This is a genomic window from Paenibacillus koleovorans NBRC 103111 (genome assembly GCF_004000845.1).
GTDB lineage: Bacteria > Bacillota > Bacilli > Paenibacillales > NBRC-103111 > Paenibacillus_AA > Paenibacillus_AA koleovorans.
Map to the genome: position 1 here is coordinate 1 of NZ_BIMA01000060.1, position 41,713 is coordinate 41,713.

Genomic DNA, 41,713 nt, shown 5'->3' on the forward strand with positions numbered 1-41,713 from the left:
AGCTCTTAAAGGAGTTGCATACACGCAGAAAGAATAACCAAGGAAGGAAACTACCGAGGTCATCCAACCACGAAAGGAGGCCGAGCCTCATGGCAATGACGATCGCCTTGTTCATAGCCGCCGGGGTGGCCGAGATCGGAGGCGGCTACTTGGTGTGGCTGTGGCTGCGAGAATCGAAGCCGCTCTGGTACGGAGTGCTGGGAGGCGCGATCCTCGTCTTGTATGGCATCCTGCCGACGCTGCAGACGTTCCCCTCCTTCGGCCGCGTGTATGCTGCTTACGGTGGCGTGTTCATCGTGCTGGCCGTGCTGTGGGGCTGGTGGGTCGACGGCAAGTCGCCCGATCTGTACGATTGGATCGGTGCGCTCATCTGCATCGTCGGGGTGTCCGTCATGCTCTGGGCACCGAGAGGGTAAGTAGGCCTGCAAGCACGCAAGCAAACACTCACATCCGCACGCCTGCAAACAAACACTACACATCGCACGCCCGCAAGCAAACACTCACGGCCGCACGAAAGCAGACACTGCACGCCCGGACACCTACAAACAAACACTACACATCCGCAAGCAAACACTATACTTCCGCACGCACTCGCTTCACACCTTCACTACAAGCCCGTATGCAAGCAAGCCAAGCATTGCACGCCCGTAAGAACGCAAGCAAACACTGCACAACCGCATGCTTGCAAACAAGCACCACTGCTCGCCCGAACACCAGCAGCAAGCACTGCACACCTACACGCCACCCAGTCCCCTCACCCCTGCTGAAACGTGCACTGCTCCGGCGGCACATCGACAACTGCATGCAGGCCCGGATGCCGCATAGTGCCGTAAGGCGTCCACTCCATGTACTGGACCTTCACGACGAAGCGCGGCTCGACCCAAGTCGCCTCCTTGCTCCGCTCCGGCTCGTTCACGAACGGCTTGCTCGGCCGAATCAGCGGCACAACCGCCGCCGTCATCCGACGCCAATCCTCCACAGTGAACTTGCCGGCGCCCGCATGGCCGATGTACACAAGCCCCTGCTCCCCGTACAAGCCCAGCAGCAGCGCATTCACCGTCCCGTCCCGGTACGTCACTCCGCCTACAACCGCCGTGATGTCGTAGAACAGCTTCTTCTTCACCCAGCGCTTGTCCTTGCCTCCGATTGCATAAGTGCTGCTCAGCTCCTTGGCGACGACGCCCTCCATGCCATGCTGCCGCATCGCTTCCAGCAGCTGGGCGCCGTCCGGGAAATTCTGCGTCAGCTGCACGTCCGGCTGCGGCCGGATGATGTCCTGCAGCAGCCGCTGCCGCTCCGACAACGGCAGACCGGTCACCCACCGGCCATCGACATACAACACATCGAACAGCATATAAGTCACGGAAGTCGTCTGCATGGCCCGTGTCACGTTTTGCTGTTTGCGCAGCGAGTCCCGTTTCATGATTTCGTGGAAGGACGGTTTCTTCTGGTCGAACGCAATCAGCTCCCCGTCCAGGATGACCGAGGACGCGGAGCAGTAGCGGGCAATGTGATGAAATTCGGGGTATTGCATCGTGCGGTCGTTCAACCGGCGGTTGACGAGCTGCACCGTCTCCCCGTCGTAATACGTCAGCATCCGAACGCCGTCCCACTTGATCTGGGACACCCAGCCGGGGCCGACCGGGATTACATCCGTCGAGATCGGCTCGAACGGCTGCACCGGCCCCTCGAAGCCTCCCTCATGATCGGCGCCGCGGCTTGACTTCAAGCTTGACTTGCTCGGGCTCATCTATTTCACGACTCCTTGCCTTCGGAAAATCCAACTGAAAAAACCCACACTAACAGTTGTTCCCTTCCGTCCGCTTCCGTAGTCGCATCCCGACCTGACTCCCCTTACTGCGCTTCAAACCAGCGGAACAATGCCTGCGTGCCGCTGTCCTCCTCGCCCATCTCGGCCAATCGTCCATAGAGCGAACGCGCCAGCTCCAACCCCGGCAGCTGCAAGCCCATCTCCTCGGCGGACTGCAAGGCGATGCGCATGTCCTTGATGAAATGCTTCACATAGAAGCCCGGCGCAAAATTGCCCGCGATCATCCGCGGACCGAGATTGCTCAAGGACCAGCTACCAGCCGCGCCGCTCTCGATGCTCTTCAGCACCGTCGAAGGATCCAGACCCGCTTTTTTAGCATACACAAGCGCTTCGCAAACCCCGATCATATTCGTCGCGATGGCAATTTGGTTGCACATTTTCGTATACTGTCCCGCTCCCGCAGCGCCTTGCAGCACGATGTTCTTGCCCATAATCTCGAACAGAGGCTTCACCGCCTCGAACGCCGCCTCGTCGCCCCCGACCATGATAGACAGCCGAGCTTCGCGTGCGCCGATATCGCCGCCGGATACGGGAGCGTCCAGCGAGTGGAGCCCTTCCTCACGTGCCGCGTCATATATACGCTTGGCAAGCGACGGACTTGAAGTTGTCATATCAATCACATAAGCGCCCGGCTTGGCGTTCGCCACGATCCCGGCACCCCCGAGGTACACTTCCTCCACATCCGAAGGATAACCGACCATCGTAATGACGACATCAGCTTCCTGAGCAAGCTCCGCCACAGTCGGCTTCCATTCGGCGCCTAGTTGCACCAGCTCCTCGGCCTTCGCTTGCGTCCGGCTATAGACGAGCACCCGATACCCGGCCTTGTACAAATGCGCGGCCATGCTGCGCCCCATCACGCCTGTGCCTACGAATCCAACGACCGTTTTCCCGCTTTGGACCGCCTCCAATTCCAATTCCAACCCCGATTCCTTTTCCAAACCCATCTCCCCGCTCCACCTTTCCGCTTGTCCAATTTTATCTCCCCCATTATACCGAAACGGGACGCCCAATAGGAAGCCTGACCGCGCAATCAAACACGCCTCACAAACACACACGTATACACCTCCCTCTATCAAGCAAAACTAGTAGGAAACGCACAGCACTGTGCAGCTTGAACCGAACACGAAGGAGGCGACGCCCGGTATGGCTACATCCGCTAGCAAAAAAGGATCCATCGTAGTGGAAGGGCACGAGATCACCGTTTCGAATCCGGATAAGGTGCTCTGGCCAGAGAAAAGCATCACAAAAGTAATGTACCTGGAGAAATTGCTGGAGCTGGCTCCTTATTTGCTCAAATACACCTCAAACCGCTATCTGACGACGATCCGCTTCCCGAACGGCATTCATGCCAAGTCGTTTTACCAGAAAAACTGTCCCGAGCCGATTCCGACTTTCGTCCGAACCGCTGAGATGGATAATATCCGCTATGTCGTGCTCGATTCGATCCCGACGCTGCTCTGGCTGGGCAACCTCGCGTGCCTGGAGTTCCATGCTTCGTTTCATCGCGTAGAGGATCAACTGCCGGTGGAATGGGTGCTCGACATCGATCCTTCCCTCGACCACGAGCCTCGCATCATGCAGGCGGCGTTCCTGATCGGCGAAGCGCTCGACAAAATCGGGATCCGTGCGGTTCCTAAAACATCCGGCGCCACCGGAGTCCAGCTGTTCGTCCCGATTCGTCACGGCTATTCGTTCGAGCAGCTTCGCAAAATCGGCCAATTCATCGGCCATTACATGACGCAGACGCATCCCAAGCTGTTCACAATCGAGCGGCTGAAAAAAAATCGCGGCGACTTAATTTATATCGACTATTTGCAGCATTGGTACGGCAAAACGCTCTCGTCCCCCTACACGCCGCGCGCTCGCGAAGCCGCTTCGGTATCGACACCGCTCGAATGGAGCGAGGTGGAGCACGGAGCCGATCCGCGCGATTTCCACCTGCTGAACATCGGGGCGCGGCTGCAGCAAAAAGGAGACCTTCTACAGAAGGTCCCCCCGCAAAGCCTGGAGCATGTATTCTCGTTTATCCGCTGACAGGCGATTGCGCTAGACCTTCTTAAGCGACTCGAGCTCGAGCGTCACTTTCTCGATCATCTGCACGAAAGAGGTCAGCTCCTGCGAGCTGGCCGCTTGGGTGCGGGCGTTCATCGCCGTTTTCTCCGATTCGGCCGTCACTTGCTTGAGCACCGCAGAGATGCCGTGCAGCTTGTCTTCCACCTGCACGAGCGCATCCTTGGACCGCGACGCCAGCTTGCGCACTTCGTTCGCCACGACGTTGAAGCCTCGACCCTGCTCGCCGGCACGCGCCGCCTCGATCGCCGCATTCAGGCCGAGCAGATGCGTCTGATCGGAAATTTCCTGCATCAAATTGCCCATCGTATAAATTTCACCGATCTCATGCGACAGGCTGTTCACCATCTGATGCGCATGCTCCTGCGATTCGGCCGTCAGCAGCGCGGTATCCGCCACCGCCTGCGAGCTGCTGCTCAGCTGCACCATCATCGAAGCGAGCTCCTGCACCGCATGGTTGATCCCTTGCAGCAGGCTGCGCTGCTCCTCCGCCAAGTTCTCGACCTTCTTCTTCTCGTCGTGCTCGTAAGCTTCCAGCACCAAGGCGGAGTCCAGGTTGAACATCTTGGTCAGAGCGAGCGTCACCTGCAGCCAATCGTTTGGGATCACTTTCTTGAGATGGGCCGTCGCGAGGTCCAAGTACAGCATGTAAGTGCCCAAATACCAGTTCGTCGTCAGCCCGATGCGGGAATGAATACGGCCAATGTGCAGCCGGTGCTCGATAAAGTCTTCGTCGACGACGCCGGATGTTAACGACATGAAATACATATGCTGCGTCTGTTTCAACCGATCCAGCGTGCTATGCTTCTGAATAAGCGCCACCAGCTCCGGCTCTTTCATAATGCGAGCATACAGCTCGTCCACCAGGGCCGAGACGATTTGCTCGAACGCTTCCTTTTTGCTCGCCAGCAGGCTCAGCTCTTGCTCCGTCAGTCCGATATAGTCCACTTGCTTTTGTCTAGCGGCGGTCAGCCGTATCATGGGGTACCCTTCCTTCGATACAGAAATAGTCAATGGCACCCCTATCACTTCGACAAGTAACAACATTTTCCTGCAAAAAGATTTTGTTAAAACAGGGCTGAAAGCAGTTGTGCAGCCGATTGCAGAGCCTTAGGACCCTTGCCTTGGGAGGAAAAAAATTCAAGCTCAAGCTCCGTGCAAACCTGCAAGTCCTCCATGAAATCCCGTTCCAGCATGTCCAAGCTGCCCGCGCCGTAGAGCACAGCCGTTACCTCGAAATTGCTGAATAAGCTTCTCCGATCGACATTGGCCGTCCCCACCACTCCCAGCATACGATCCACCAGCGCCGTCTTGGCATGGACGAAGCCTTTCCCATATCGATAAAATCGAACGCCGGCTTGCAGAAACTCCTCTACATGGGCAAGCGTAGCCCAATACACCCAGCGAGTATCCGGTTGGTGCGGAATAATCAGGCGCACATCGACACCTCTTCTCGCGGCGATCTTCAGCGCCAAGGCGACGGCCTCGTCGGGGATAAAGTACGGAGTTGTGATCCAGACCCGCTCTTCAGCCGCTTGGAAAGCGCCGAACAAGAGGAGCTGCAAGGCATCATAAGGGGCATCGGGGCCGCTCGGGATGATCTGAACGACCTCTCCCGCGTCTGCAGCTTCGTAAGTACGCGCCGCGGAATGCAAGGGTCGCGAGGGCCATGAACGTCGTGAAGACATTTCCAATCGTTGCCCCGTCACAAACAGCCAATCCGTCTCGAACGTTTGCCGCAGGCTGTCGACCGACGGGCCGCGCAATTGCAAATGCGTATCCCGCCAGCAGTCGAACTTCGAGCCGCGGCCGAGGTACTCGTCCCCGATATTGATGCCGCCTGTGAAGCCGACCTCGCCGTCGACGACAACTATTTTGCGGTGATTGCGATAGTTCGCCCGGCCCTGAAGCAGGGAACTTATCGGCGGGAGAAACCAATACGTCTCCACCCCGCCGTCGCGAAGCTCCTGTACATAGCGCCGGCCCAGCTTGAGGCTGCATAAGCCGTCGATAATAAACCGGACCGAGACGCCTTCCTCCGCCTTGCGCAGCAGAAGGGCTTGAAGCTCGCGGCCAATGCGGTCGTCGCGCACGATAAAATAAAGCAAGTGTACGTCAGTTCTAGCCCGTTCGATGGCGGAGAAAATCGCCTTATAGGTTGAGGACGCATCGCTTAGAACAACCACTTCGTTGCCTGTAGTGATTTGCGACTCGGGAATGCCGGCCAACAAAGCCCGCAGCCTTGGATCTCTTACAGGATCCGGGACGGTGGCCGTGAAGCTTTGCTCCTCGCCAGATGATGACTGTGATGCCCTTGTCCGAAACCATTTGCGCTGTATGTAGGGGGAGCCGATGCACCAATAGAGAAGGAGCCCGAGAACCGGCAACGGCAGCTGCACGGCAATCCAGGCGACCGCCTTCGTCGGCCGGCGGCCTTCCATTGCCAGGACGAAGCCGATTTGAAGCCAAATAAGCGCAAGGGCTGCAATCCACCAACCCATCCGAATGTTCACCTCCGGCAGCCAGAACGAAGGTCTTTATTCGTCCGATAGTCTACCTGGTAGCATGCTCCTGATAGGGGTTCGGATATACGGCGGCGGCTCTTTTCCTGCGGAGGCGGCGCAGCTGCCACCAGCAGGCCGCGAGCAGCACGGCCGTCGCCGGCAAGCTTCCCTGCGGGCCGAAGGCGCCGCCGGTCCACAGCTCGAGGCCGGGCGCCGCCGGCAGCTCGAGCCGCAGCAGCGACGGGGCCGTGAAGCCGGCCACCGGCACACCGAGCACGCAGCCCTGCACGTAGCTCCACGCGAGGTGGAGGCCGACGGGCTGCCAGATGCCGCCGGACGCCTCCCGAGCGGCGGCCAGCAACAGCGCGAGCAGCGCCGTATTGGCAAGCGGCAGCGCCGCATGGGCCAGCAAGCCCGGGTTCAGGCCGTGCAGCAGCGTGAACAGCAGGACGGCGCCGGCCAACCCGGCCGTCCGGCCATGGCGGTGGCGCAGCAGCCCCTGCGCGTAGCCTTGCACGAACACGACCTCGTTCAGGCTGACGAGGACGAACAGGGCGAGCTGCGCCGCGGCGGTCGTCCAGGCTGCGGCATTGCCGAATGGCCGGGAAGGGATCTCCCCGTCCACATCCGTCGCCATCGTCATCGCGCCCGGCAGCAGCCACATCGCCGCAGCGAGGGCGGCGACGAGCACGGTGCCTGACATAAGGCCTGCCGCCAACGTAGCGGCCGCACCTGGCGGTTTCGCCCGGTGCAGCCGACCGCTCCTTGACTCCCTTCCCTCGCCTCCGCTCAGTCGCCAGCCATCCCGGCGGTCGGATCTAGCATGGACGAGCCAGACGGCCGCCACAAACCCGATCGCCTGCGCGACCGTCGAGCCGTAATAGAACACGCGATGGTTCCACACGACAGAGATCACCGTCTCGGCGTCCCAATCGGCGAACGTGCGTCCGGCTGAATCCACCAGCCCTTCGTTTGCCACGTTATACACCGCAAGCAGCACGACCGGCACCATCAGCACCACTGTTAATGCGCCTGCCAACAGGAACACAAGCGCGATTTTGCCGATACTTCCCGCCCATGAGCGGCTTTTCGTTCGAGCTTTACGGCTCATCCCGCGCCTCCACCCCCCACTTTTTCCCGGGTATCGTTTCCTCATGATTGTACATGAAAAAATAGACTCTAGCATCGCGATAGGAGCCTTGGCAATTCTATCAGCCTCTCATATGCTATAGTAGCTTCTGACAACCCTCTTGCTGCCTAAGCAAGGGAACTGTCTCCTGCCTCTCGTATCTGCTCGCGTGGCTGCACATGCCGGTAGACAACACAAGAGCGCCGCGTTAGGACAACCCCTAACGCAGCGCTCTTCCGTTATCGGGCCGCACCGGCGCCCAGGATCGGCGTCAGCTTGTCCTGCAGCGCGCGCTCCAAGTACGGCGAGGCGTGCAGCTCGTCGACGAAGCGACGGTACGCCTCCGCCTTGGCTGCCGTCGCTGCGACGGCCTCTTGCGGTTGCTGCTGCAGCCGGACGGCGCGGATCAGCAGGTTCTTGGGCGTGTGCTCGAGGTCGATGAACTCGAGGATCTGTGTCTTGTAGCCGAGCAGCTCGAGCAGCGAGGCGCGGATCGTGTCGGTCGCGAGCGCGGCGAACCGCTCGCGGATGATGCCGTGCCCGAGCATCGGCGCCAAGGCGGCGCCCCGCAGCTGCGCGAACAGCTCGTGCTGGCAGCAGGGCACGGACAGGATGACGTCAGCGCCCCAGCGGACGGCTTTCTCCAGCGCCGCGTCGGTGGCGGTGTCGCAGGCGTGCAGCGTCACGACCATGTCGACGCGGCCCGTGCCGTCGTACTGCGCGATGTCGCCGACGAGGAACTGCAATCGCTCGCCGTAGCCGAGCTTCTCCGCAAGCTGCTTGCAATGCGCGATCACGTCCGCCTTCAAGTCGAGGCCGACTATGCGAACGTCCAGCTCGCGGATGTGGCGCAAGTAATGATAGAGCGCGAACGTCAGGTAAGACTTGCCGCAGCCGAAGTCCACGATATGCAGCGGGCGCCCTCCGGCTTCCTCCGTCCGAAGAGCGTCCACAACGTCGTCGACCATCTCCAAGTACCGGTTGATTTGCCGGAACTTGTCGTACTTGGCGGCGAGCACCTTGCCTTGCGCGTTCATGACCCCGAGCTCGACCAGGAACGGAACCGGCGTTCCTTCCTCGAGCAAGTAGCGTTTCTTGCGATTATGCGAGACATCGATTTCGGCGGCGGCTCGGGTTGGGTTTTTGCGCAGCACCGACGCTTCGCCTTTTTTGTTCACGAGGATGTGGTAGTCGGCTTCCTTCGTTTGGACGAGCCCTTGTTTGAAACCTTGCTCGAGCAGCAGCTCGGTCATTTTGTCGGCGGCCGCTTCCGGAGCTACGTTCTCGTGGGTTACTTTTTGCGCATAGTGGTACTCGAATTGCAGTTGGAGCCCGGCCTTCAGCTGGACCGGCTTGATCTTCACCTTGGTGAAGCCGTCCGGACTTCGGCGCTTCGGTTGGGAGATGACCGCTTGAGTCAGCTTCCGCGAGCCGATCAGGTCGGATAAAAGAGGGTGCAGCTTGGTATCCATGAGACTCAGTACGCTCCGTTTCGGTCATAATATCCCCATTATAGCCGAATCGGCAGCCATTATCACTTTTATGCGACCTTGCCGGAGCTGCCTAAATGTTTTCATTGACGAGGGTCGGCCACTTCACTATAATAAAACCTATTAATCTAGTAGGAATTATATGTTTACTTAAATTAGGGGGATACTACATCATGTTCCATCGAAATTCGCAATCGAAATCTGCACGTGTTCTGCTCGGCCTCACATTAGCTGCTTCCCTGGTCGCGGTCAGCGCCTGCGGCGAGAAGTCTGGCAACACCACTCAAGGCGGAGGCGCCACACCGACAACCAGCGCATCGGCCTCCACGGCTCCGAAGGAAGTGAAGGAGCTCAAGATCGGTTACTTGAACGTTATGGATGACGCCCAGGCGATGGTCGCTTACGATGGCAAGCTTTATGAGAAACATGCATTGAACGTGAAAATGCAAGCGTTCGAGAGTGGCACGGATCTGGTGAAAGCGATGATCGGCGGCGACGTCGATGCCGGAGTACTCGGATTTACGAACGCTTTGACTTGGGCTTCCAAGGGCGCAGGGCTGAAAGTAGTCGGCGGCGCGCAAATGGGCTTCCACAGCATCCTGGTGCGCAACGACAGCGGCATCAACTCGGTGGCAGACTTGAAAGGCAAACGTCTCGGCTCGCAAAAAGCCGGCAGCACCGCCGACATCGTCCTGACCGGGGTTACGCTGAAGAAAGCCGGACTGACCAAGGAAGACTTGAAAATGATTTACGTGGAACCGGCTCAAGCGATTCAGTCGCTGGCGGGCGGCGCGGTTGATGCGGCGTTCGTGTTCGAGCCTTATGATAAAATTGCTACGAAGACGATGCCGGTGAAGCAAATTTATGAAGTCGGCAAAGAATGGCCTTTCCCTTGTATGGTCGTCATCACGACCGACGATGTGCTGAAGAAAAACCGTGAAGGCGTGAATCGCATGCTGGACGCGCAGAAGGAAGCGATCGATCTGCTGCAGAAAGATTCGCAAAAGGCGGCCGATCTGATTACGAAGCGCTTCATTGAAGGCGACACGCTCAAGACCGACAAAGGCGATGTGAAGGCGACCTCCGTCATCAAGGAATCGATCGATTCCCAGAAGTTCAATTGGGACATCAACGCCGACCATATCAAGACGATGCAGGAAATTTCCGATATTATGCTGAGTCAAAAAGTGCTGGACAAGCCGGTTAAAGTGGAAGACATTCTCGACCTGACCTGGCAGAACGCACAGAAAAAATAAGGAGCGTTACCGCTGGTGAACTCTACATCTGATTCCGCACCTACAACCCAGAAGAAAAAATCATCCGCCGGCGCCTCCATGCGCAGGCTGCTGCCGATCCTCGCTGCGATCGGCAGCTTGCTTGCCATTTGGCAGATTTTCGCCTTTTTCTTGCCGGTCTACTTGCTGCCGGATGTGCCGCAGGTGTTTAACCGTCTCATTCACAGCTACAACAACAAAGAGTTTCTAGACGGCATTAAGAACAGCTTGCTGCGGTTGGCGCTCGGGTACCCGCTCGCCTGTTTGCTAGGAGCGGTACTGGGCCTGATCGCAGGCGTCTCCCGCCCGTTCGCGCTTTATTTGCGCAGCTTGATTTCGATTCTGCAATCCATCCCACCGATTACATGGGTGCCGTTCTTCGTCATCCTGATCGGGTATGGCAATGGGACGATCATTACCGTCATCACGATTGCGAGCTTCTTCCCGATGGCGCTGTCCGTGCTCAATGCGACGGAAGGCGTCAACCGGACGCATCTGGAGCTGGCTCGCGTGCTCGGCGCGACGAAGGGGCAACAGCTGACCAAGGTGTTCGCGCCGGAATCGCTGCCGGCCTTCATGACCGGCGCGCAGGTCGCCTTCGGCAACGCCTGGCGGTCGCTGATCGCGGCGGAGATGGTCGGCGGCGCTACATCCGGCCTCGGCTACTACTCCAGCTGGCGCGGCGAGATCGCCGACATGGAAGGCGTGCTGCTCAGCATCATGTGCATCGGGGCGATTGCCGCATTCCTTGATTACTTCGTTCTGGAGCGGCTGAAGCGGAAACTGCTTCACTATCGTTACGTCTCGGGAGGAGATCAATAATGCAGACGATTCGCATCGACAACATCACGAAGCATTTCGGCAACCTGGAAGTCCTGTCGAACGTCGACCTGACGATCGAGAAAGGCGAGTTCGCCGCGATCGTAGGCCCTTCCGGCTGCGGCAAGAGCACGGTGCTGCGGATGATCGCCGGGCTCGATACGCCGACGACCGGACAAGTGCTGGCTAACGGTTCTGTCATTCGCGACCCTGGTCCGGAGCGCGTCCTGATCTTCCAGGAGCATGCGCTGTATCCTTGGCGCACCGTGGAGGCGAACGTCGCCTTCGGCCTCGAGCTAGCCAAGGTTAGCGCGGCGGAGCGCCGCACGCGCGTCGACGAGGTGCTGGAGCTGGTCGGCTTGTCCGGCTTCCAGAAGTATTACCCGCATCAGCTGTCCGGCGGGATGAAGCAGCGGGCCTCGATCGCTCGGGCGCTCGTGCTGAACCCCGAGGTGCTGCTGCTCGACGAGCCGTACGGGGCGCTCGACGCCATCACGCGGCTGACAATGCAGAACGAGCTGATCAAGCTGTGGCGCGGCACCGGCAAGACGGTGCTGCTCATCACGCACGACATCGACGAGGCCGTCTATCTGGCCGATACGATCCACGTGATGAGCCCCCGTCCGGGCCGCATCGTGCGCACGGTGAAGGCCGACATGGAGCGGCCGCGCAACCGCAACAGCGCCGAGTTCGTGGCGCTGCGGCGGCAGGTGATGGAGAGCTTGGACATCGGCGTGTATAGTATTTAGCGAGTTATGGGAAGGACCCTCGCCAGGATTGGCGAGGGTCCTTTTTTGACAAATAAGAAGCTCCTACAAAATTGTAGGATAGCTAGGCTGAATGATCGCTTCTAGCATGGTATCCAACAAGAATTGTATGATAACTAGATAGAACAGTCGTCCCATGGGTGCTATCCGACAAACTTTGGATGATAACGTGATAAATCGGTTACCTCATGTATCCTATCCAACAAAATTTGTAGGATGACGTTGGAATACACCAATATTCAATCAGAACATTAGTTGCTCAACAATCTTTATAGAATGTATAAGTTTTGGGTGGAACCGAAGGCCCCCTTTATTGAAGGTTTCGGCAAGCGATGGCTTTGTTTGTTAATGGCGGATATTAGTTTAGTTTGTCGGACAAGGAATCCGTCTTCAGTGTGACAGGTTGGTGCAACCGGGGGCAGAATGTGGAAAACATCGTATATCTCCATCTGGCATTTACGCTCAAGTGGTGAAGCATACGCGCCATCTGGGCCTCGACCGACGCATTCAGGGCAGTGGGATGCTAGATTTGACGATGGTGAGGTAAACTAAACCAAACTAAACCAAACTACACCAAACGCAACGAAATGACAAAGAACCGCCAGGCCCTTGTCCGGAGACCGGGCGGTTTCATTCCACAAAGACGAGTTACCCGAAAAACGAGCGCTTCGGCTTCCCTTGTTGCTGCTGTTGTTTGTGTCTCTCCACGCGCGACAGGACTTGCGGCTCTGCCGCTTCGCCTACCGCCAGCTCCGCCAGCACATGCAAGTCCGGCGTCTGCACCTCGGACTGCGCCTGCTGAGCAGCCAGCATCGATGTCATCTGCTCTTCCAACTGAGCGAGGCGCTCGTGCAACTTCTGAACTTCCGCTTCCAAATGGCGAATCCGTTGCTTATCGTCATCCGTATGAATAAGGGAGGCTGATTCTCCTGCAGGCCGATCGGCCATGGTCAGTTCGGTAACTTGTTCCGGGGAAAGCAGCTCATTCAATTCGTCAGGCGACAACAGTGATTTGTACAACACCACCGCTCCTTCCGAAAAAAGACTTGTTCTTTCAGTGTGCTGCGGAACCGGTATACTTGTCAATGAAAACTTGCAGGAATATGAAGGAAAGAGGTGTCAAGCTTGGCGGAATACGAACAACGAATGCGGGTCACGCTAGCCCAATGGGAAAAAGAGCTGCTGCAGCCTCCCGGTTTTCTCGAGCGAACGTCCAAACGGGTCCAGACAAAGATCAACGAAATGATCCCGGACAAAGTGCATGCTGCGCTGACATCGGCCGTGCGGGGCATCGTCAAATCGGTGCAGATCGGGCTGGACTTCTCGCCGCAGTCCCCGCCTCAGATCGGGCTCGCCCTGCAAGAGAGGGATGAGCTGGCCGACGAGAAACGCAACATGTACAAAAAAATTGCAGCCGCCGAAGGTGCCGGTACCGGAGCGGGCGGATTCGTGCTCAGCCTGGTCGATTTCCCCGCGCTCATCGCGATCAAGATGAAGTTTCTGTTCGAGCTCGCCCACGTGTATGGCTTCTCCACCAAGAACGAGAGCGAGCGGCTGTTCATCCTATATGTGTTCCAGCTTGCGTTCTCCCGAGGCGACGTGCGCGCCCGTACGTACCAGCAAGTCCGCGATTGGGACCGGGTCAGTCTGCTGGGGAGCGGCAATCCGAACGGCGTCTCGATGCAGCGGTTCAATTGGGAGCAGTTCCAGATGGAGTACCGGGATACGATCGATTTTCGCAAAATGCTGCAGCTGATTCCGGGTGTCGGGGCCGCCATCGGGGCCTGGGCGAACTACGGCTTGCTCGAGGAGCTCTCGGTAACGGCGAAGAACAGCTATCGGCTGCGCTGGCTCCAGCTCCAGAACGCCCAACAGTCCCCTAAGCAGCTGCCCTAGGCAAAACGTTCCAACTTGTACATTTGCCCCTATGCGTCCGATTGATTTTTCGATATGCTAGGGGAGTCTAATTTACGGTACGAGAGAGGAATGCAAGCAACTTTGGCCAAACTATACTTCCGTTACGGCGCGATGAACAGCGGCAAATCGATCGAGGTGCTGCGCACCGCCCACAACTATGAGGAGCAAGGCAAGTCGGTGATGGTGTTCACACCTGCTATTGACAACCGATACGGCAAAGGGCAGGTGACGTCCCGGATCGGCATCCAGAAGCCGGCGACGGTGCTTGCGGAGGGAACCGATATTTTCGGGCTCGTGCAGCAGCAAGCGCCGGATTGCATTCTTGTGGACGAAGCTCAGTTTCTGAATAAAAAGCAAGTGGAGGCGCTGTGCGAAGTCGTCGACGAGCTCGGCATCCCGGTTATCGCTTATGGACTGCGTGCGGATTTCCGCGGCCAGCTGTTCGAGGGCAGCTACCATTTCCTGGCGCTCGCGGATCAAATAGAGGAAGTAAAGACGGTCTGCTGGCATTGCCGCCGCAAGGCGACGATGAACATGCGGCTGAACAATGGCATCCCGGTGTTCGAAGGCGCGCAGATTATGATCGGCGGCAACGAGAGCTACCTGCCGGTATGCCGGCAATGCTATAGCAAGGCGCGCAAGCAGACGGCGCTCGTCCAGCGCGGATCAGCGGCGGCCGATTCGGAAACGGAGCACTAATGACGCCAAACAAACCCTCTGTAGCTTCTCCAACGAGCTTCAGAGGGTTTTGTTGTTTGATTTGGCGGACACAGATGACTTTATTCGGGCGAAATGCTGCAATGTTGCCGGTTTTCCGGACACAGACGACCTTATTTGGCTTCAAACCCGGCTTTTTTCCGGCAAGAGAGGCAAATAGAGGCCTGTATGTCCGCCAAACTTACGAAACATGCCTTTTCGGTCGAAATAACGGCTCTCCTGTCCGCCAAATTGGAGTGCAGCCGGTGGAGGCAAGTTGGGGCCGCCCGGTTCAAGTACATCAGCGCGGTCACCATTCCAGCAGCATCCCCGCCTGCACCAACCCGGCGCCGAAGCCATAGAGCAGCAGTCTGTCACCCTCCTTGACTCGTTTGTCTCGCACCGCCATGTCCATCGCCAGAGGGATTGTCGCCGCCGAAGTGTTGCCGAAATATTCGAGGCTGTACAAGGTGCGCTCGAGCGGAAAGCCCAGCTTCTCGCAGATCGGCTCGATCATCCGCAGGTTGGCGCTATGCGGGATGAACCAATCTACCTGCGCTGCCATCCGAGCTGCACCTGTTCCTGCAGCACCGCTGGCACTTGGAGCACCGGCAGCGTCGTCAGGTTCGTCTGCCCCAGCACGATCCCCGACACTCCTAGTACTGGCACTCTCAGCAATCCCAACACTCTCAGCAATCCCAGTGCTTCCAGCACCCCCAGAAGTTCCAGCAGTTCCATCACTTGCAGCAGCTTCTGTTACTTTTACATCCCCCTCAGTTCCAGCAATCCCAACACTCTCAACACTCCCTGCACTCCCTGTACCCCCAGCAGTTCCAGCAGTTCCAGCAACTCCAACACTTGCAATGAATTCTGCTCCCCCTGCATCCCCCTTAGTTCCAGCAGCTCCACCACTCCCTGCACTTCCAGCAGCTCCACCACTTGCAAGGAGTTCTGCTACCCCTGCACTCCCAGTAACTGTTCCAGCCTTTCCGCCGCTCACCTGTCTCTCCTCCTCCAACAGCTCGAGGACGTTGTCCGGTATCGTACGCAACGCCCAGCGGAACACTTCCTTGCCGTTCTGTACGATGCAGCGGGAATCGCGGAGCTCGGTCCCGTTCAAGCGGCCTTGCAGCCCCGTCGTCCGGTAAATGTGCGTGCCGCCGCTCCCGTCGCTCCACAAGCGGCTCGCCAGCAGCCGGTTCGGCTCGCCCTCCTCCGTCCGCTCGACCAGCACTGCCCCGGCTCCATCGCCGAACAGGACGCATGTGGTGCGATCCGTATAGTCCGTAATCTTGGACAGGGTCTCCGCGCCGAACACAAGCACCTTGCGATGCAAGCCGGAGGCGATCATCCCGCGCGCCATATGCAGCGCATAGACGAAGCCCGCGCAAGCCGCGCTCAAATCGAACGCGCCGGCGGTCGTCGGGATGCCCAGCGCATGCTGGACGAGCGCCGCCGTGCTCGGAAACGACAAGTCCGGCGTCGTCGTGGCTACCAGGACCAGGTCCACATCCGCGAGCGACTTCCCGCTGCGTGCCGCCAAGTCCCGCGCCGCCTCAATGCACAGATCGCTCGTGAATTGATCCGGAGCGCTGATCCGCCGCTCCCGCATGCCGGTCCGCTGCACGATCCACTCATCGCTCGTCTCCACAAGCCGCTCCAAATCGGCATTCGTCATCGCTTGCTCGGGCACATAAGAACCGATAGCCGTGATTCGCGCTCCATAAGCTGCAACAGAATTCATCCAGCAGCACCTCCGAATAAATTATGATCTAGTATTAGTACCTGGTCTTAATTTTGATGTATTCTCACCTTACCTCTTCGTCCTCTCGCTGTCAACTATGAACTATCGCAGGGAGTGGAAAATTTTGCACCTCAGCCGCTTATTGACCCCTGTTCTTGTCCGCCTTTATGATAGGTATAGAGACCGCATCAGGAGGCCCCCCACCATGAAACATATGCAGAATGCCATTCATCCACCCCTCGATGAAAGCGGTATCATTTTACGCGAAAAGCTCAACCTCCGCTGGATGAGGTACATGCTGTTTCCAGCCGTCATTCTGATCGCCGCCATCCTGACATTTCACGGCTACATAGCTTGGGCGCTGGCTCGACCGACGATCGCACCGCTCACCTCCAACCCCCTGGAGGCCGTCGGCCTCGCCTACGAGGACGTACACTTCCCCAGCAGCGACGGTACCGGCAGATTGGAAGGCTGGTACATTCCCTCCGAAGGCTCGCATCGCTCGGTCGTCTTTTCGCATGGCTATGGCGGCAATCGCGAGGAGCTGTGGGTTCCTTTCTACAGTCTGGCGGAAGAGCTTCACAAACGGAGCTACAACGTGCTGCTGTTCGACTACTCCTACGTAAGGCCCGAAATTTCGGCAACCGGCGGTATTCGGGAATCGCGGGAGCTGCAAGGCGCCATTGAATATGTGAGAACGAGGGGCGGCACGAGCAATTACGTCTGGGGATTCTCGATGGGGGCCGGCACGGCGCTGCAGACCGCTCTGTACAGCCAAGACATCACCGGCATGGTGCTCGACAGCACGTTCATTTTGGAGCCCGACACGATGTTCATGAATGTTCGTCAGCAGATCAACCTACCCAATATTTCTAATCCGCTCATTCGGCTGTTTTTCCCCTTCCTGAACGGCACCAGCATCCGGAAAATTCCATACGAGGCGGTCAAATCGACGTCCTATTCCGTCCCGATCCTGTTCATCCACGGCATGAAAGACGCCAAAGCGCCATACGATATGGTCGAGTCCATCTACGCCAACCAATCCGAGAACCCGAACTCGAACCTGTGGCTGGTACCAAATGGCAGGCATGAGCTGATCTACAAAGCGAACAAACGAGAGTACTTGAAGCGATCGTTCGAGTTTTTGAAACGCGCTGAATAATCGCACTGAATAAGCCCGGACCTCGCCGTCCGGGCTTTTCCGTTGTGCTATTCCTGCAATAGCAGCTCGAGCTGCTCCACCCGGCCCCGCAGCTCCTGCTGCTGGCGCACGAAATCGAGCAAGGCCGCCAGCAGCACGCGGCTCGGCTTTTCTTTCTCGAGCTCCTCCTCCAGCAGCACAACCGCCTCCTGCAGCTCCGTCTTGCGGGCATTGGGCACGGCCAGATCATGAATCGTCGTCAGCATCGTCTGCAGCAAGCGAGCCCGCTGCTCCCCTACCGGCGGCTTCACACCCGTTGCTCGACAAGTCACGTAGTTATGCGTAATCGAGGGCTCGAGAATCGGTTTTGCTTTTTTCTGCATGATGCCTGCCGCCATCTCATCCATCCGATCCACAATGAATTCGGAGGCGTAATCCAAATCAAACGGACTGTTCACGATGACAGGCAGCATGACGTACTGCTTCATAATTCCCGTATACAATGCGACCAGGTCCCAAATGTGCGGCTCCAGCGCAGGACCGTACGCTCTCAGCAGCAAATCCCGGTTGAATTCCATCATGCAAGCTTTGATCCGTTGGGAAAATCCAGCGAACTTCCCGCTCTCCATCGATGGCGGCAAATCTTGAAACTCTTGAATACCCGAACGAAACTCCAAGTAGGAGACGAATTGATGCTTCGTTTCGCGGACCATCCGCTCCTTGGGGGAAAGGGCAGGATCCTCCCGAATGAGTCTCGCTTGCTCCTGCAAGTTGCGAATTCGACTGTCATAGACCTCGATCAATAAGTCCTCTTTGGACGGAAAAAACTTATACAGCGATCCTTTGGCAATGCTGCAGTCGTTCGCAATGTCTTGGATGGATGTGGCCGAATAACCTTTCTCCGCGAAGAAACGGGCAGCCGAAGTCAATATCTTTTGCCTAATTAAACTCACCGGATTCCCCTCGTTTCAAAAAAAGATTGACAGCAAGCCTGGAATTGTTGAAAATAATACTATCTTTCGCGACCGATGGGTTTTCCAAAAAAACCACGAGTCACGAAAATCCGCACAAGTGCAAGCACAGTTCTATTGTAAATCATTTGTGATAAAAAATCATGGAGAGAAGGTTCACCAATGTCTCAACCCACACCGAATGCGGCTGCCGCTCAGCCTTTTTCGATGAAAGCCATTATCGCCCCGCTCCTCGCCGTTATCGTCGGAATGATTATGGTCATCCTCGACAGCACCGTCGTGAATGTGGCGCTCGCGGGGTTCCAGAAGGAATTCGACGCCTCGCTCAATACGACTCAATGGACGTTTACCGCCTACACCTTGGCACTGTCTGCCGTTATCCCGCTAGCGGGTTGGATGACCGACAAGTTCGGTTCCAAGCGGATCTTCCTCCTTACGATCCTGTTCTTCACCCTTGGCTCCGTCCTGTGCGGCGTGGCGCAGTCGATCGAGCAATTGATCCTGTTCCGCGTCATCCAAGGACTCGGCGGCGGGATGGTCATGCCGATCGGGATGGCGATTATTTTCCGCCTCGCTCCGCCGGAACGCCGCGGCGCCGTCATGGGCACGCTTGGTATTCCGATGCTTCTCGCTCCGGCGATCGGCCCGGTTCTGTCCGGCTGGCTGATCGAGAACGCCACCTGGCATTGGATCTTCCTGATCAACCTGCCGATCGGGATTGTGGGTCTGATTATCGGCATGAAATATTTACCGAACTTCGAGAAGAATCAGAAGCCGCCGGCGCTGGACGTGCTCGGCATGATTCTCGCGCCGATCGCCTTCTCGAGCCTCGCCTACGGCGTCAGCGAAGGCGGACGCGTCAGCTGGACCGCCGACACGGCGCTGACCGGCTTGATCATAGGCGGCGTGGCGCTGCTGTTGTTCATCATCGTCGAGCTGCGCCACAAGCAGCCGCTGCTCGAGCTGCGCGTGTTCCGCTCCTCCGATTTCACACGCGGCATTCTGCTCACTTGGATCGTACAGATCGCGTTGTTCGGAGCGATGATTCTGGTGCCTGTGTTCCTGCAGACGATACGGGGCTACACCGCGTTCGAGACCGGCTTGATCATGCTGCCGCAAGCGTTAGGCTCCATGCTGTTCATGCCGATCGGCGGCCGCCTGTTCGACAAGATCGGCGCCCGGCCCCTCGCGCTGGCCGGCTTTACGGTCATCTCGACCGCGTTGTTCTTGTTCTCGCTCGTCGATCTCGACACGCCGCTCTATATGATCCTGCTGCCGCTGTTCATGGTCGGCTGCGGCATGGGGCTGTCGATGATGTCGCTTAACACGCATGTGTTGAACGCGGCGCCGAGGCGCCTCGTGAGCCGCGTCACGCCGCTGACGACCGCCGCGCAGCAAGTCGTCACATCGTTCGCGGTAGCCGGGCTGACCGGCTTCCTGACGACCCGGACGACGGACCGGATCGCCGATGCCGGGCAAGGCGCCAATCCGATGGAGTCCGCCATTGCCGCCTACGGCGATACATTCCTGCTCGCGATGAGCCTCGCGATCACCGGCATCGCGCTGGCGACGATTCTGCGCAAGCCGAAGCCGCTGCCGGAGGATCTCGCCGCCGCCAAGCCGGCTGACGCCGAGCAAGGCAAAGCTGCGGCTATGATGAGCCATTAAAAACTAGAGAAAAGCTCTCCAGTACTGATATACGGGAGAGCTTTTAACTGACCTGGAATGTAATGTCCAATGCACCTAGCACCTGGCTAATGCTTTAGTTCTGTTGAAGAGTTAAAGAATTCAATCTGTTAGGATAAGAAAAAGACGCCCTTACAATAGGCGTCTTTTTCGCGGAAGAAGAGCACAGGCAATTCTTCCGATTTTTAATACAGGCCATTGCTCAGGCAACCCCTGTATTTAAGGTTAGTATGGATCAACTCGCTCGAGATATGCATGTCTTCTTGCAAGAGAATAGCACAGGCAATCCTCTAAAAACAAAATGTGTGAAAGCACAGGCAATCAACACATATATATTGTATTATACCCCTCTTCGTAAGTCAACAGAGGCTATGGAACAATTCGCAATCCAAACGTCGCTGTCTGATCACAATATCCAGTATAAAGTAACTGTTCAATGACACTTATTAAATTCCCTGTACGTTGCACATATCCTGCAGTTAATTTTCTATTGAGCGAATTCGGAAGTAAGTCCGCTAACTGAAGTCCAGGAATATTATCTGCCTTCAATGGGAAGTTGATTGTTCCGACCCGACTCTGAAAGGTGGTTCGATCGTAAAAAAGTGTGCCATTCGCTTTCAGATGGTAAAAGTGCTGCTGCAACTGTTGATCTTTTTGCTGAGGTAAAGGATTAGAAGATTCAACAAAAACAGTTCCGAATCCGTCGTTCTTATCCAAAAAATGTATGAAGTTCTCGAGAATAATTTGCAAGGCCACTGCATAGCCGTCACGACAGCGGCCATACATCTGACTATATTTCCGCTCATGCACACAAACTGCAAAAATCGGTGGATTTAGTTCAACAAGCAACGCGGCGATTCGAGTCCAAAATTCCTCTTTCTTTTCACGGTTTTGAAACACCCGAAACGGGGTACTCCCGCGTGCATCGTTAATATCCTTCTCGTGAATAATGACTGACTTGTCGTTGAAAAAATCATATTTCAGTCTTTCCAACATTGGAATAAGTTTTTTCTCGTAATCTTCATTTGCAACCGCCAAGCCAACCAATGAAAAATGGTCAAAATGCCCACCAGTATGAATCTCGTCAAGAAACAATGTGTATTGTTTCACAAATGCTCCCCCCTCTCCCTTTTTCTATATATGAGTCCTTGACTGCTTTTCTGCAATCTATCAAGGTTGTCGAAATTCGACACACCATTATGAAAGTATGATTCGTGGGCTGATTCCATTTATTGTAGATCACCCGAGTGTAACAATAGCATGCTTTCTGCAAACTATCAAACTTAAACTTGAAAGCAAGGGCTGTTATTTGAAATTTTGAAAAAAAGAAAAAGCCATCGAATTTCCCGATGACCTTGACTCCAAAGAAAAGACACTATTGCTTACTGTTACAATATATAATTATCTACAACAACCCCATCTCACGGCCGGCGACCTGCAAGGCGCCCAGCGCATGATCGAGATCTTCCTTCGTATGCTTGGCCGTTACGATGAAGCGCACACGGCCTTTGTCCATCGCTACCGTCGGGTAGACGATGCCTTGGGCGAAGACGCCTTCGCGCAGCAGCAGGTCCGAGAACTGCATCGTCCGGGCCGGATCGCCGACGATGACCGGCACGATCGGCGTCTCGCTGGCGCCGGTGTCGAAGCCGAGCGCTTGCACTTGACCGCGGAAATAGGCCGCGTTCGCCCAGAGCTGCTCGATCAGCTCGCCGCTTTGCTTCAGCACGTTGATCGCCGCCAGGCATGTAGCCGCCACCGATGGAGGCGCCGAGGTGCTGAACAGGAAAGGACGCGCTTTCTGGATGAGGAAGTCCTTGAGCACTTGATCGCCGGCGGCGTAACCGCCAACGGCGCCTACAGCCTTAGACAGCGTGCCGACTTGGATGTGCACGCGGCCATGGAGACCGAAGTGGTCGGTCGACCCTTTGCCGTTCCTGCCGAGTACGCCGCTCGCATGGGCATCGTCCACGTACACGATGGCGTCGTATTTCTCCGCCAGCTCCACAATGGCCGGGAGCGGCGCGATGTCGCCGTCCATGCTGAACACGCCGTCGGTGACGACGACGCGTTTGTCGTAGCCTCCGCATTCCTTCAGCACCGCTTCAAGCTGGTCCATGTCCTTGTGCGCGAATATTTTCCGATGCGCCTTGGTGAGCCGAATACCGTCGATGATGCTGGCATGGTTCAGCTCGTCGCTGATGACGACATCGTTCGAACCGAGAATCGTCATGCAAGCCTGATTCGTCGTGAATCCGGACTGGAAGACCAGCGTCGCTTCCGTGCCTTTGAACTTCGCGAGCTCCAGCTCCAGCTCATTATGGATGTCGAGCGTCCCGGTAATCGTACGCACGGATCCGCTGCCGACGCCATATTTCTCGATTGCCTGGATGGCGGCGGTCTTCAGATCGGGATGATCGGTAAGCCCAAGGTAGTTGTTCGACGACATCTGCAGCACGCGGCGGCCGCCGATCGTCATCCAAGTGCCGGAGCCGCTTTCCCAGACCGAGATATTGCGGTAGCGTCCATCCTTCTTCAATTGCTCCAGCTCGTTACGTAGTGAATTCCAATTGGCCATAATCGATTGCCTCCCCGTTTCGAATGCGCACTGCCGGATCGTTCGCGAGCGTATCGTGCAGGAAGACAACTTTGCCGCATTGGCCGGATGCCATCAGGTCGAACGCTTCCTCGAATTGATCGAGCGTGAATGTATGGGTGATGAGCGGACGCAGATCGATCCGCTGTTGATCGAGCAAGCCCTTCAACTGGTACCAGGTCTGGTACATCCGACGGCCGGTAATCCCCTCGATGCGCAGCCCCTTGAAAATAATATGGCGCGACAAGTCGAGCGATACCTCGCGGGTCGGGATGCCGAGCAGCGAGACGCGCGCCGCCGGTGCCGCCGCTTCGAAGGCGCCGCGAATCGCGTCCGGGTGGCCGGACATCTCGAGGATGACCTCGACGCCTTCGCCGCCCGTGCTCGCCATGAGCGCCTCGGTCAGCGGCGTCTCCGCGCTGTTCACAACGCGGTCGGCCCCCATCTTCTCGGCAAGCTTCAGCCGATAGGGGTTGATGTCGACCGCGATCACAAGGCCTGCGCCGCATGCCTTGGCTACGGCTACCGCCATAAGGCCGATCGGCCCTGCGCCGATGACGGCGACGGATTTGCCGACGATATCGCCGGACAGCACGGTTTGCACCGCGTTGCCGAGCGGATCCTGCAAGCAGCCGAGCTCGAACGGCATGTCCGGAGCGTTGTGGATGACGTTCGACGCTTTCACGACGCAGTATTCCGCGAAGCAGCCGGGAGCCGTAATGCCGAAGCTGCGCGTATTCGGACATACATGCGCGTTGCCGGTCCGACATGCTTTGCACAAGCCGCAGACGATATGGCCTTCGCCGGATACGTGATCGCCTACGCGAACATTGGTCACCTCGCTGCCGATTTCCTCGACGATGCCCGCGAACTCGTGACCGAATACGTTTGGCGTCACAACCGTGCTTTCCGCCCAAGCATCCCATTTATAAATATGCACATCCGTGCCGCAAATCGACGTCGCCTTCACCCGAACGAGCACCTCATCCGGACCGCAGCGGGGAATCGGAACCTCCTTGAGCACCGCCTTGGGCGCTCTTTGATCCTTGACCAGCCCGATCATCGTCCCCATTTGTTCAAACCTCCCTACACGCACGACCTGTTCACTATGACATCCATTTGTGCGTTATCATATACTTATACTTTATATTATACATACGTGCGTTATAATGTACATAGTTCTTTTCCATCGTTCTCCTGATTAATGTCTCGTCTTGCACACCGAATTATCCTGATGTATTCTAAAGCCTAAAGCCACTTTACCAATGTGCCCGGGAGGCCAGCATGGAACTAGAGCACGAGCAGATTCATAAGAAAATCGGAAGAAGCCTGCAGGCGATCCGCAAAGCAAGGTCGCTCAGTCTCGACCAGGTGGCCGACTTGACCGGCGTCAGCAAAGCGATGCTCGGCCAGATCGAGCGCGGCGACTCGAATCCGACGATTTCGATCCTGTGGAAGATCGTGAACGGACTTCATATTTCCTTTACATCGTTAATCGAAGAAGACACGCCGCAGGTCAACCTGTTTCGCTTCAAGGACGTGGAGCCCTTCGAGGAGGAGGACGGCCAGTATCGTGCGTTCCTGATGGTTCCTTTCGATCAGAAAAGGCAGTTCGAGATTTACACGGTGGAGATGGAGGAAGGCTGCAGCCATACGTCGGAGCCTCATAACGAGGGGGTCGAGGAGTACATTCTCATGACTCAGGGCGAGCTGGAAGTGACGTTTCATCAGGAAACCTACGTGCTCAGCGACGGAGACGCCATTCATTTCTCGGCCGACCAGCCGCATACATACCGCAATCTGGCGAAGTCGAAGACAATGTACCATACGATCATAGTGTATCCGGCTGTGTAGTTTGGGGAGAGGCGAAATAAGATGATGCGGGATCGTTATTTTCGTGGAACGAGCGACTTTCGGGGAAATAAGGGGTTTTCGGAGCATTATTGCACCAACTGAACTCAACGACCAAAGACCTGATCGGTGAACTTCCGATCAGGTCTTTCTTTCGTGGCGGCTAAAAATCCAGATTACCAGTCGATCTCCTCATACTTCCGGTACACGCCAGTAGTCAGCTTCGATTTCAGGACGTTGAACGCCGCCAAGTCGTTGACGACGACGCCGACGGTTCCTTTGCGGTTGCGGACCGTCGTGATGAAATCCAGCAGCAGGCGCAAGCCCTCCTCGTCGTTGATCGGCTCCCAGAGGTCGAACACGAACTTCGTGCTGCGAAGGTACAGCATCCCTTGCAGGCAGGCATGGAAGTGAGCGAGGTTCGTGAGGTTCACATGCCGCTGCATAATCATCACCACTCGGCCATCCTTCACGCCGATCTCGAACGGCATCGCCATCAGCGCGGGCGCCTCCAGCTTGAGGGGCTCGCGTTTTTTGCGCTCCTCCGCCGCCTTCTCTCTGGTCTCCGCCACGATCTGCTGCTTGCGCTGCTGCGCCGCTTCCTGCAGCGGTGTCAGACCGATGACCGACTCGAACACTTCCTTCACTTTCTCATCGGTGAACGGCTTGACGATGTAATGCCGGGCGCCCAGCTTAAGCGCGTCGTACACCATATTTTTTTGTTCCACGGATGTGATCATAATGATGATGACCGAAGAGCTGATTTGCCGGATATGCCGCACCGCCTCGATGCCGTTCATCCCGGGCAGGTGAATGTCCATTGTAATGAGATCGACCGGGCGCTCCTTGAATTTCTCCACGGCGTCGCGGCCGTCCACCGCCTCCATCACGACCTGATGGCCCAATTGTTCCAAAATGCGGGTCAGGCTGCGCCGAATAATCGGCGAGTCGTCTACGATCATAATGTTTGCCAAGCGAATAGCCTCCTATTCTTGAATCGGCAAGCGGAACCGGAAAACCGTCCCCTCTTGCTCCGTGCTCGTTACCATGATGGTGCCGCCTAGCTCGACTACGGTTTGGCTGACGGCGGATAAGCCGACGCCTCGGCCGTATTCCAGGCTGACGGTACGACGCGTGCTGAATGCATCCTCGAAAATGTACTTCAGCTGCTCCTCCGTCGACTGCGCATCGAACGTCATCGCAGACGCGCCTCGCTGCAGCGCGATCTCGCGGATGCGAGCCAGGTCGATCGGCCGGCCGTCATTGAAGATCGTCAGCGTGAGCCAGCCGTCGGCCGTCTCGAACTCGCAGCCGATACGTCCCGCGACCGGCTTGCCGCCGGCCGCCCGCTCCTCCGGCTGCTCAATGCCATGAACGACCATGTTCTGGAACACGTGAATGAGCGATCGTGTAAAGCGAGAATAGTCGTCCGGATTGACGAGCAATTCCGGCCCTTCTATCGCGACCGGCGCAATCGTCTTGCCCGACTGCCGCGCCAGCCGTTCCACATGCTGCGGGTAAATGCGCAGCAGATCGGCGAACGGCACGAAGCGCAGCTTCTTCAGCAGCGGTAGGATGACCGCCGCCTCCGGCTCGGCGAGCAGATCCTCGACCGTGCGTTCCAGTTGGAGCAGGCGATCCTTCTCCACCGTGACCGTCTCCGCTTCCTGGTCGAATTGCTCACCCAAATACTCACGTAGCACCTGCAAGTCTTCCTCCAGCCAATCAAGCGGCTCGAGCTGCTCCAGCCATTCTCGGAACAGCTGAATCCCGAGCGCCGGGTCGGATTCCGACTGGATACCACGGTTCACCCATTCCGCCACGTCAGTCTCCCACTTGTGAAGCTTCTCCACGATGGCGATGAATTGCATTTGCGAAAAATTGCCCTTGAACGTATGAATTTCACGCAGCAGCGCAGACGCCAGCTCGCTGAACGGGGGGCTGCCGCGAAGCAAGTCCGGAATTCCGCTCTGCACGAAGTCCCGGAAATCGTGCACGAGCTCTTTGAAATCCTTATAAAACGTTACGGTGCGGACGACGAGCTTGAGCAGCTGGCGCTCCTGCTCCATAGCGTGCTCCAGCCGCCGCTCATGGCTCACGTCGGACAGAATGACCATGAGGCGGCCGATGGCGGGGCGGGTATCGGAAGTGCCTTCGCCCGGCAGCGCGACCGCTGACGGAGCCGGTGCCGGCAAACGCCGGAACTGCAGCTTGATCGTCTTGCCGTCGATGACCGCCTCGTCCGGCAGCAGCGACAGCAGCACTTCGGCCTGCAGCTCGTCCTCCTCCTGGATGACGTCATGCAGCAGGGAACGCAGGAATTGACGCTCGCCCGAGTCCGCTGCGATCAGCTCGGGCAGTTCCTCTCCTTCGATCCGGCCGCCGAAGATACGCACGCATTCCGAGCTGTATTCGCCTTGCACGAGCAGCGACTCGTCGATCGACAGGAAGCCTTGGCCCGCATAGTCGAGCAGGCGGCGAATCGCTTGCGTCCGCTCGACGACCTTCTCCTCGAGCGAGCGGTTCCAGCGGCCGAGCTGCAGGTGCAGACTGACCCGAGCGAGCAGCTCGCCCTGTGATACCGGCTTCGTCACGTAGTCGTTCGCGCCGGCGTCGAAGCCCTCGATCAGATCGGCGACCTGGTTCTTGGCCGTCAGCAGCAGCACCGGCAGCCGGCTCTTCGGCGCGATCTCCTCGCGGATGCGCGCGCACAGCTCGAAGCCGGTCATACGCGGCATCATCACGTCGAGGATGATCAGATCCGGCATAAGCCCTTGCTGGAGCAGCTCCATCGCCTGCGGCGCGCCCGCCGCCTGTACGACGCGGTAGGCGCCGCCCGACAAGTAATGGCTCAGCACCTGCAGGTTGATCGGCTCGTCGTCGACGATCAGGATGCAGGCGGAGCGGGCCGCAGCATTAGGCGGCGCCGCCGCCATTTCCACGGTCTCCGTGGCGCTGGCAGCGGCGGCTTCCGGGTTGGCCTGCAGCCGGTTCAGGAAGTTCGTCATCCGCTCCGCCCGCGATTCCTCCTGCTCGGCCGGCTCGTCGCTAGCTTCCAGCGTGAACCGGAAGCAGGAGCCGCGCCCCGGCTGGGACTCGACCGACAGGTCGCCACCGTGCAGCTCCACCAACCGCTTCGTAATCGACAGCCCCAGCCCGGTCCCTCCATATTGGTTGGAGATGGTGACGTCGGCTTGCTCGAACGATTCGAAGATTGATTTCTGGCGATCCGCCGCAATGCCGATCCCCGTATCCTCCACGTCGATCCGCCATTTCGTCCCCGCTCGCTCGGCGCGGACGCGCACATGGCCGTTTTCCGTAAACTTCACCGCATTGCCGATCAAGTTGTACAGCATTTGCTGCACCCGATCCTCATCCGCCAGCACGATGCAATCTGCGGGTATTTCGTTCAGGAAGGCTAACGTCTTGCCTCGCATAAGCGGCCGGAGCATCGCCATCACGACCTCGACCGCCTGCCGCATGCCTATCGGCTTCAGGGTGAGCGGGATATCCTCATGCCGCAGCTTGGAAAAATCCAGAATGTCGTTGACGAGGCTCGCCAGCCGTCTGCCGCTCGACGCGATCAGGTTGATGTCCCGTTTGGCCGATTCCGGCAATTCTCCCGCCACCCCGGCGGCCAACGACTCGGACAAGCCGATAATACCGTGCAGCGGCGTCCGCAGCTCATGCGACGTATTCGCGAGGAAGTAGTCCTTCAACTCATCCATGCGGCGCAAATCTTTATTTTTCTCCTCGAGCTGGACCGCTTGAAGCTTCATCTCTTTATACACATTGGAATATTCGCGGATCAGGTGGAAGCCGAAATACAAAATCATAAACACGAAGGAGAACCGTTCGCCGTTGCGAATCACCGTGTGAAGGACGGTTTGGGAAATGCCCCAATGGTCGCGGAGCCATTCGGCCAGCAGCCTGAGCGGAAGACCGAGCGCGCTGAGCAGGAAAAAGACCGAGAAGCCGATAGCGAACAATCTCGCCCCGGAATCCACTCCTTTTCTCACGAACGGAGCGATCAGGAACAGACAGCCGAAGCACACAAGCATGTAGCCGATGCCGTACCACGGGGTAAGCCAGGTTAGATAATCGATATATAAATCCTCGAAGCCGTGTTTGATCGCCACGATTACCAGGCTGCCGACCAGGATGGCCGTGCCGAATCGGTTGATCCAGTTATGAAGCCGAGTATGGATAATCTGGTTGAAATAGCGGGTGAACACGAATCCGGTTAAGCCGAACAGCGGTTCCCTCAGGTAGAAGGAGTAGATGGGAAAGCTGCCGATCAGCGACAGGCTCTTGAATTTGAGCAGCATATTGAAGCTGATGAATAAGGCGAATAAGGCAAAGTAGAGGTTGCTCGGTTTGTCGCGATTGACGAAATAGAGGATCAGCGCCACGAGACCCATGACGAAAAACAGGAAGAAGATGCTGATTTCCACCCATTCCGACCGCACCATTCCGATCGCAAGACCTGCCCGGTCTCCGGCCACGATTTTGCCCAGTTGATTCGAGGCCATCGGGGAGTACACGCGCATGAACAGCTCGTGCTGCAAATATTCGCGAGGCAAGTCGACGAAGATCGGCACGACCGGCCTCAGCTCGAACGTATCTCGCGTCATGCCGCCGTATTGGGCGACCAGCACGTTGCCCGCGTACAGCTCGAAGCTGTAGTTCGCACCGAGCAGCAGGAAAGTGACGCCGGCGGGGTTCTGGAGGAGGGAGCGCCCTCTAATCCATATGTAATCGTTCGGCCAATAAAATTGGCTGGCTCTATCGAACTTCACCATGGGGCTCCAATCCGACCGGGTAGCGCTTAGGTTCTCGGGACGGGTCCATTCCCGGATGCCGTCGTCCCCGATTGCCGAGTCCCCAAGCTGGTAGCTGTTCCATACAATGTTGCGCTCCGCAGCCGGCGGTTTGCTGTCCGGGGGCGCCGACGGATCGGCCACGAAACCCGACTGCACCTGCGTGGGACCGCCCGGCTCTTGATTCGGTCCGCCCCTGGACTGGCTGGAAGGCGGTGACGGCGCTGTGGCCGGTGGCGTAGAGCGTCCCGAGCCCGACAGGCCTTGCTGGCCAGGCTGGCCGCCAAGCCCTACGCCAACGCCGGGTTGGCCTTGACCGGTCTGCTGCCCCGGCTGTTGGCCCTGCGGCTGACCCATCTGTTGGCTGGGCAGCTGGCCGCCGGCTTGCCCCAAGCTTACGCCGGCCGGAGGTCCGGCTTCCGAGCAGCCCGCCAGGATAGTCGTTGCTAACAAGACTACGGCTATCGCCGATAGCCAGCCTTTCTTAAGCCGCATTTTTCGGCCACCCTTCCTTGTCTATAGGGAATCGTCGAGTTCCGTCCCGTTTGCATTCCCATTGTACCAAAAGCCCTACAAGTCCCAATGGGTCTCAGGATACTTTTATGCAGCCGCTGTGGCGAGCTTTCAACCCTTTCCTCACGTTCGAGCTCTACACAGGCTAAGCTTGCCTTGCCCCGGCATCCTGCGCCCATTGCTTGAGCAGCCTGTCGGCCGGCAGGAAAACCGCGAGCAATCCGACTAGCGGCATATAAGCGCATAGCTCAATGACGAACTTGATCCCGTACGTATCGGCCAACGCTCCCAAAGCCGCCGCACCTAATCCTCCGGCTCCGAAGGCGAGCCCATAGAACATCCCCGAGACGGCACCGATGTTGCCGGGCAGCAGCTCCTGCGCGTACACGACGTTGACCGAACCGCTAGACATAATTGTGAACCCGATCACGATTAAGAACACGATGCTCGTCGTCAAGTTCACGTAGGGCAGCAGGAACGCAAACGGCAGCGCGCCGAGGATCGAGAACCAGATCACGTTCCGCCGCCCCCAACGATCGGCCAGCGGGCCGCCGAAGAATGTCCCGACGGCGCCGGCCCCGAGGAAGGCGAACACGCACAGCATCGCTTGTTCGGTCGGCAGCGCGAACTTCTCCATCAAGTAGAACGCGTAGAAGCTGGAGATTCCCGCCAAATATGCCATCTTGGATGTAATGATCAGCATCAGTATCGTAATCGCGGCTCCGACGCGCCTGCGATTGGCCAGCCTCTTGCTGCTGCCGGCTTGGGTGCTCTTGCTTTTCGCCTTGCGCGGCTGGAGCGTGAGACGCTGCCCGTACCAGCGCGCCGTGTAGACCTGGATGCCGAGCGCCAGCAAAGCGAGCAGGCTGAACCAGAGGATGCCGGATTGCCCGAGCTGGACGAAGACGAGCGCCGTCATCACGGGTGCCAGCGCTTGGCCGGCATTGCCGCCGACCTGGAAGATGCCTTGGGCGAGGCCGCGCCGGTCCCCCGCCGCCAAGTAAGCGACCTTCGCCGACTCCGGGTGGAACACGGAGGAGCCGACGCCGATCAGCACGACGGCAGCGAGCATCATCCAGAAGCCGGGCGCGAGCCCCATGCCGATCACGCCTATCAACGTGGCGACGACACCGAGCGGCAGCAGCAACGGCTGCGGCTTCCGGTCGCTGTACAAGCCTATGGCCGGCTGCAGCACCGAGGCGGTCACGTTCAGCGCCAGCGCCAGGAAGCCGAGCTGCTTGTAAGAGAGCGTGAGCGATTCCTTGATGATCGGGAAGATGGCGGTGACGACCGATTGGATCGTGTCGTTCAGCAGATGCACCATGCTGACTGCCAGTAGGATGCTGAACACGGTGCGCGACGGGTCCGCCGGCGGCCGGTCGGCTGCTGTATGAGAAGCAGTAGCCGTCAAGCCGTTATTTATTGAGAGATCTTCATTGTCACTCCGTTGTTGCATTTCATTCGCCTCTTTTCAGTAACTCCTGCTGGAATGGTCCTATTCGCGCCGAGTTGATCGGTTTGGACTCTGTCTCCATAAGAATAACGTTACGGCATAACGCTATTTCAATGACCGAGCTCATTTCCGACGAAATAGCGTTACGGGATAACGTTATCCGGATGCGAGCAGCCGATTTCGCGTGGATTTGGAGCGAATAGCGTTATCCCATAGCCTTATTTTCCATCAGTCGCACATTTTCGCTGGAATAACGTTATGGGATCACCTTATTCACTCGCGAGCGGCTTCAACACGCTTTAGCTGCAGCTCCGAATGCGCCGCATGCAGCGTCTGGCAAACCCCGTCCGACCACACTTCGATCGCCGCCTCCGGCTCCTCCGCCAGCAGCAGGCGAATATTCGCCTGGAGCGCCCTGACCGCCCAAGGGTGCCACAGCGCGAACGGCGGCAGGAACAAATACCCTCCGCGGGGCTCTCCAACCGCGACATAGCGGCCCTCATGAATGCACATCGCCATCAAGCCGCACACGAGCGCCGCTCGCTCCTCATGATCGCGGCGCGTGGCGGACGCGATCCGCCCCCAGAACGTCGGGTGCTCGCTCCACCGGCCGACGTAAGGCTTGAACCGCTCAAACAGCCGGACAGCCGGCGCGATTGCGTAGTCGTACAGCTCGTCGAACTTCTGCCGCGACACTCCGGGCAAGGCATCGAAGACAGTCGGCTCGAGCAGCAGCCCCATCACCGCGTTCGGAAACGATTCGACGATGTTTTTGGCGCCGGCCACCTTCGGAATCGGCAGATGCTCCCGCACGCGCCCGGCGAACTGGGATAGCGCGTCCCCGCCGGAGCGACGCAGCGCCAAGCCGTGGCCGTAGTGGCTTTCGCCCGGCTTACAGCGGGTGCGGAACTCGCCCTTCACGAAAAGCCGCTCGCACAGCCGGCGCTCCAGCGACAGCTCGTACTCCGGATACATCCCCGGCAAGAGCGGTCCGTCTACTACGAGCAAATCGAACAACTTACCGCGCTCATAGAACGCATTTCGGCTGATGAAATCGAACGAGCACCGGCCATCTCGATGTGCAGACGGCGTCAGCCAGAGCAAGCCGGTCGATTCGGTCAACCGGGAAAAGCCACAATCGATGCCGGCCAAATATGGCTCCGTCACACCGGCACCTCCTCGTAATGGATGATCATTACTCTATGTTATCGGCGGCAATCCCCCAATTCTGAATGGCGCGCCGCAACTCCTCCTGCTCCACGATCGCTTCCGCTTCGTGAAACAAAAAACTGACCGCCCCCGTATCCACAAGGGCAGGCCAGTCTGTTCATAACCCATTTAGAACGCGATGCGCTCCTCCAAGAACGCCTTCAGCTCGCTGATCGGCAGCCGGGTTTGCTCCATTGTATCGCGGTCGCGCACGGTCACCTTGCCGTCCGTCTCGGACTCGAAGTCGTACGTGATGCAGAACGGCGTGCCGATCTCGTCGTGGCGGCGGTACCGCTTGCCGATCGAGCCGGACTCGTCGTAGTCGACCATGAAGTGTTTGCCGAGGTCGGCGAATACCTGCTGCGCGCCTTCGGACAGCTTCTTGGACAGCGGGAACACCGCCGCCTTGTATGGCGCCAGCGCCGGGTGGAACCGCAGCACGACACGGCTGTCGTCGCCCTCCAGCTGCTGCTCCTCGTACGCGTCGATCAGGAACGCGAGCGTGACGCGGTCGGCGCCAAGCGAAGGCTCGATGCAATACGGAATGTAGCGCTCGTTATTGTCTTGGTCGATATAGTTGAAGTCTTCGCCGGAATGCTCCATATGCTGCTTCAGGTCATAGTCGGTGCGGTCCGCGATGCCCCACAGCTCGCCCCAGCCGAACGGGAATTTGTACTCGATGTCCGTCGTGGCGTTGCTGTAATGCGACAGCTCGTCGTCGGAGTGGTCGCGCAGGCGGATGCTGTCCGGCTTCACGCCGAGGGTGAGCAGCCATTGATGGCAATAGTTGCGCCAGTATTCGAACCACTTCAAGTCCTCGCCCGGCTTGCAGAAAAATTCCAGCTCCATCTGCTCGAACTCGCGCGTCCGGAACGTGAAGTTGCCCGGCGTGATCTCGTTGCGGAAGCTTTTGCCGATCTGGCCGATCCCGAAAGGCAGCTTCTTGCGCATCGTCCGCTGCACGTTCTTGAAGTTGACGAAAATGCCTTGCGCCGTCTCCGGACGGAGATAAATCTGGTTCGTGCTCGACTCCGTCACGCCCTGGAACGTCTTGAACATCAGGTTGAACTGGCGGATGTCGGTGAAGTCCTTGCTGCCGCAGTCCGGGCAGGCGATGTTGTGCTCGCGGATCAGGTCCATCATCTGGTCAAACGACAAACCGTCGACTACCATCTCGATGCCCTTGGCGTCCAGCGCGTTCTCGATAATTTTGTCCGCCCGATGGCGGGCTTTGCACTGCTTGCAATCGATCATCGGGTCGTTGAAGTTGCCTACGTGGCCGGAAGCCACCCAAGCTTGGGGATTCATCAAAATGGCGGCGTCCAGACCTACGTTGTAGGGCGATTCCTGGATAAACTTTTTCCACCAGGCCTTCTTGACGTTGTTCTTCAGCTCGACCCCAAGCGGGCCATAATCCCATGTGTTGGCGAGACCGCCGTATACCTCGGAGCCCGGGAAGACGAAACCTCTGTGTTTGGCCAACGCGACTACTTGATCCATTGCGACACTCATTGCTAGCCTCTCCTTTTACATGGAAAATGGGTTGCTGTCGCCGACCGCTCGGACGCAAGACGCAAAAAAAGCCCGCATCCACTAAGCATGATCGACATGCCTAGGGACGGGAGCTTCTCACCCGCGGTTCCACCCTAGTTGACGCCCGTACGAATCCGCCTCATGCAGCAGGCCGAATGGCCGGTACGTCCACCTTGTTCGTTTTACAGCTCCAGGCCGCCTTTTCCCCGAACGCTCGCCCCGGGCTTTCACCGTCCCCGGATCGCTATGCAGCAAGGTCGCAACAGGTACTATTCACCCTTCACAGCCGTACATCATTCAGTTGTGCCCTATTGTACAGAAATTTACGGTAAAAAGCAATGTGCGCGCGTCAAGATGGGCTTAGCGGAGATTTTGCCAATGCGTCCACAGCTCCGGCGGATTCAGCTCGTACACCTCCTGCTCGCGGTACATGAACTGGTGCATGATGAACTCGCGGCGCAGGGTGGCGAAATCGTCGTGGAAGCCTTTGATAAACAGGTTGATCTCCTTCTCCGTGTACTTGCGCCCTCGCTCCAACTGCGACACCATATGCTCCAGCACGATCAGCTTCTTCTTGAGCTGGGCCGGGATATGCTTGAGCCTGCCTTCGGCGGTGATGAAATTGCGCAGCACGGACTGCTCGAGCCTGGATTGCTGATCTTGATCTTGATCTCGGTCTAGTGAGGCTGCAGGCTGGTCGGATTGGCGGGCAGTGGCCTTATTGTTGTCCATGGCGATCGGGTTGTCTCCTTTCTTGTAGATCCTATCCGTCAGCGCGGTGGCGTGGGCCTTCAGAAAGTAATGGTTCAGCGAAAAATAAATCGTGTTCTTGTCGCGCCGCTCATGGATCAAACTCACCTCCCGCAGCTTAGCCGCGTGGTGGGTGATCGTCGCCGTCGAGAGGCACAGCTTCTCGGCCAGCGCCTGACCGTTCCATTCTCCATCGGCCAGCAGCAGCAGCATGCGAACGCGGGTCGGGTCGGCCAGCGCCTTGTGGTAGTTGACGATTTTATCTAATTGCATGGGCTTCGGCACCTCTTTAAACATTTATCTAATTAGATAGTAATCAAATTTATTGTGGGTGTCAACAGGCTACTCGCCCAGGTTCGCGAGACGCTCCGTGCTGCGGCGCTTCCGATATAGCATTTTCCCTGCCTCAGCCACCGATCCGCCTAATATCGACCGCCAGCATGAACAAACCTCCGATGCCGGTAGTCATCAGCCGAACTGTTACTCGAAACGGACTAATTGTGCTGGAATCGACGGTGGCGCGGAAACGCAAAAAAGAGCCCGCCAAGTCCGGCGGACTCTTATGTATGCTGTTGCAAAGGCGCCGCGTGTTACGAGCTGCCCATCTTGCGACGCATGCTGTTCGGCTTGTTGACGTTCTGGCTCTGGTTCTTCATAGCCGGCCCGTTGTTGAACCCCGACTTCTGATGGGATGCCCCGCCGCCCTGCTGCGCCTGCTTCTTCTGCGCCAGCATCGCTTTGGCCGCTTCCGCCAGCGACTTCTTCTTCGGTTCTTGCGATTCCGTCATTGATCTCACCTCGCTTAAGGATGTACGGATGGGAATGGTGCTCTTGTCCTTCCACTGTATCGCGAATCGGCAGCGAAAACAAGTGCGTAAATCGTTATGTCCAAACGTTCGCCTGCCGAAATCGCTCCGTTGCGGCCTGTACTTCGATTTGCGATAATGGCTGTAGCATGAGCTCTACATACGGAGGAGGAACCCCCTTTGAATACCAACCCTAACACCCGCACATATGCCTACATCGGCTCTTACGCGGAAGCCGGCACACCGGGCTTGTACGCTTGCGGCTACAACACGGAAACCGGTGAGCTGACGCTGATCGACCAGACGGACATCCTGCAAAATCCAACCTTCCTCGCAATCGACGCACCGGCTAAAAGGCTCTACGCCATCACCGAGGAAGCGGACGCGACCGGCCAACGAGTCGGGGCGGCTGCGGCGTTCTCCATCGACGAAGAGAGCGGGCGGTTCACGCTGCTGAACAAGGCGGTGACGGTGGCGTCGCCGACTTGCCACATTGCGCTCGACGGCACGCGCCGCCATCTGATGGTCGCCAGCTACCGCGGCGGGATGATCGGTCTGTCAGCCGTGGAGCCGGACGGGCGTGTCGGCGCGTCGTCCGACGTGCGCCAGCATGCCGGAGGCAGCGTCCGCCCCGTGCAAAATCAACCCCACCCGCACTCCGTGTTCCCGGATCCGGCGGACCGCTATGCCCTCGTGCCCGATCTCGGGCTGGACCGCATTCTCGTCTACAAGCTCGATCTGGCGAACGGCAAGCTGCTTCCGCATAGCGAAGCATACCTGGAGCCCGGCGCAGGGCCGCGGCATTTTGCCTACCATCCCTCGCAGCGATATGGCTACGTGATCAACGAGCTCGATTCGACTGTGGCGGCATTCGCCTACGACGGGGAGGCGGGCACGCTCCGCAAGCTGCAAACGGTGTCCACGCTGCCGGACGGCTACGAGGGCTCCAGCGCCTGCGCGGACATTCACATCTCGGCGGATGGCCGCTACCTGTACGGCTCGAATCGAGGCCACGACAGCATCGTCGTTTATCGGATCGATGAGTCCGCAGGAACGCTAACGCTCGTAGAGCATACATCCACACGCGGCGGACATCCCCGCAACTTCGCGCTGTCGCCGGACGGACGTTTCCTGCTGGCCGCCAACCGCGACGGCAACAATGTAGTGACCTTCGCCCGCGACGCCGAGACCGGCCGCCTGCAGCCGACCGGCCACGAGTTGAAGCTGTCCAAGCCAGTATGCGTTAAGTTTCTGACCGTGTAGCCGCTATCAGCCAATGAGATGGCAAGCGAGCTGACAGATCGCATGTTTTTATAATAGACGGGGTAAAACCGAGCCGATATAATGAAGGTAGATTCGTATGGAAAAAACTTGATGCTCGAGGTGTCGCTCGGAATGAAGGTTCTTATTATCGAAGACGATCCAATTTTCGGGGATATGCTGAGCATGTATTTGGTCGAGGAGCAATTCGAGGTGCTGCGGGTCGACACCGGACAAGCCGGTCTGAACGAGCTCCAGCAGCTCCGACCGGACATGATTCTGCTCGATCTGGTGCTGCCCGATACGGACGGCATGAAGCTGTGCGCCGTCATTCGCGAGCTGTCGAACGTCCCGGTGATCATCATCTCGATGAACGCGGATGTCAGCCGCCGCATCCAAGCGTTGACGGCCGGCGCCGACGATTACATGTGCAAGCCGTTCAGCATGCAGGAGCTCAAAGCCCGGATGCTGGCCATCGGCCGGCGCGCCCATATCGCCCCGCTGGCCTTCGCCCAGACGGCCTCCGCCCTATCGCCTGCGCCGACACCCGCACCGCAATCGCCATTGCCTTCAGCTCTGCCTCCGGCCGTTACTGCGGCCTCGCCGCTGCAGTCTGCGGAGCGCATCCGACTAGACTTGGAGCGCCGCTCGGTTTACATCCGCGAAGAGCTCGTGGAGACTACGTTCTCCGAGTTCGAGATCATGAAGCTGTTCTACCAGCATCCTGGCAAGGTATTCAGCCGCGACGACCTGATCAACTCCATTCGGGGCATCGACTCCTACGTAAATGAGCGGTCGATCGACGTGCATGTCACGAACCTGCGCAAAAAAGTGGAAGACAATCCGAAACAACCCCGCCATATCAAAACGGTATGGGGGATCGGCTATAAATTTATGTATCCGTAATAGCAGAGAAGCCTTCGTCCCGACCACGTGATTCACGTGATCTGGCGAAGGCTTCTTTGGCGGCGATTATTGCGGCGCGTCCTTGAAGGGCCGCATCAGCGGTTTGGGGATCGCGGTCTCGAACCGCATCGCCTTGCCGGTCGTCGGATGGGTGAAGGCGAGCACCCGCGCATGCAGCCCCAGCCGGCCGATGGAGGCGCTGCGCGCTCCGTACTTCTTGTCGCCGACGATCGGATGGCCGATGTCCTCCATATGAACGCGGATCTGGTTTTTGCGTCCGGTCTCGAGCGTCACGTCCAGCAGGGTGAACTGCTTGTTCGAGAGCCGCACCTTGTAATGCGTCACGGCGTGCTGGCCGTCGTTCGGCGTCGGGCTGGAGTACATTTTCAGCGTTTTGCTTTCCTTGAGCCAGGAGCTGATCGTGCCTTCCGGCTTCTTGACCAAACCTTCGACAAGCGCCGTGTACGTCCGCTCCTTCACGATCGTCTTCCAGTTGTCCTGCAGCTGCTGCTGGATGCTCTCGCTCTTCGCAAAAAGCATGACGCCGGACGTGTCCCGGTCGAGCCGGTGTACGATAAATATACGGGCGTTTGGGTCTTGGCGGCGCACATGCGCCGTCAGTTGGCGGTACGCCGTCACTTCCTTCTCCTGCTCCGTGGCGATCGACAGCAGGCCTGCTTCTTTCTGCACGACGAGCAGGTCGCGGTCCTCGTGCAGAATCTTCAGCCCGACGAGCGGCGCCTCTTCGGGTGCCGCTTTGCCCGCGCTGACGGCAACCGTATGCCCGGGAAGCAGCTCGTAGTTGTAGGCCGTGACAGCCCGGCCGTTCACGCTCACTTGGCCGCGCGCGAGCATCGCCTTCACGCTGTTGCGGCCCTCGCCCTTCAGCGCCTGCAGCAGGAACGCGAGCAGCTCGCCCGGCGCCTGCACCGTGTAGCGCTTCGCCGGCGCCGACGGCGTTCGGCCGCGGCCTGGCGGGCGGCCAGCGGGGCGGGCTCCGGCTGGAGCGGTCCCACCGCGTGTGCCGGCACCTGCCGGAGCGGCCCTGCCCTGCGTGCGGGCCGCCGCGGCCCCGCCGCTAGCGCTTGCCCGCGCAGCGCCACCGCCGCTGTTGCGGCTGCCCGTCCGCGCTGCGCCTCGCTCGGAGCGCTCCGGACGCGGACGCGTGCTGTACTCCTCCACCGGCTGCCGGGTTGCCCCGGTCCGCGGTGCGCCTCGACCGGCTGATTTCCCTGCAGCAGGTGACGCGTCCGCTTGCCGGTCGCGGCTTCTAGCCGGACGACCGCCGGTAGCGCTGCCGGAGCTGCCCGCTGCTCTCGGTTGGCCTGATCTCGGTTCGCTTGATCTCGGTTGGCCTGATTTCGTCTGCTTACGCATGTCCATTCTCCCTCCGCTGGCGCGTGGCATCCGCCGGGAAGACGAGCCCGATCTGCTCCCGCGCTTCGTCCAGCAGCTCCATGACGGTCTGCGCCCGAGCATGCGTGTTCACCTCGGACTCCGCACGACCTTCCCTGACCAGCTGTACGAACTCCCGCACTTCATACTGCATCGTCACCGGCGACTGCGGAACGGTCACATCCTCTACCGTTCCGTTCCGGTACATAATCTCGACCTTTTTCGGCTGGCTGACGCCTTGGACGAGCATCGTCGCATTCTCCCCTTGAATTTCCACCGGCAAATTAGAATCCGTTATTTTCGAATACATCAGCACCGCTTCCATCCCGTCGTACTTGAGCAGCATGCTGCCGGCCCCGTCCACGCCCGAATCCAGCATAAACGCTTCCGCCTGGATGCGCTGAGGCTTGCCGAACAGGTTGATCGCCGGATAGATGCAATAGACGCCCAAGTCCATCAGCGCTCCGTTCGAAAATTGAGGGTCGAAAGCGTTCAACACAACGCCTTGCTTGTATGCGTCGTAGCGGGATGAGTACTTGCAGAAGCTGGCGAAATAACGGCGCACCGGACCCAGCTTATGCAGATTGTCGCGGATCGCCTGAAAATTCGGGATCAGCGTCGTCTTCATCGCTTCCATCAGCACGACGCCGTTGCGCTGGGCGGCCGCCAGCATAGCCTCTACTTCCTCAGCATGGGAGGCAAAAGGTTTTTCGCACAGCACATGTTTGCCGCCGTCCATACAAACGATTGACTGCGACGCGTGCAGCGACGTCGGGCTCGCTATGTACACCGCATCGAATTGGTCGCTCTCGGCAAATTGCCGCAAATCCGTGTATCGATAAGGGATGTCGTACTTGGAGCCGAACTCGGCGGCCCGATCCTCCGTACGGGAGTACAAGCCGGTTACCGTCACTTCGCCATCCAGCTCCCGGACCGCCTTGAGAAACTCCTCCGTTATGAAATTCGTTCCAATGATGCCGAATCTGATCATGCATATTTTCCTTTCCCTAATATGGATTCATTGTACCCCCTAAACGATCCGGGCTCAAGCCAGTCCGCCGATGTCCTCTCTTGCTGATGAAACATTAGAGAGTAGAATTTCGTCTATTGGGGTAATAGTAACCATACCTGCACACCGCTGGGAAGAAACGGAGGAGCTGCCATGGACCGCATCCATCAAAAAAAACCTTTGCATCAGCCCTTATTCGCCTCTATGCGTTGGCTTACGCTGGCGCTCTTGATTGTGGTCACGATACTGTCCGGCTGCAAAAGCTCAACGCCGGAATCCTCGGACGCCACCGTGACGCCGACGATGTCGGGCTCGCCGTCCTCGTCGGCCACGCCTGCGGGCAGCGCAACCCCGGGCAGCGGCGGCACGGCTTCTCCGTCGCCAGGCTCCGGCGGGTCCGTTCCCGGCGGCTCGTCGCCGCTCGACAACACGACCGGCCGCGTAACCGCGGTGCGGCTCATCGATCCGCAGGCCGGCTGGACCGGCGGCGACGGCTGGATCTCGCGTACGGAGGACGGCGGCAAGAGCTGGACGAAGCAGTATCAGGGCAAGGGTATCGTGCAGCAAATATTCGCGCTGAACGGGAAAAGCGCCTGGGCGGTCATCAGCCCCGACGCGGCCAAGCCCGATCAGCGCCAGCTGCTGCACACCGCCGACGGCGGCAAAGTCTGGTCGGCCGTCGGACCGATGCCGAATGCCGCTTTCCTGCACTTCGTCTCCGAGTCGGAGGCGTTCAGCGGCAATGCGCATTCGACGGACGGCGGCAAAACTTGGACCACCCTGAAGGTGCCGGGCGGCATCGCCGGCGACGCCAACTTCCATGACAAAGCGAACGGCTGGGCTGCGGTCAACGGCGCCAACACGATCGAAGTGCATCGCACCGTCGACGGCGGCGCCACTTGGGAAAAGGTGCTGTCCCGTGCGACCTCGGTGCCGCTCACCGGCGCGGTCATCCGTTCCGCCGGAAAGGGCGACGCCTGGGTCGAGGCGGTCGGCGAATCCGGCATGAGCCAGACGTCGTACTCGCTGTTCCACACGACGGACGGCGGCAAAAGCTGGCAGCCGGTGCTGGCCAACTCCACAGCCGGTGGCGGTCCTGCGCCTGGTTTCCCGATGGACTACTACGGCGGGCCGCAGAACAACGGCGCCAAACCCGGGCCGCTCTATGTCGTCGATCCGCAGACAGCGTTCCTCGCCGGCTATTGCCCGGCCTGCGACAAGCCGAACTCGATCGGCTGGACGAAGGATGCAGGCAAGACGTGGGTGAACGGCAAAACCGAGATCGGCGGTTTCGTAGGTTCACTGCTTGCCATGGCCGACGCGAACAAAGGCTGGTGGATCGGCACCGACCTGACCGAGCCGTCCGTTATGTACACAACCGCCGACGGCGGCGCGAGCTGGACGAAGGTGTTCACCTTCGACAAGCCGAAGCAGTAGCTGCGGCTGAAGAGGGAGTTAGTCACTTTCTGCACTAACTCCGCTCAGACGCGGCACTTGGGCTGGCAGTTGGTCACCTTTTGCACTAGCTCGGCTCATTGGCGGCACTTTAGCTGGGAGTTAGTCACTTTTT

33 protein-coding genes and 2 pseudogenes are annotated in these 41,713 nt (G+C 58.4%); 13 read left to right on the forward strand and 22 right to left on the reverse strand.

Annotated features, from left to right (window positions below):
• The first annotated feature begins 89 nt into the window (after positions 1-89).
• Positions 90-416: a YnfA family protein gene (locus PKO02S_RS19270; protein ID WP_127585475.1), complete on the forward strand. Its 327-nt coding sequence runs from the start codon at positions 90-92 to the stop codon at positions 414-416.
• 338 nt (positions 417-754) lie between these two features.
• Here the strand turns inward: PKO02S_RS19270 and PKO02S_RS19275 are convergent, their stop codons facing one another.
• Both PKO02S_RS19275 and PKO02S_RS19280 read right to left on the reverse strand, forming a co-directional pair.
• Positions 755-1,750, reverse strand: a complete 996-nt coding sequence (locus PKO02S_RS19275; protein ID WP_127585476.1) for an ATP-dependent DNA ligase — start codon at positions 1,748-1,750, stop codon at positions 755-757.
• 104 nt (positions 1,751-1,854) lie between these two features.
• A complete protein-coding gene (locus tag PKO02S_RS19280) occupies positions 1,855-2,778 on the reverse strand; it encodes an NAD(P)-dependent oxidoreductase (protein WP_127585477.1) in 924 nt (307 codons plus the stop codon).
• Between the two features lie 199 nt (positions 2,779-2,977).
• Here PKO02S_RS19280 and ligD point away from each other — a divergent pair, with 199 nt between their 5' ends.
• Positions 2,978-3,868 (forward strand): non-homologous end-joining DNA ligase, encoded by an 891-nt coding sequence (gene ligD / locus PKO02S_RS19285; RefSeq protein WP_127585478.1) that lies wholly within the window; start codon positions 2,978-2,980, stop codon positions 3,866-3,868.
• A gap of 12 nt (positions 3,869-3,880) precedes the next feature.
• Here ligD and PKO02S_RS19290 read toward each other — a convergent pair whose 3' ends face one another.
• The 4 genes from PKO02S_RS19290 to PKO02S_RS19305 form a co-directional block, all read right to left on the reverse strand.
• Complete coding sequence (locus PKO02S_RS19290) at positions 3,881-4,885, reverse strand: globin-coupled sensor protein (protein WP_127585479.1); 1,005 nt, start codon at positions 4,883-4,885, stop codon at positions 3,881-3,883.
• A gap of 86 nt (positions 4,886-4,971) precedes the next feature.
• On the reverse strand, positions 4,972-6,405 hold the full coding sequence (gene cls / locus PKO02S_RS19295) for a cardiolipin synthase (RefSeq protein ID WP_127585480.1): 1,434 nt from the start codon (positions 6,403-6,405) through the stop codon (positions 4,972-4,974).
• 52 nt (positions 6,406-6,457) lie between these two features.
• Entirely contained in the window at positions 6,458-7,519 is a 1,062-nt protein-coding gene (locus PKO02S_RS19300) for a CPBP family glutamic-type intramembrane protease (RefSeq protein ID WP_164821554.1), read from the reverse strand.
• Positions 7,520-7,776: 257 nt separating this feature from the next.
• Positions 7,777-9,009: a class I SAM-dependent methyltransferase gene (locus tag PKO02S_RS19305; protein ID WP_127585482.1), complete on the reverse strand. Its 1,233-nt coding sequence runs from the start codon at positions 9,007-9,009 to the stop codon at positions 7,777-7,779.
• 191 nt (positions 9,010-9,200) lie between these two features.
• On the opposite strand from PKO02S_RS19305, the gene PKO02S_RS19310 reads away from it, so the two are divergent.
• Genes PKO02S_RS19310 through PKO02S_RS19320 form a run of 3 tightly spaced genes read left to right on the forward strand, consistent with a single transcriptional unit; the run spans position 9,201 to position 11,869 of the window.
• Positions 9,201-10,283 carry an ABC transporter substrate-binding protein gene (locus PKO02S_RS19310; protein WP_127585483.1) on the forward strand — a complete coding sequence of 361 codons (1,083 nt, stop codon included), beginning with the start codon at positions 9,201-9,203 and terminating at the stop codon, positions 10,281-10,283.
• A gap of 15 nt (positions 10,284-10,298) precedes the next feature.
• A complete protein-coding gene (locus PKO02S_RS19315) occupies positions 10,299-11,123 on the forward strand; it encodes an ABC transporter permease (RefSeq protein ID WP_246067133.1) in 825 nt (274 codons plus the stop codon).
• A complete protein-coding gene (locus tag PKO02S_RS19320) occupies positions 11,123-11,869 on the forward strand; it encodes an ABC transporter ATP-binding protein (RefSeq protein ID WP_127585484.1) in 747 nt (248 codons plus the stop codon). The genes PKO02S_RS19315 and PKO02S_RS19320 overlap by 1 nt, the downstream gene beginning before the upstream one ends.
• 666 nt (positions 11,870-12,535) lie before the next feature.
• Here the strand turns inward: PKO02S_RS19320 and PKO02S_RS19325 are convergent.
• Positions 12,536-12,907, reverse strand: a complete 372-nt coding sequence (locus tag PKO02S_RS19325; RefSeq protein ID WP_127585485.1) for a hypothetical protein — start codon at positions 12,905-12,907, stop codon at positions 12,536-12,538.
• A gap of 96 nt (positions 12,908-13,003) precedes the next feature.
• On the opposite strand from PKO02S_RS19325, the gene PKO02S_RS19330 reads away from it, so the two are divergent.
• Positions 13,004-13,783, forward strand: coding sequence for an EcsC family protein (locus PKO02S_RS19330; RefSeq protein WP_373865221.1), 780 nt, complete (start codon positions 13,004-13,006; stop codon positions 13,781-13,783).
• Positions 13,784-13,885: 102 nt separating this feature from the next.
• Positions 13,886-14,503, forward strand: a complete 618-nt coding sequence (locus tag PKO02S_RS19335; protein WP_127585504.1) for a thymidine kinase — start codon at positions 13,886-13,888, stop codon at positions 14,501-14,503.
• 307 nt (positions 14,504-14,810) lie between these two features.
• On the opposite strand, the pseudogene PKO02S_RS19340 reads toward PKO02S_RS19335, so the two are convergent.
• A pseudogene (locus PKO02S_RS19340) lies at positions 14,811-15,056 on the reverse strand (3-oxoacyl-[acyl-carrier-protein] synthase III C-terminal domain-containing protein); the annotation flags it as partial.
• Positions 15,057-15,509: 453 nt separating this feature from the next.
• A pseudogene (locus PKO02S_RS19345) lies at positions 15,510-16,244 on the reverse strand (beta-ketoacyl-ACP synthase 3); the annotation flags it as partial.
• Between the two features lie 205 nt (positions 16,245-16,449).
• Between PKO02S_RS19345 and PKO02S_RS19350 the strand changes: the two are divergent.
• Positions 16,450-17,406 (forward strand): alpha/beta hydrolase, encoded by a 957-nt coding sequence (locus tag PKO02S_RS19350; protein ID WP_246067135.1) that lies wholly within the window; start codon positions 16,450-16,452, stop codon positions 17,404-17,406.
• A 47-nt stretch (positions 17,407-17,453) separates the two neighbouring features.
• Here PKO02S_RS19350 and PKO02S_RS19355 read toward each other — a convergent pair whose 3' ends face one another.
• Positions 17,454-18,338: a TetR/AcrR family transcriptional regulator gene (locus PKO02S_RS19355; protein ID WP_127585486.1), complete on the reverse strand. Its 885-nt coding sequence runs from the start codon at positions 18,336-18,338 to the stop codon at positions 17,454-17,456.
• Positions 18,339-18,518: 180 nt separating this feature from the next.
• On the opposite strand from PKO02S_RS19355, the gene PKO02S_RS19360 reads away from it, so the two are divergent.
• The gene (locus tag PKO02S_RS19360) at positions 18,519-20,024 is read left to right on the forward strand and encodes a DHA2 family efflux MFS transporter permease subunit (protein WP_127585487.1); all 1,506 of its coding nucleotides are present in this window, start codon (positions 18,519-18,521) and stop codon (positions 20,022-20,024) included.
• 387 nt (positions 20,025-20,411) lie between these two features.
• Here the strand turns inward: PKO02S_RS19360 and PKO02S_RS19365 are convergent, their stop codons facing one another.
• From PKO02S_RS19365 to tdh, 3 genes are all read right to left on the reverse strand, one after another.
• Positions 20,412-21,152, reverse strand: a complete 741-nt coding sequence (locus tag PKO02S_RS19365) for a DUF3800 domain-containing protein (protein ID WP_127585488.1) — start codon at positions 21,150-21,152, stop codon at positions 20,412-20,414.
• Positions 21,153-21,447: 295 nt separating this feature from the next.
• Positions 21,448-22,620, reverse strand: coding sequence for a glycine C-acetyltransferase (locus PKO02S_RS19370; RefSeq protein ID WP_127585489.1), 1,173 nt, complete (start codon positions 22,618-22,620; stop codon positions 21,448-21,450).
• Entirely contained in the window at positions 22,595-23,710 is a 1,116-nt protein-coding gene (gene tdh / locus PKO02S_RS19375; protein WP_127585490.1) for an L-threonine 3-dehydrogenase, read from the reverse strand. Before tdh ends, PKO02S_RS19370 begins: the two co-directional genes overlap by 26 nt.
• Positions 23,711-23,922: 212 nt before the next feature.
• Here tdh and PKO02S_RS19380 point away from each other — a divergent pair, with 212 nt between their 5' ends.
• A complete protein-coding gene (locus tag PKO02S_RS19380) occupies positions 23,923-24,492 on the forward strand; it encodes a helix-turn-helix domain-containing protein (protein ID WP_127585491.1) in 570 nt (189 codons plus the stop codon).
• 173 nt (positions 24,493-24,665) lie between these two features.
• Here the strand turns inward: PKO02S_RS19380 and PKO02S_RS19385 are convergent, their stop codons facing one another.
• From PKO02S_RS19385 to PKO02S_RS19415, 7 genes are all read right to left on the reverse strand, one after another.
• Positions 24,666-25,463 (reverse strand): response regulator, encoded by a 798-nt coding sequence (locus PKO02S_RS19385; protein WP_127585492.1) that lies wholly within the window; start codon positions 25,461-25,463, stop codon positions 24,666-24,668.
• Between the two features lie 12 nt (positions 25,464-25,475).
• A complete protein-coding gene (locus tag PKO02S_RS19390; RefSeq protein ID WP_127585493.1) occupies positions 25,476-29,804 on the reverse strand; it encodes an ATP-binding protein in 4,329 nt (1,442 codons plus the stop codon).
• 163 nt (positions 29,805-29,967) lie between these two features.
• A complete protein-coding gene (locus tag PKO02S_RS19395) occupies positions 29,968-31,278 on the reverse strand; it encodes an MFS transporter (RefSeq protein ID WP_127585494.1) in 1,311 nt (436 codons plus the stop codon).
• Between the two features lie 270 nt (positions 31,279-31,548).
• Entirely contained in the window at positions 31,549-32,442 is an 894-nt protein-coding gene (locus PKO02S_RS19400) for a hypothetical protein (RefSeq protein ID WP_127585495.1), read from the reverse strand.
• Positions 32,443-32,613: 171 nt separating this feature from the next.
• A complete protein-coding gene (locus PKO02S_RS19405) occupies positions 32,614-33,996 on the reverse strand; it encodes a glycine--tRNA ligase (RefSeq protein ID WP_127585496.1) in 1,383 nt (460 codons plus the stop codon).
• A 381-nt stretch (positions 33,997-34,377) separates the two neighbouring features.
• Entirely contained in the window at positions 34,378-35,040 is a 663-nt protein-coding gene (locus tag PKO02S_RS19410; protein ID WP_127585497.1) for a metalloregulator ArsR/SmtB family transcription factor, read from the reverse strand.
• A 317-nt stretch (positions 35,041-35,357) separates the two neighbouring features.
• Complete coding sequence (locus PKO02S_RS19415) at positions 35,358-35,555, reverse strand: hypothetical protein (protein WP_127585498.1); 198 nt, start codon at positions 35,553-35,555, stop codon at positions 35,358-35,360.
• A gap of 198 nt (positions 35,556-35,753) precedes the next feature.
• Here PKO02S_RS19415 and PKO02S_RS19420 point away from each other — a divergent pair, with 198 nt between their 5' ends.
• Positions 35,754-36,836 (forward strand): lactonase family protein, encoded by a 1,083-nt coding sequence (locus PKO02S_RS19420; protein WP_127585499.1) that lies wholly within the window; start codon positions 35,754-35,756, stop codon positions 36,834-36,836.
• 132 nt (positions 36,837-36,968) lie between these two features.
• The gene (locus tag PKO02S_RS19425) at positions 36,969-37,739 is read left to right on the forward strand and encodes a response regulator transcription factor (RefSeq protein WP_127585507.1); all 771 of its coding nucleotides are present in this window, start codon (positions 36,969-36,971) and stop codon (positions 37,737-37,739) included.
• Positions 37,740-37,805: 66 nt separating this feature from the next.
• Here the strand turns inward: PKO02S_RS19425 and PKO02S_RS19430 are convergent, their stop codons facing one another.
• Together PKO02S_RS19430 and PKO02S_RS19435 are read right to left on the reverse strand one after the other, a co-directional pair.
• Complete coding sequence (locus PKO02S_RS19430) at positions 37,806-38,921, reverse strand: RluA family pseudouridine synthase (RefSeq protein ID WP_373865222.1); 1,116 nt, start codon at positions 38,919-38,921, stop codon at positions 37,806-37,808.
• A gap of 187 nt (positions 38,922-39,108) precedes the next feature.
• Positions 39,109-40,125, reverse strand: a complete 1,017-nt coding sequence (locus PKO02S_RS19435; protein WP_127585501.1) for a Gfo/Idh/MocA family protein — start codon at positions 40,123-40,125, stop codon at positions 39,109-39,111.
• Positions 40,126-40,296: 171 nt separating this feature from the next.
• On the opposite strand from PKO02S_RS19435, the gene PKO02S_RS19440 reads away from it, so the two are divergent.
• Complete coding sequence (locus tag PKO02S_RS19440) at positions 40,297-41,580, forward strand: WD40/YVTN/BNR-like repeat-containing protein (RefSeq protein WP_246067136.1); 1,284 nt, start codon at positions 40,297-40,299, stop codon at positions 41,578-41,580.
• Positions 41,581-41,713: the final 133 nt, after the last annotated feature.

What these genes read in the sequence shown, in the direction of transcription:
- PKO02S_RS19270 (WP_127585475.1), top strand. Translation starts at nt 90, where the DNA reads ATGGCAATGACGATCGCCTTGTTCATAGCCGCCGGGGTGGCCGAGATC.
- PKO02S_RS19275 (WP_127585476.1), bottom strand. Translation starts at nt 1,750, where the DNA reads ATGAGCCCGAGCAAGTCAAGCTTGAAGTCAAGCCGCGGCGCCGATCAT.
- PKO02S_RS19280 (WP_127585477.1), bottom strand. Translation starts at nt 2,778, where the DNA reads ATGGGTTTGGAAAAGGAATCGGGGTTGGAATTGGAATTGGAGGCGGTC.
- ligD (WP_127585478.1), top strand. Translation starts at nt 2,978, where the DNA reads ATGGCTACATCCGCTAGCAAAAAAGGATCCATCGTAGTGGAAGGGCAC.
- PKO02S_RS19290 (WP_127585479.1), bottom strand. Translation starts at nt 4,885, where the DNA reads ATGATACGGCTGACCGCCGCTAGACAAAAGCAAGTGGACTATATCGGA.
- cls (WP_127585480.1), bottom strand. Translation starts at nt 6,405, where the DNA reads ATGGGTTGGTGGATTGCAGCCCTTGCGCTTATTTGGCTTCAAATCGGC.
- PKO02S_RS19300 (WP_164821554.1), bottom strand. Translation starts at nt 7,519, where the DNA reads ATGAGCCGTAAAGCTCGAACGAAAAGCCGCTCATGGGCGGGAAGTATC.
- PKO02S_RS19305 (WP_127585482.1), bottom strand. Translation starts at nt 9,009, where the DNA reads ATGGATACCAAGCTGCACCCTCTTTTATCCGACCTGATCGGCTCGCGG.
- PKO02S_RS19310 (WP_127585483.1), top strand. Translation starts at nt 9,201, where the DNA reads ATGTTCCATCGAAATTCGCAATCGAAATCTGCACGTGTTCTGCTCGGC.
- PKO02S_RS19320 (WP_127585484.1), top strand. Translation starts at nt 11,123, where the DNA reads ATGCAGACGATTCGCATCGACAACATCACGAAGCATTTCGGCAACCTG.
- PKO02S_RS19350 (WP_246067135.1), top strand. Translation starts at nt 16,450, where the DNA reads ATGAAACATATGCAGAATGCCATTCATCCACCCCTCGATGAAAGCGGT.
- PKO02S_RS19360 (WP_127585487.1), top strand. Translation starts at nt 18,519, where the DNA reads ATGTCTCAACCCACACCGAATGCGGCTGCCGCTCAGCCTTTTTCGATG.
- PKO02S_RS19370 (WP_127585489.1), bottom strand. Translation starts at nt 22,620, where the DNA reads ATGGCCAATTGGAATTCACTACGTAACGAGCTGGAGCAATTGAAGAAG.
- tdh (WP_127585490.1), bottom strand. Translation starts at nt 23,710, where the DNA reads ATGGGGACGATGATCGGGCTGGTCAAGGATCAAAGAGCGCCCAAGGCG.
- PKO02S_RS19380 (WP_127585491.1), top strand. Translation starts at nt 23,923, where the DNA reads ATGGAACTAGAGCACGAGCAGATTCATAAGAAAATCGGAAGAAGCCTG.
- PKO02S_RS19390 (WP_127585493.1), bottom strand. Translation starts at nt 29,804, where the DNA reads ATGCGGCTTAAGAAAGGCTGGCTATCGGCGATAGCCGTAGTCTTGTTA.
- PKO02S_RS19395 (WP_127585494.1), bottom strand. Translation starts at nt 31,278, where the DNA reads ATGCAACAACGGAGTGACAATGAAGATCTCTCAATAAATAACGGCTTG.
- PKO02S_RS19405 (WP_127585496.1), bottom strand. Translation starts at nt 33,996, where the DNA reads ATGAGTGTCGCAATGGATCAAGTAGTCGCGTTGGCCAAACACAGAGGT.
- PKO02S_RS19410 (WP_127585497.1), bottom strand. Translation starts at nt 35,040, where the DNA reads ATGCAATTAGATAAAATCGTCAACTACCACAAGGCGCTGGCCGACCCG.
- PKO02S_RS19415 (WP_127585498.1), bottom strand. Translation starts at nt 35,555, where the DNA reads ATGACGGAATCGCAAGAACCGAAGAAGAAGTCGCTGGCGGAAGCGGCC.
- PKO02S_RS19425 (WP_127585507.1), top strand. Translation starts at nt 36,969, where the DNA reads ATGAAGGTTCTTATTATCGAAGACGATCCAATTTTCGGGGATATGCTG.
- PKO02S_RS19435 (WP_127585501.1), bottom strand. Translation starts at nt 40,125, where the DNA reads ATGATCAGATTCGGCATCATTGGAACGAATTTCATAACGGAGGAGTTT.
- PKO02S_RS19440 (WP_246067136.1), top strand. Translation starts at nt 40,297, where the DNA reads ATGGACCGCATCCATCAAAAAAAACCTTTGCATCAGCCCTTATTCGCC.